We start from the raw sequence: 57671 nt of genomic DNA, 5'->3' as shown, positions 1-57671 counted from the left end.
GTTGTTATCTGAAAATATTTGGGGAGCATTTTACGGCATTAGTGCTTATCTAGATTTTAACGCGCGTATTTTAGCATGGTATGCGCCTGTTGCTTTATTTTTCGCTTTATTTACAGTAACATCATCAATCTTGCAAGGAATTAATGAGCAACGTTACGCGATTTATAGCCTTGGTTTAGGCTTAGCTTTAAAAGCTTTGATCAATGTACCGTTATTATCACTACTTGGACCAATTGGCGCTGTCGTGGGGACCTTAATTGCTTCAGCAACGACTGTGGTTTCTAATCTAATACGTGTTAAATACAGCATCGGTTTTTCGCTGAAAGCTGTTAGTAAACGTTCGGTGTTAATGGGGATTTTCACACTAATTATGGCGCTTACGGTATTTGGAACACGCGTAGCTATTTCTCCCTTGCTCCATTATTCCGATGGACGATTGGCAAATGTGTTAATTCTTGCGATTACCACCACAATTGGGGCATATGTGTATTTGTGGTTAAGTTATCACTCAACTTTAATGGAACGTGTTATGGGCGGTCGTATGCATAAACTTGGACGGATTTTTGGAAAGAGGGGATAACGATATGAGAATTGATAAATTAATTGCTAACGAGGGTTATGGATCACGGAAAGAAGTTAAACATTTATTAAAAAGTGGACAAGTTCTGGTTAACGGTGAAGCAATTAAACAAGCAAAAATGCATGTTGATCCAGAAAGAGATGAAATAACAGTTATGGGTCAAGTGATTGACTATCAAGAATTCATCTATTTAATGATGAATAAACCACCAGGAGTAGTAAGTGCTACAGAAGACCACCGAGACGAGACAGTTATTGATTTGATTGATCCAAGCTTTCAAGTAAAAGAGCCATTTCCAGTCGGTAGATTGGATAAAGATACAGAAGGCTTGCTTATCCTAACGAACGATGGAAAGTTAGCACATCAATTGTTGTCACCAAAAAAGAACGTGGGCAAAACTTACTTTGCTGAGATTGAAGGTGTCGTAGGTAAAGAGGATATCGAGACATTTAATAAGGGCGTCAGTTTAGATGATGGTTATGAAACTAAACCGGCACAGTTAACGATTTTGACAACAGATGCAACTACCTCAGCGATTGAGGTCGTCATTTCAGAAGGGAAGTATCATCAAGTCAAGCGTATGTTCGAAGCTGTAGGGAAAAGGGTTACCTATTTGAAACGAATGAAGATGGGTTCACTATCCCTAGATCAACAACTAGAATTAGGTGAGTATCGGGAGTTAACAAAAGAAGAGTTGGATTACCTCAAAGGGTTACATGGTTAATCAATATAAAAACAAAAAAAATAAGCTGACCATAAATATGGCAGCAAAAACTTGTAACAGAAGGTTGTCGCGATTAAGAAATTTTCACTTTCTTTTTCGTTACATCCCATTGTCCTTTATGGGGACTTGTAACAAGACCGTTGTACGCTAAGACATTTAAGTCACGTTGCACAGTACGATCAGTAATCTCAAACTCATTGGCAATCTCAGTAGTAGTGACAGGACCATTATTTTTGATAAATAGATACACAGCCTTTACGCGAGTTAGCATTCGGTTTGTAGATTGACTCAAAAAACCACTCCTTATTATCAAATAAATGAAAATCGTGGTGTTGCTGAATCTCTTTTGATTACATTTTACACCTGTTATTATAAAAATACCAGTCTTACCGTTTGTTTTTTACAATTTCTTTAGAAAGTTAAAGGAGATGATACAATTGAATGAAACGCCACATTATTTTATTGCAATCAATTTATCAGATGACTTAAAAAACAAACTCTTTAGTAACCAAATGATGATCAAGCAGCAAATAGGTAAAGAGACCTATGAGAAGTGGACAAATCAAACAGATTTTCACATTACACTAGCTTTCTTAGGAGCACTTACAGATAAAGATTTGATTACAGCAAAAAATTGCTTAAACAAAGTGAAAGACACGAAGTCATTTCATGTTCAGCTTGCGACATTAGCAGGATTTGGTCAGCGACAGTCACCACGTGTGTTGATGCATCAGGTTACGTTGAATGAGGAATTAGTTACCTTGCAACAGCAGTTAAAAAAGGTGTTACAGGCAGCCCAATTTAATGTTGAGAAGCGATCCTTTAATCCGCATGTCACATATGCTAAAAAATGCAAATATGGCTATCAGTTAGAGTGTTTATCCTGGAAAATTAAAGAAGATCAAATCCCTTTTATTGATCAAATCGTTGAGACCGTTACTGACATAAGTCTATTCCGTATCTATCCAGGCGATACGCCCCAATACAAAGCAGTTATGACTATTTTTTTAAAGTGAGGTGATCAAGCGATGAGCCAGCTTGTTAAATTAGAAAATTATATTTCTCGATATCAACAAGATCCGTTTCACTACCCAAGTCAGTATATTCGCTTGAAACAAGAAAATTGGAAACATCTACTTGATGTGTGGAAACAAGAACAAAACCAGATCCTTTTAGAAACTCCTGATGTAGAGTACCATTTGTTTGATAAATGGCGGAAGCGATTTGCGAAACGAACAGAGACAGATGTAATCGAGGAGTCATCATTAATCCTGCCACAAAATGAAGAACAGTTAAAACAATATTTCTTAGATTCCCTGTTTAATTTTCAATTGAAATGGGCATCGAGTACGATCAGTCAAATGTCATTTTTGGATCGTGATTATTTTGATGATTTTACTTTGAAATATCTACTGCAACGGTTTCCAGATACCTATCTGTTTATGTACAAGCCGATTTTTAAATTAAAAAATGCTGAAATAGAGACAGATATTGTTTTAATTGCTCCGTTTGAAGTTTTAATTATTAAAATTGTTGAATTCCCTCTTGGGGAGACAGTTATTGCAGAAGATGATCGAAGTTGGCTAAAGGAAGAAAAAAATATTCGTTCGAAATTTATGAGTCCATTGATTTCTTTAAAACGTTCAGATAAGCTGATTCGTAGTATTTTAAACCATAAAGAGATTGATATGCCTGTTAAAAAAGTAGTTTTGTCACGCACCAATAAAATTGAGTTTCACTTGGAACCTTATCAAACGGAATTTATTGACAAGGATCACCACGAAGACTGGGTACAGAGTCAACGTCAGACCAATGCACCACTTAAACATAATCAATTAAAGGTATTAGATGCTTTATTGACATTTAGCGATACGGTATCATTCAGCCGGCCTGAATGGCAGGCGACAGATAGTGATGATTTTAGTTTTGAGTAAAAATGGCTTGATTTTTATGGTCGACATACGTTAAGCTAAGGATAGTGTTTTAAAAGATAAAGTGGTGCATTGACACCATTTTTGTGATTTTTATATAGAAAGGAGCATGACTTGTGCAGCATATACTCGGTGATGATTGGATTATTGAATCCGCAGGTGGTTCGACAGGTGAAGCTTATTACGCACAATCAAAACATAAACGTTTATTTCTGAAAAGAAATTCATCTCCATTCTTAGCTGTGTTATCTGCACAAGGCATTGTTCCTAAACTTGTATGGACGAAGCGAATGGAAAATGGCGATGTGATAACTGCCCAGGAGTGGCTTGATGGCAACGAACTAAATCCTGAAGTACTGCAACACCCAAAAGTAGCAGAGCTGTTAGGAAGAATTCATCATTCTGCTGAACTTTTAGATATGTTAACACGTATAGGAAAAAAGCCGTTACAGCCAGCAGCTCTCGTTAAAGATTTAAGAAGAGACTATCAAACGTTAGCTAACGAAAAGTTATCATTATTAGTGATTGAGCGTGCCTTAGAATATATGGAAACGCATCTTCATATTGTCGAGGGGATAAAACCGGTAGTTTGTCATTGCGATTTAAACCATAACAACTGGATGATTACGGATCGTGGTGAGCTTTATTTAATTGATTGGGATAATGCCGAAATTGCGGACCCGGCGATTGATTTAAGTCTACTATTTAAACGGTACATACCGAGAGAAGATTGGGACAAATGGTTAGCATTTTATGGTGAAGTAAATGATGAAGAATTAACCGTCCGTATGTATTGGTATATGTTTTATGAGTTGCTTACTAGTCTAAACCATATTCAAACAGTTACTGAACAAACTGAAAAACTTGAAGAACTACAAGAAATATTGAATCAAGCTATGAAAAAACGTGATATAGCGAAGTAAGGGGTAATAAATGTGCGAGCAAGACATAAGCCGTGGGCTGAAGATTATTTAAAAGAACATGCGAATATTGTTGTCTTAGATCCTATACGTTATAAAGGAAAGTGGTCAGCTTTATTTGGTAATGACCGACCAATCCATGTTGAAATAGGTGCTGGTAAAGGTCAATTTATTACAGGTATGGCTAAACAGCATCCTGAGATTAACTTTATTGCAATCGAAGTTGTGAAAAGCATCATTGTTAGCGCAGTAGATAAAGTTGTTGAAGAACAACCAGGTAATGTAAGATTAATTAATTTTGATGCAAAAGATTTAAGAGAAATTTTCGCAGATGAGGAAGTCAGTCGGATTTATTTGAATTTTTCTGATCCGTGGCCAAAAACGAAACATGCGAAACGTCGGTTAACTTACCCGAGTTTTTTAGCTCAATATCAGCAAGTACTAAAAACAGATGGCGCTCTAATTTTCAAAACAGATAATCAAGGATTGTTTGAATACAGTTTGATTAGCTTTTCTGAATTTGGTATGGTCTTGGATGAACTTAGTTTGGATTTGCATCAACTAGATGATCCGCTTAATGTTATGACTGAGTATGAGTTTAAGTTTTCCGAAAAAGGACAGCGTATTTATCGAGTTGCGGCTCATTTTATTGAGAAATAATTAGATTGGCATGTTTAAATAGAGCGGTTAGATAAAGAAGAGCGATAAGACAACTGTCTTATCGCTCTTCTTATAACTGTTTAGTTTTAAGTGAGTGTTAAATGATTGCTTGCGTTTCTTTTGTTGAAATGATAGATCCAGTATCGGCATCAACAAAAAATTCATATTGTGTATTTGTATCATTAATCGTACGTGTGATACCCCCGCGATAAACGGTGTAATTTAAGCCGTGTAGTGTTAATGTTTCTGGTTTCATGTAAATCCAAGAACCACTTACACTGCCTAACTCTTTAAATCGTGCTTTCGCAAGTTTTAACGCATGCTCTGGCCGGATAGGCAATTTAGTTAACGAAGTCTTTAATGTAAAGCCTAAGAGTGCACCAGCGCTTACGAGTAAAGCAGACTGTTTCCAATTCATAGCGTTCACCTCAATTTTTAGTATCAATAGTAGTATACAATATTTTAAACAAATATGAAAACGGTATCGAGAAATTCTTTTGAAATATTCAATTCTTTTCTTTTTTGAAACTCTTTTGATATACTAATAAACAGCGTGTGCATTTAATTATCCTTTAGTTTACATACCTTAGATTAAGAGAAGGAGTTGTCAGAAATCATGAATCAAGAAACACTAGATATGTTCAAAACATTAACTGAGTTACCAGGAGCCCCTGGTAATGAACATGCAGTTAGAGCTTTTATGAAAGAAGAGTTAGGTAGGTATTCCGATAAAATAATTCAAGATCGACTTGGCGGTGTATTTGGGGTCAAAGGCAATAAAGGACCGAAAGTAATGGTTGCCGGCCATATGGATGAAGTTGGGTTTATGGTTACACAAATCACAAAAAATGGAATGCTTCGTTTTCAAACCTTAGGTGGCTGGTGGAATCAAGTTCTATTGGCGCAACGTGTTGAAGTATGGACAGATAATGGTTCAGTCGTTGGTGTGATAGGCTCAATCCCCCCACATAACTTAACGCCTGAACAGCGTCAAAAACCGATGGAAATAAAAAATATGTTAATTGACATTGGTGCAGATGATAAAGCGGATGCAGAACACATGGGGATTAAACCTGGCCAATCAATTGTTCCAGTTATGCCGTTTACACCGATGGCAAATGAGAAGAAATTGTTAGCGAAAGCATGGGATAACCGCTATGGGTGCGGCTTAGCAATTGAGTTGTTAAAAGAACTTAAAGATGAAACAACGCCAAATCAACTATTTTCTGGTGCAACTGTACAAGAAGAAGTTGGTTTAAGAGGTTCGCAAGTTGCTGCAAATATGATTCAACCAGATATCTTTTATGCACTTGATGCTTCACCAGCAAATGATATGACGGGTGAAGACAAAGAATTCGGTAAACTTGGAAAGGGTGCGCTACTGAGAATTTTTGATCGTTCCATGATAACGCATCGAGGCATCAAGGATTTTGTTTTAGACACTGCGGAATCAAATGATATCCCTTACCAGTATTTTATTTCACAAGGTGGGACAGATGCTGGACGGGTACACCTTACAAATAATGGTGTGCCGTCAGCCGTGGTTGGTATTTGCTCTCGGTATATTCATACACATGGCTCTATTATTCATGTGGATGATTATGCTGCTGCAAAAGAATTGATTGTGAAGTTAGTCAAAGCAACTGATCAGGCAACCGTTGACAGCATTATTAGCCAAGGTTAATGTTAAATGAAAGCTAAAAAACACAAAAGCGGGAGGATACCTTCCGCTTTTTGATTTGGAGGAATGTTTAAATGATTGCAATTGGATCACTCAATCAAACAAAGGTTAATGCGGTTGCGGCTGTTTTTAAACAAAATGAAGTTATTACAATTGACGCGCCATCAGCTGTTTCAAATCAACCCTTTTCTGACGAAGAAACACAGCTCGGTGCAATTAATCGTGCGAAATTCGCAAAAAGTCAGACAAAGGCATTAATTGGGGTCGGTTTAGAAGGTGGCGTTATGTTCATCGGTCAGAGGTTATATTTAACAAATTGGGGTGCTTTAATCGATGAAACTGATACCATTTATCTAGCTAGTGGAGCGCGTTTCCCTTTGCCAGAGGTTATTAAGCAAGGGCTACTCGAAGGGAAAGAACTGGCAATTGTGATGGATCATTACACGGGTACTAAAGGTATTAGACACAGAGAGGGAGCGGTGGGGGTTTTTACGAATGAATTACTCACGAGACAAATGATGTTTGAACATGTCCTGCTGCAACTACAAGGTCAAAAGGCTTATCATGACCAACTTAACAAATAATGTGTGAAATATTTCGTTTCTGTTACAAATTGCGTAAAAACATCGAGAACACTTGTAACTCAGACAAAAAGTAGTAAGATAGTTGATGGTAAGATTTATTCAAGGAAGGAGTCGCTATGCGTAAATTATTTGTTATATCATTGATTGCATTAAGCCTAGTGTTGTTAAGTGCATGCGGAGTTTCAGAAGAAGAAGTGGCTGAAGTACTGGAATCACGGACAGATGAAATGTTTGAAGCTGAAAAGCCAGCTCCTAACCAATCTTTCGCATCTTTTGAAATATATTTGCCAGACAACTTTGAAGTTCAAGAAGAAGCAGAAAGTAATTTGATTTTAGAATCGGACAATCAAATGTATTTAATGTTCTATAATACGTTAGAAGATCAAATGAGTGACTTTTTTTATCGTTCTATTGAAGAAAGTGATCAATATACTTTCTTAAAATCCTATCAAGATGATCAACGTTTTGGTTATGTGAAGGTAGCCTTAGTCGAAGAATTATATGAAGTTCAAGTAGGTATTGGTGGGATTCGCATGACAACCCATACAGAACTGGATCAGGTTGAGACAGAAGTTGAACAGATGATCACGATTATTGATTCTGTTGCGTTTATTGAAGAAGCTACTGAGTGAAATTTTACTTGGTAGTTTTTTTTTTTTTGAAAAACACATAAGTGTCTTGTCACTTGTAAGGTAATGGGTTAATATAAAGTGAACATACATATAAAAAGAACCAGGGGGCGACTTTATGCGAACATTTTTAGAAAAAAAACAAATTCATTTATCTTTACATGTTTATTTTATTCAAGCACTTAGTTTTATGGCATTAGGGTTATTTTCTTCGTTAATTATTGGTTTAATTCTAAATACAATCGGTGGACAAATTTTAGAGTTTTATGGTCCATCAACGATTGGTGATGCTTTGATTGAAATCGGAACATTTGCGATGGATGGTAAAGTTGTGGGTGGTGCGATCGGTGTAGCGATTGGTTATAGCTTAAAAGCACCGCCGCTTGTTTTGTTTTCAACATTATTTGCAGGTGCATTTGGTTACACGATGGCAGGACCTGTTGGTGCTTATGTAGGAGCGTTATTTGCAACTGAATTTGGAAAACTTGTGTATAAAGAAACGAAAGTGGATATTATTTTAACACCTTTTGTGACCATCGTTGTTGGTTTTATGGTCGGCCGCTTTGTGGGACCACCAATTGATTCCTTTATGACAGGATTGGGTGAAGTCATAAACTGGTCGACAGCACAACAACCATTTGTAATGGGAATAATTGTTGCAGTGCTCATGGGCTGGGCGCTTACCGCTCCTATTTCAAGTGTTGCGATCGCATTGATGTTATCACTTGATGGGGTGGCAGCTGGTGCTGCTGTTATCGGTTGTTCAGCGCAGATGATGGGTTTTGCGGTAAGTAGCTACCGCGAAAATGGATTTGGTGGATTTATTGCTCAGGGGATAGGTACATCAATGCTGCAAATTGCTAACGTTTTGAAAAAGCCAATTATCATGCTACCACCAACAATTGCAGCTGTGATCATGGCGCCGATAGGGACGGTTTGGTTGGAAATGACTAATAATCCATCCGGTGCCGGGATGGGAACATCCGGCCTTGTTGGACAAATTATGACATTTCAGACCATGGGATTTGAAATGTCGGTCTTCTTTATGGTAATCTTTGTTCATATAATCGGACCATTAGTGATTAGTTTTCTTCTTTCAGAATGGATGAGAAGAATTGGATGGATTAAATTCGGTGATATGAAAATTAGCTACGAGTAATCATAGGGGGGAAAATGATGAAAAAATTAGAGTCAGAACAAGAATTTCAAACGCTTATTGCTAAAGATAAGCAAGTATTTTTATTTTCAGCACAATGGTGTCCGGATTGTCGAGTCATTGAGCCAATCATGCCTGAATTTGAAGGGCAGTACCCGGAGATTAACTTTACTTATGTTGATAGAGATGATTTTATCGACATATGTATCGCTCATGATATCTTCGGCATTCCAAGTTTCTTAGCCTTTAACAACGGTGAAGAGATTGCTCGTTTTGTCAGTAAAGACCGAAAAACGAAAGCCGAAATTGAAGCCTTTCTAGATAAAGTTAACAATCAATAGCATATAAACCTAAAAAGAAAAGCAAACAGTTGCTTTTCTTTTTAAATGGTTACGAACATGATACAATTTTAGATGGAAGAGAGAGGAGTTGATAAAGTCGTGGGACCAGTTGAGTTAAAACGATTATTCGATCAATATTTCCCGGAAGAAGACTACCGAACGGTTTATGTCCGTGATGAAAATAGGTACCGTGTTGAATTATTGTCAAATGGCAAAGGCGTAAATATTGACCTAGCTAAAGTACTTGCAAAATTTGAACGTGAGGGTCAGTCAGCAATAGATAACCTAATTACACATATAAAAAAGTCATTAGCAATGACACAGACAACGCATTTACTTGATGGTAACCAAACGGCAATTTTTCCAGTTATCAGAGCAAAAAGCTTTCCGGATAAAACCAAAGAAGGCAAGGTGCTGATGACGATTAGTCATACGGCTGAGACCGTTATTTACTTCGCTTTAGATTTAGGTGATGCTTACGTATTAATTGATGAAGTCATGTTACAAGAAAGTTCACTTGATCAAGAAAGAGTTGTTGAAATAGCGTATCAAAATCTGTCTGGCATTCCAATTGAAACACGCCACCAGCAAGTTAGTGGGAATGATTTTTATTTTGTAACCAATAATGATGGATATGATGCGAGTCGTATTTTAAATACAACGTGGTTAAACAACTTTACTAAAGACATGAATGGAGAAGTTGTGTTGGCCGTTCCTCATCAGGATAGTTTTATTATTGCAGATATTCATAATGCAGAAGGTTATGATATACTACAACAGATGGCTATGCAATTTTTCGCTGAAGGTAGAATACCTATCACAGCTTTATCATTTGTCTATGAAGAGGAAAAGTTAGAACCTATTTTTATTCTTGCGAAAAAAAAGCCACGCGATACTAATTAAGAAAAGGATGAGCATAATGAACGCGTTTTACAACAAAGAAGGAATTGGTGACGTGCTTATGTTACCAATTAAAACCGGCAATCGTTACGAAAGAAGTTTCCGAACATATGGTGATGTTGTTGAAATTTATGATACAGCGAATGAAGCTATTTTAGGCTACAATATTTTTAACGCGTCGTTGTACTTTGATATTAAAGAAAATCCAATTGTACTTGATGAAGAATGGTTAAAAGCAATTAATGCTGTATTTAATACAAATCAAGTCCCAAAACCATTAGAACTTGATTTAACACCCAAATTTGTCGTTGGTTATGTGAAAAGTAAAACAAAACACCCGGATGCTGACAAGCTAAATGTTTGTCAAGTGGATTTAGGAACTGAAGACGTTCAAATCGTGTGCGGGGCACCAAATGTTGATGAAGGACAGCATGTGGTTGTAGCAAAAGTAGGAGCGATTATGCCTGGAGGGATGGAGATTAAAGATGCCAACCTACGAGGGATCGACTCTTTTGGTATGATATGTTCACAAAAAGAATTAGGTTTACCCAACGCACCTGAAGAAAAGGGCATCTATGTTTTAACTGATGACGTAAACGCAGGGGATGTCTTTACCTTCTGATCGGGCGAGATAGCAGAGCAAATATTGTATGTTATTAAATCTATAGTATAATGAGCGTCAAATGAATCGTTAAGCAGTGGTAACGAGTAATTTGACGCTTCCTTTTATTTAAAGCGTTTGACAGCTTCAAGAAAAAATTTTGTGAACATTTTGCCATTTTCTCTACAATTTCTGTTAAAATGAAAATTAATCATTATGATGGAGAAGTGAGTAGCTATGTGGAAACAAATTAAACAAACGATTAACCAACTATTAAACACAGATGCGGATCGTTCTGAAGCAAACCTTCAAAAAGATTCAAATAATAAGCAAACGAATTATTCAATGGAAAATAGATCGAATAAAGTAAAGGGTATTGAAGCTAAAATGACTTATCAATATCCAAAAAACAAACCCTTTCCTTTTCCATTGGCTGTGGATCAGCCGAAAAAGTCAAGTAATAACAGTCGTAATCAAACACCTGTACATAGAAAGAACAATCGGGAACCTGAGCAAGTGAAAAAAACAAATGAATCAGGAGATGCGGTGAAACGTGCACCGTTTAAAGTACAAGATGTACCATCACCTGTATACGGGTTTCACAAACAACGCAAATTAAACGAGGTGTTGGATAACAACGTTCAGGCGTTAGCAACTGAAGCATTGCCCTCGCCTGAAGAGGTTGCTAAAGCAAAGGAAATTGCGAAAGTAGATAGGGATGTTATGCACACCATAACCGATCAATCGTTGGACCTTGATCAGCGCCCTGCATCTGCTTATTCAGCTGATGAATTTGGACAAACAGGAGATCACACTCGAGAAAGGTCTGAAGAATCAATCAAACCACCTATCGAGCACGCTATAAATGAGGACAATAATAATGATGCAATTTTAAAACGTCAGCCAAGACAGATGACTGAAAAGAAACCAAAAGGCGAACCATTCAACGTGCGCATGCGACCAAGTGATAAAAAACGTTATCATGATCGGTTGAAAGAGCGCTCAACAATGAATCGTCCTGAGTTGATACCTGTAGAATCGCAAAGCTTATCAACAAAACAAGTTGAGCCGGTTTCTCAAAACAAGCAACTTGAAAAACAATCAAACTCATCAACGTATGCGTTACCACTCCATTTGTTAGATGATGATGAAGCATCATTCACAAAAGATCATCACTTTATTAAAGAAAAGTCACAACAGTTAATTGATGCCTTAAAAGAATTTAATGTGAATGCGGAAGTGGTTAACGTGATGCAAGGTCCTTCTGTCACGCGCTTTGAGATTAAACCAGAGTCAGGCGTTAAAGTAAGTAAGGTAAAGAATCTCAGTGATGACTTAAAGTTAAGTTTAGCAGCTAAAGATATTCGTATCGAAGCACCTATCCCTGGTAAGCATGCCATAGGGATAGAAGTTCCGAATCAAGATACGTCTTCAGTCGGATTCAGTAAAATTATGCGTTCAAAAGCATTTCTGGCATCTGCCTCCCCGCTTACGGTAGGACTAGGCCTTGACATTGCAGGTGAAGCAATCATCACGGATATTAATAAGATGCCACATGGACTAATTGCTGGGGCGACCGGTTCAGGGAAAAGTGTCTGTATTAATACAATCTTATTGTCCTTGCTATATAAATCTTCACCCGAAGAAGTGCGCTTAATGTTAATCGACCCAAAAATGGTTGAATTAGCACCGTATAATGGTCTACCACACTTAGTCAGCCCTGTTATTACTGATGTGAAGGCAGCGACTCAAGCGCTGAAATGGGCGGTGGATGAGATGGAAGCCCGTTATCAAAAATTCGTAGACACAGGAAGCCGTGACATTACCCGGTATAATGCGAAAAAGCAGGAACAAAATGAGGAAAACATGCCATACCTTGTTATTGTCATTGACGAACTTGCAGATTTAATGATGGCTGCCCCTCAAGATGTTGAAGATTCTATTTGTCGAATAGCACAAAAAGCTAGAGCTTGTGGCATTCATCTATTATTGGCTACGCAACGCCCATCAGTTGATGTAATTACTGGCTTGATTAAATCAAACATTCCAACACGGATTGCTTTTAGTGTCGCATCACAAGTCGATTCACGCACAATGATTGATACCAATGGTGCCGAGCGGTTGTTAGGGAAAGGAGACATGCTATTCGTCGAAAATGGCGCAAGACATCCCGTTAGAATTCAAGGCGCTTATGTCTCAGATGAAGAAATTGAACGCGTCACACACTATATAAAAGATCGTAACAGTCCGAACTATCTATTTGAACAAGAACAATTATTAAATACCATGCAACACGTTGAAGATGCAGATGAATTATTTGATGAAGCATTAAGCTTTATTTCTGAAAACGAATCTGCAAGTACTTCGCTACTTCAACGACGTTTTAAAATAGGTTATAATAGGGCTGCACGATTGATTGATGCTTTTGAAGATAAAGGTATCATCTCTGGTCAAAATGGAAGTAAACCACGATCAATTCTTGTATCAAAAGAAGATATTGAATCGATTCGTTCAACTTAATATTACTGTTATAGTTTATCTTTTCTAACCTATGTTAACATCTGATCAAATACATTACTTTATGAGGAGTTAAAATTATGGAAAAAGAAATTGGCTTAAAGTTAAATGGCAAAATTGAACGCTTAACAAATAAAACATTTAAGTTTGATGAACGGATTGAAACCGGTTGGTTTTCTGCGGTATATTTTTTAAAAACAAAGGAAATTGCAAAACAAAAACGTCCGAATAATGAAGTTGTTATGCAGTTTTTTCAAAAAGATCATGCCGTACTTTGCGGAACTGATGAAGCAATTGCGCTAATACATACGTTTGCAGACCAGTCTGATCAGCTTGAAATTTTCTCCTTGAAAGATGGAGATAAAATTAGCCCGTTTGAAACAGTATTGACGATTAAAGGTCCTTACCAATCTTTCGGTTTTTTAGAGGGGATTATTGATGGGATTTTAGCACGACGGACATCAGTGGCAACTAATGTATATCAGGTTGTTAAAGCAGGGCGTACCTCAGGTAAACAAAAACCAGTTATGTTTATGGGTGACCGTGATGATCACTATACCCAACAAGCAGGGGACGGCTATGCTGCCTTTATCGGTGGTTCAACAGCACAGGCTACTCATGCTATGAACGAATGGTGGGGACGTACAGGCATTGGTACGATGCCACATGCCTTGATTCAATTGTTTGAAGGGGATGTTGTCGAAGCGGCAAAAGCTTATCGAGATGTCTACCCCGAAGATGAATTGACCGTGTTAGTCGATTATAACAATGATGTCATTACTGATTCGTTAAAGGTTGCACATGAGTTTAAAGATGAACTAAAAGGTGTGCGATTAGATACCTCCGGTAATATGGTCGATAAGTATTTCTTAGATAATCAGCACTTGATGGGGTCTTTTGATCCAAGAGGGGTAAACCCTGAGCTTGTATTTGCCTTACGCCACGCGTTAGACGAAGAAGGCTTCAAACACGTAAAAATTATCGCAAGTGGTGGTTTTACTGAAGAAAAAATAAGACGCTTTGAAAAACAAAATGTCCCAGTTGACATCTACGGTGTTGGGCGTAGCTTGCTCGATATTAAGGTAGGATTTACGGGTGATAGTGTCATTTTAGATGGAAAACCACAATCTAAATTTGGGCGTCAGTATAATCCCAACCCACGTTTAGAAAAAGTAAGTTACAACGCATGAAATTTTTATAGCTGATAATAATGACGGTTTGTGCTATAATAAATCCTTGTGCATGTTTGATCGTAACTTAAATAACAATTTAAATAGCAAGGGTTATTAGGATAAGGTAAGGACAATCAACCCTTTTTGGAGGTATTACCCTATGGCAACTTATCATTTTGTCGGAATTAAAGGTACTGGTATGAGTGCACTTGCGCATATACTATTTGACCTTGGCGAAACGGTTCAAGGCTCAGATGTAGACAAACATTTTTTCACTGAAAAAGAATTATATAAAAAAGGGATCCCTATCCTGAATTTCTCTAAAGAAAATATTAAGCCGGGCCTTGTAATCATTCAAGGCAACGCCTTTAATGACGATCATGAAGAGATTATAGAAGCTAAAGCGTTGAATTTGCCAATCTACAAGTATCATGATTTTTTAGGTGCATGGCTTGAAAACTATACGAGCATTGCAGTTACTGGTGCGCACGGAAAAACATCGACGACAGGATTACTCAGTCATGTGCTATCACAAACGAAGTCGACATCTTATCTAATTGGCGATGGGACTGGCGTTGGTCAAACGAATAGTAAATATTTTGCGTTTGAAGCATGTGAGTACCGACGTCATTTTCTCAGCTATCGGCCAGACTATGCGATTATGACTAATATTGATTTTGATCATCCTGATTATTTTTCTAGTGTAGATGATGTCTTCTCTGCCTTTCAAGAGATGGCTGATCAAGTGAAAAAAGGTATCATCGCTTGTGGTGATGATGAATATTTGCATCGGATTCAGGCAAAAGTACCCGTTCTTTATTATGGATTCGAAGAGCATAATGACTTTCAAGCAAAGGATATTAAGGAAGTAGAAGAGGGGACATCATTTGATGTCTATGTACGTCATGATTTTTATGAAACGTTTACTATTCCACTATACGGGAAACATTCGGTCCTAAACGCACTTGCTGTTATTGCATTATGCCACTATGAAGGCATGTCGGCAGAAGAAATTGGTCATCTAAAAACTTTTACAGGCGTGAAACGTCGATTTACTGAAAAAGTCATTGGTGAACGTGTAATCATTGATGATTATGCGCATCATCCAAAGGAAATTATTGCAACGATTGATTCAATTAGAAGAAAATACCCTGATCGAGAAATTACAGCAGTTTTTCAACCACACACATTTACACGGACTAAGATGTTTTTACAAGCGTTTGCTGATAGCTTAAAACTTGCTGATCGTGTATATTTATGTGATATTTTTGGGTCTCAACGTGAGTTAGTTGGTAAATTATCAATTAATGACTTGATGGAGCTACTTCCTGAGAGTGAATTACTTGACCTAAATAAAATTGAGAATTTGAAACCAGAGGCTGATGATGTTGTCGTATTTATGGGGGCTGGAGATATTCAAAAATATCAAAAAGCATATGAAGCGTACTTAAAAGAATCATAAACTAATGGAAACGTGTGTAATGAGGAAATCTCATGCATGCGTTTTTCATAATATTTTTTTAAGATTGTTATAATAAATGTTTAAGATAATAAACCGAGGGGTACATATGACTAGATTCAATTTTAAATTTATTTACATAAAGAAGGAGAGTGATTAACAAATGGATAGCCTTCTCTATATTTCCGCTTTAATAGCGGCAGTCGCATTTGCGGTTCTTGTGATTTATCTTGTTCGCCTATTAAAAGAGACAGAACGAACGATGACAAGCGTTGCGAACACATTAGAAGGACTTGAAACACAAATGGAAGGAATCACTACTGAAACGACTATTCTATTAAACCGAACAAATGCTTTAGCTGAAGATATTAACCATAAATCAGAAAAGTTAAATGGTTTAGTAGATAGTATAAGTGGTTTAAGTACAACCTTTACAACGTTTAGTGATTCAGTAAAAGAAGTTTCAGATACTGTTTCTAAAGTAGCTGTAATGAACAAAGAAGAAACAGCCCAAGTTATTAAATGGGGAAACGTAGCAATGGAAGTATTCAAGAAAAGAAAGAATAAATAACAATTAAATTTTATTAGGAGGAATTTATTATGACAAACGAAGAAAACAGATCAAATGATAACAACAATATCAATGCTAAAGATTTTTTAATTGGTACACTAATTGGTAGTGCGGTAGGTGCATCACTAGCGTTGTTATTTGCACCTAAATCAGGTAAAGAAGTCCGCTCTGATATTGGAAAAGGGGCTCAAGACCTTAAAGAAAAAGCAGGAGAATGGAAAGAAACGGCATACGATAAAACTGATGATTTTAAAGATTATGCGAAAGAAAAAACTGAAAATGTCCAAAAAGCAGTAAGTGAAAAGAAGGATGATTTTCAAGAAAAATATAACGAGACAAAAGGTTCTATTCAAGAAAAGATCAGTGAAACAACTGAAGAATTGAAAAGAAAAAAAGCTGAGATGCAAGCAAAAAAAGAATTAAAGAGTAAAGAGTTAGAGGCTGAACTTGATGAAGCCATAGAAGAAGCATCAGAAGCAACAGAAAGCAAGAAAGAAGCTGTCAAAAAAGCGACAAAAGATGTAAAAGAAGCAGTTAAAGATGCAGCTGAAGATGTTAAAAAATCATAAGTTGTGACGAAGGAAAAGCGAAGCCCTGATCGTAAAGGGCTTCGCTTTTTTACTTGATCTTGCTCTTTAATTTTATTTCTAGGTTGTCATCGTTAGTTAACGGATCTAAGAAAGTAGCTGGCGCGCCATTTTTTAAAATCGCTACATTTCCTTTTAAATCAGTGATATTAAGTGATACAAACCGAAAAACATCCTGGAAAATAATAGCTTGATCTTCATTGGTTTTAATTGAAATTTTACTGAATGGTTCAATAGCATCTTCTAAAGATAAGCTATGCTGATCTTTAAAGATGGTTGACATCTGTTTTTCTATCGTAACTGGTTCGTCATTAAAAGTAACGGTAAGAGTACGATTTAAATTGAGGTTCAAATGTTCCATAAGATCAGCGACTGATACGGTTTTGCGTGGTTGATAATTAATTGTGTCGTGAGGCTTTAACAAGGTGGTTAAACGTGCTTCCTTATTATTTACCAACAGCTGGCTTGAAAAGTCATCGATTTCTAAATAATCATCATCAAGATACAAACCGAACTTTTGCTTAGCCTTTACTGTGTCAGCAATACCATGATGGTGCAAAAATTCATTTAAAGTGAGAAATTGTTTAACAGTGATGGTGTCACTATCACTAATGTCGTCATCAAATGAAGCAGGAGAATCATTGATTTTACAGATAGGCTTAACGGTGTAGCGTTGTTGATTAAACGTCACAGGATAGCCTTCAAATCGTCCTGTAATGTCCTCGAGCGTAACGACAGGTTCAGAACCGTCGTTACCTTTCTCTACAACAAGCTCATCCCCGTGCTTGATGGAGTCTTCCACTTGGATCGGTTGTCCGTTTAAATAAACTTTAGGAGGTTCTCCGTGTGTGCCTGGGAGTGTAATCGTTTGATTGTTAAAGGTAATCATATAAGCCATTCCTGGTCGTCCATACATTTTTTCGATATGTACTCCAGCAGCAAGTAATGAATCACCAACGGTTAATTGCTTCATATCAAACAAACGTACAGCACGACCGTTGACAGTTACACTAATATAGTGAACGGGGCTCTGTTTAGCTGCGATGGCAATACCTATTGGTGTGATAAACTCAGGGCCAGTTGGTATTTCAACGTTTGTTGATAAGTTTTTAATCGCTTCTGTGCCCCGTGTTGCTACACGGTTCTCTGGTAGCCCTAGCTTCTTAGCCAATACATAAGTAAGTCGTGGTGTTAAGCTCCCCCCACCAACTAACATAACAGCTTTAGGTGAACGTTTGTTTAAAGTGATAATTTCAGTTGCGATTGCATCAGCTAAATCTTCAATAGCCGATTTAATATCTTGAGCGAGTTGATCAAAAGTAACTTCAGTTTCAAAACCGAGGATGTCTTCGATGGTGGCCACCTGATTTTCAGTTACTGCACGTTTAACCCGTTCAGCTTCATTGAAATCTAAAAGATAGTGATCACTAATTGCCTCGGTAATTTCATCACCCGCTTTAGCAACCATACCGTATGCTGTGATCGTTCCTTCATCTGTTAGGGCAATATCACTTGTGCCCGCACCTATATCAACAAGAGCCACGTTTAAACGACGCATAGATTCAGGGATTAATACATTAATAGCAGCAATGGGCTCAAGCGTTAAAGCTTCCATTTCTAAGTCAGCTCGTGTTAAAGCAGATAATAGACTTTCTACGACAACTTTAGGTAAAAATGTTGCGATAATTTCTACTTCTGCTAGATCGCCTTGTTGATCGATAAGAGAGCCAATCACGTCGTGATCTAATTTGTATTGTAAAACGGAATAACCAACGCAATAATAGTGAATGGTGTGATCAACATGTTTTTCTTCTTGTGCCAAATCAAATTGAGCCTTTTGTACAGCCGAAAGTTCCAGAAATGAAATGGCTTCACTATCGAGTAAAGGCTGTTGGTCAATTGCTTTTGTTACGGTGGTTCGACGTGTTTTTAATGCACGACCAGCAGCAGCTACACAAACACGATGCAATTTAATGTTTTGACGTTGTTCTAATTTATCTTTAACTTTTTGGATGATGCTTGATACGGCTACAATATCATGAATTTGTCCATCAAGCATGGCGCGTTCTTCATGTTCCATGCTTTCATAATCAATCAGCGTATAAGATTTTTCATTGACTTCTAGTAGCAGTCCGTTTACAGAACGAGTTCCGATATCAAGTGCAAAAATATATTCATTCATTAGGGCAGAATCCTTTCTTTAAGGAAAATCGATGTTACTGTTTAGTTTAACAGATTTTTAAGCGTTAGTATCTAACATATTTTTGTAATTATCATGAGTTGTCATCGTTTTTGTTTCTTATGTTATGTAATGTGATAAGATGGAGAGAAAATCTAATAAAATCAATAGTGTTTGCTACGATTAAATTGTAAGTGCTTAAAAATAAAGAAAATACTAAATATTTGAACAATGTAGTGACAAGTAGCAAAATATTAGCTATAATAATCTCTAATTATTCATTTCAACATAATGAAATGTAAAATCGTTGAAATTAATGACGCGTGATGTACTTAGAATAAATAAACCAAGGGGGAATTTTTAATGAGTAATGAAAAATTAGACAGTTTACGTGATGAACTTGATCAGGTCAATATGGAGATCTTATCTTTGATTAATAGACGAGGTGAATTAGTTAAAGAAACAGCTAAAGCAAAAGTAAACCAAGGACCAGATAAAAAATATGATCCAGTGAGAGAACACCAAATGTTAGAAAAATTAAAAAACCATAATGAAGGACCGTTCCAGGATGCAACAATCATTCATTTATTTAAAGAGATTTTCAAAGCGGGTCTTGAGCTGCAAGAAAAAGATTATAGTAAAGAAATGCTTGTATCTCGAAAACGTAAGGTAGAGGATACAGTTATTGATATCAATGGAGAAAAAATTGGCGATGGAAATCCTCACTTTGTTTGCGGTCCATGTGCTGTTGAAAGTTATGAACAAGTGGCTAAAGTTGCAGAACAAATTAAAAAACATGGACTTAATATTATTCGTGGGGGAGCGTTTAAACCAAGAACATCGCCTTATGATTTTCAAGGTCTTGGCTTTGAAGGATTAGAAATTTTAAAACGCGTTGGAGATGAGTATGGTTTAGCGGTAGTTAGTGAAATTGTCCGTCCCCAAGACATGGAACAAGCAGCTGAGTACTTGGATATGATTCAAATTGGTGCAAGAAATATGCAGAATTTTGAATTGTTAAAAGCGGCTGGAGAAATTGACAAGCCAATTATATTGAAACGTGGAATGTCTGCCACAGTCTCCGATTTTATTAACGCGGCTGAGTACATTAATTCCAAAGGTAATGGAAATATTATTTTATGTGAACGTGGAATTAGAACGTATGAAACATCTACACGAAACACGTTAGATATTACAGCTGTGCCAATTCTTAAACAAGAGACACATTTACCGGTCATGGTAGATGTTACACACTCAACTGGACGTCGTGATTTATTGATTCCAGCAGCAAAAGCAGCTATTGCGATAGGTGCAGATGCGATTATGGCCGAAGTTCACCCTGATCCTGCAGTGGCATTATCTGATCAACAACAACAAATGGACTTTGATCAATTTGATACGTTCATGAAAACACTAAAATAGAAGCATTTGAAAAGGCCTTGCGAATTCCCTTATTTTTGGGTTTCGTAAGGTCTTTTGTTTAATCGTTAGAAAAAGTCGTTAAATCAGGGAAATTAAACGGGATTTTTGTTATACTATAAGATATATTTTGCATGATTATATATGTAAATCACTGTCTATGCTATACTAAATACATATGTAAACGTAACTAAATAACTTATAAAAACGGAGGTTGATTTGAAATGAACATCACAATATATGATGTAGCTCGTGAAGCAAACGTTTCAATGGCAACAGTATCACGTGTAGTAAACGGAAATCCAAATGTGAAACCTGCAACACGCAAAAAAGTACTTGAAACCATCGAACGTCTGGGGTATCGTCCAAATGCCGTAGCACGGGGGTTAGCAAGCAAGAAAACAACAACAGTAGGTGTAATAATTCCTGACATTTCTAGCATTTTCTTCTCGGAACTAGCACGAGGAATTGATGATATTGCTAATATGTATAAATACAATATTATTTTAAGTAATTCAGATCAAAATGTTGATAAAGAAATAAAATTAATCAATACGATGTTAGAAAAGCAAGTAGATGGCATTGTTTATATGGGTGGTAAAATTACTGAAGAACATATTCAACAATTTAAAACATCACCAGTTCCAATTGCGTTAGCGGCAACGGTGGATGCAACACATTCCACACCATCTGTGAATATCGACTATGAACAAGCAGGCTATGAAGCGACAAAACTATTAATTGATAATGGCCATGCTCACCCTGCTTTTGTGACGGGACTTGAAGAGACGACAGCAAATTTATTGAAATTTGAAGGGTATAAACGTGCAATTCATGATACTGGTGAAACATTTGATGAGACCTTAGTCATTCGTGGTGATCTTTCTTATCATTCAGGTATGGATGCAACCGAACAATTACTAGAACGCGATCAAAAGCCAACTGCCATATTTGTTGCATCTGATGAGATGGCGTTAGGTGTTATTCATGGCATTCAAGATCGTGGCATGTCTGTACCTAACGATATAGAAGTTATCGGGTTTGATAATACACGATTAGCACAAATGGTACGTCCTACGCTTTCTACAGTTGTTCAACCTATGTATGACATTGGTGCTGTTGCGATGCGTTTACTAACAAAATATATGAACAAAGAAGAAGTCTCAGAACAAAATGTTATCTTACCTCATCAAATCATCGAGAGAAGCTCAACAAAATAAAATTTTCGTCGATAATAACTTTGTATGAATATTTTCAAAGCTAAGAAATCGATGAGAAGTTTCGAGCAATCTTAGATTGTTCATGAGGTAAGGAGAGAGTTTATGAAAAGAACAGATATTTTAACACCGATTGGAATTGTTTTAGGTCTTTTAATGATTGCTTTTGGTATTTTATCCAGTAGTGGGTCAATTGGCGGCGTCATTGCTTTTATCCAAATCCCTTCCCTCGTTATTGTTTTCGGGGGGCTAGCAGCGGCAATATTAATCAACTTTAATATTGATCAAGTTAAATCAATGGGACGTGTCGTTAAAGAATCGTTTAATAAAACTGATCAAGATCTTTCAGAATTGATTTCATTATTTGAACGATTGTCAGAACGTGCACGTCGTGAAGGTTTATTAGCTTTAGAAACGGAATTAGAAGAAGTTACTGACCCTTTCATTAAAAAAGGCGTTCTACTAGCAATAGATGGGATAGAACCAGAAGTGATTCACGATATCATGAGTGCGGAAATCACCGCTATGGAAGATCGTCATGCGAAAGGCCGCGTGATTCTAGAAAAAGCTGGGGACTATGCACCAGCGTGGGGAATGATTGGTACATTAATTGGGTTAGTGTTGATGTTAAATGATTTGAACGATCCGACAACACTAGGACCACAAATGGCTGTTGCCCTTTTAACAACGTTCTACGGAGCAGTGTTAGCAAACCTTGTCTTTATACCGATGGCAGGAAAATTAGAAAGTAAGACAGAACAAGAAGTGTTTATGAAACAAATCGTTATCGAAGGCGTTATTGGTGTTCAATCTGGACAAAACCCGAGAATTCTTAAAGAAAAATTAAGTGCATTTTTATCGGATGATATGCGTAAGCGTCGTTCTGAAGATAGTGATGATTCCCTGGAGGGTGCGGCCGATGAAGCGTCGTGAGAAAAAGCAACCAAAGGGTAGTCCAAAATGGATGACAACGTTCTCCGATATGATGACTCTTATTTTAGTATTTTTTATTCTCTTGTTTTCAATGTCCTCGATAGATGCGGCTCGTTTTGAAGCAGTAGCGGAATCGTTTAGAAACCGGATGATCTTTGAGGGCTTTCCTTCAACGATGCCTATGGAAAATCCAACAGAAAATTCAAATCCAAATCAAAATCAAGAAGGTGCAACAGACTTTAAGAATAACTTATTCGATGAGGAAACAGAAGATCTTGATGAATCACAATCAGGTAATACAGAGGATAACTTGGAAAATCTAGAGAACTTAGATGAACTTCTGGCAGAAGTTGAGGGTTATCTAGAAGAAAATCAACTGGAAAATGTCATTAGTGCCAATCGTACTGACCAAGGCGTGGTCTTAATTCTGCAAGAACGGATTTTATTTGATACAGCTGAGTCCAATCTCAAAGTAGAAGGAGAACCCTTTTTGGAAAAGATAGGTTTATTACTGGAGAATATTCCAAATGAAGTGCGTGTTGAAGGTCACACAGATAACCGGCCCATTTCGACAGTAGAATACCCTTCGAACTGGGAGCTCTCAGCTGCCCGTGCAAGTAGTGTTATTCGTAACATTATTAATACTCATGATCTTAATGAAGATCGATTTATCGCTGTTGGTTTTGGTGATACACGACCGATTGTACCTAATGATTCGGTTGAAAACTGGCGAAAAAACCGCCGTGTCGAAATTGTTATACTTGAATTGAGTCAGTCATTCGAATAATAATACCCCTAGCAAATGCAGCTAAACTTGCTCATAACATAGTTTAGCTGCATTTTTCTGTGCAAAAAAAAGCGATTTCCTCATCAAATAAGTGAAGAAATCGCTTTTGCGTAAGATTGTATGAATTTTTAATTCTGATTATTAAGCATCGCCTGTAGCTGGCTCATCATCAGGTGTCTCGGGAGGGTTTTCTTCAGTGTCGCCATTTTGATTGCCCCCGTTGCCTTCGTCTGGATTTTCTGGTGTATCCGGTACTTCGGGTTCTTCTGGTTCTTCAGGGACTTCGGGTTCCTCTGGTTCTTCCGGCTCTTCTGGTTCCTCTGGCTCTTCGGGCTCCTCTGGTTCTTCTTCAGTAAAGTCACCATCAATGAAAGGGCGCGTCGGATTTGATTCACGTCCGAAATAATCAACAGCACGAATTTGATAAACAGCCGGTGCGTTGCCTACATTTAATCGTGTTTCCACAGTAGTATCATATAAACTAAATTGGCTGTCTGGATCATTGGCTCTATAAATACGATATCCAATGACATCAGAAGTGTTTGATGCACGCCAGGTAAGAATATTACCTGATTTAGAAACAGAACTTGGTGGATTAGGCCTTGAACCATCATCTTCTATTTCATCAGTCAAATCCGGTAAATGAAGGTCTGCCCATCCACCATTCCGAGATGGATAAAGTTGTGTGATATCTTCTAATTGATCATAACCTTTTTCCTCTAGCCACTCTGGGTTAAACATATAACCGGAATCGCGAGTGAATTCATTAGGTGTTTGCCCGGTAACTAGTGCGGTGTCGTCACCAACACCAACAATTTCTGCAGAAATGATACTTGTGTCCGTTTCTGTAGGCACATATTTTGTATTGAATAAGTCAGTACCTACGAGACCGAGATCACTTGTTAATTCAGATGGTTGCATTCCAGAAACCAAGCTGAATGAACGCGAAACAATGTTGTTTGGTCGTTGGAAACGTCCGGATGGTGCCATCAGTTCGGGATCAACTTCTGTAGCAGCATTGACAAGTTGCGCCCAGAAGACTTGATTTCGACCACTGTAGCCGGTATTCAACTGCTGTTCATACTCATAGCCCATCCAACTACCTAAAGTCACATTTGGATTAGTAGCGACGAACCAAGTGTCTCTAAACTCATTTGAGGTACCGGTTTTACCAGCCCAATCAATTCCTGGATTATTGAGACTTCCTCTAGCAGATCGTCCTGTACCCGATGTTAAAACGTCTCTCAACATATCAATCATTAAATAATTCGTTTCTGGACTAAATACATCGGTAGGCTCTGCTTCATGTTGATAAACAACTTCACCCGTAACGTCTTCAATATGGTCAATCATATATCCTTCACTGTACTGACCGTTATTACCAAAAGTAGAGTAAGCATTTGTGTTTTCCTCAACGGTTGCGCCAATACTACCTAATGCATATGAAGGATAACGGTAAGCTTCTTCTTCAATCCCTGAAAAACCCATTTTCAGAAAGTAATCAGGGACGGGGTTAGCAATCTCTAATAAATCAAGATATGCTCGTGCAGCTGAGACGTTATAAGAACTCGTCAGTGCTTGACGAACCGTTGTTAACCCGTAATACCGTGAACTTGTAAAGTTGGTAGGAAACGGATTATACAATGGGTCATTTGTTTTTACATCGGCAATAATTGACCCTGGTTGAAATAACCCTTCTTCAAGAGCTGGCCCATAAACAAGGAGAGGCTTTGCTGTACTACCAATTTGTCTAGGGGCATTTGTTGCGAAATTACGATTTTGAATATCGAAATCACGACCACCAACAAAGGCGATAATTGCCCCAGTCGCATTATCTCTTAAAACACTACCCACTTGAACCGGTGCATTGTAAGGTACTGATTCACCGGTATCGGGATCTTCTGTCATAATTGGTTCACCTGTTGCATTATTACGTGCAATTTTATTCGGTCCGTAGTTGCTGTAATTAGCAGCAACCTCTTGAAAGACGTCATAAATATCTTTATTGATCGTGGTATGAATTTTATACCCACCTTGTGAAATTTCTCGTTGCGCATGGATGCTGTATTGTTCGTTTAGTGCATCGTTTTGATTTAACTCTTCTAACGTGTATCCATCAGCAAGTGCTAATCGTTCTTTAAATATTGCCTCAGCACGATTTTTAATCTCTTGTGTGAGGTAAGGGTATTGCTCGAAGGTTGAAGGCGCACCTTCAGTGAAGCTTGCGATTAGATCAAAAGCGATTGCTTCATCGTATTCAGCTTGTGAAATAAACTCTTTATCTAACATCCGGTTTAAAACAGTCGCTTGTCTACTTAAACCAGCAGCTAAGCCTGCTTCTTCTTTGACTTGCCCCCCATTAGTAAAAGGACTATAAGAAATAGGGCTTTGCGGTAAACCGGCAATAAATGCTGCTTGAGCCAAGTTAACTTCGCTAGCGTCAACTCCAAAAATACCTTCAGCAGCTGTTTGTACACCAGCAATATTACGTCCGCTCGCATTTCGGCCAAATGGGACAATGTTCAAGTAAGCCTCTAAAATTTCGTTTTTATCCATGAAGTGTTCTAATCGCATGGCTAAAACAATTTCTTTTGCTTTTCGATCAAACGATACTTCATTTGTTAAGATTTGGTTTTTGATAATTTGCTGTGTCAAAGTACTTCCACCTGTTTGAGTTGCTGCACCAGACACTTCTTGGAAGACGGCACGCATAATTGCCTTTGGAACAATACCGTTATGCGTCATAAAGTACTCATCTTCTGTTGCGATAACTCCGTTAATAATGTGTTGTGAAACTTGATCTAAGCTAGTCTCTTCACGGTAGATATCAGAACTAACTTCACCCATAAAAACATCATTATCAAAATAGACTTCTGACGTTTCTTCATAATTAAATATTGCAGAAACCATGTCTTCTTCGGTACGTAAAGGTTCATCTTTAACTAATGAACCAAAATATCCAGCACCTAAGCCACCAACGAAGAACAAACCGATGATCGCGATGACAATAAAGAATAAGATGATATTCCAAATGACATCATAACTAATTCGGAAAACCCGTTGTAAGGATTTTTTATCAATAAGTGCTTTGAATGCTGCTGTTTTAGATGTTTCATTATCTGAATTATTCATGATTATACCTCCTAAAATTCCAAAGTATATTATAACACATAAAGTTTGATTGTTTACTAATTTCACACTTTTTCTTTAAAAAGCTTGCACAAGGAGATAAGGTATGATAAAAATATAATCAACAACATATCAATACAAGCAATGATTGATTGCAGTAATCCTATATTCCCTACTTTAGAGACTTGGCGGTCGGTGCAAGCCAAGGTATAGTATAGTGATGAATTACGATCTGGAGCTTTTTCTCTGATTAAACAGAGGACGGTACATGTTTCGTATCGATAAAAATGAAGTGGCTGTAATGGCAATGAGGGTGGTACCGCGAGTGAGCTCGTCCCTTTAGGGGAAGGTGCTGCTTTTTTTTATGGGTAAATTTAAAGAGTGGCGCAAAATGTGTTCTCAGGTTTCAAAAATAGCTTAATGAATAGAGGGAGAAAGACAAATGGATATTATTAAAGATTTAGAAGCACGCGGATTAGTCCAACAATTCACTGATGAAGAAGGTTTGAAAAAACATTTAAATACCAATATTGTAACGTTATACTGTGGCTTTGACCCAACAGCAGATAGCTTGCATATTGGTCATTTAGTGCCAGCACTTATGCTTAAAAGGTTTCAATTGGCTGGACATCGCCCGATTGCTCTAATTGGAGGCGGGACAGGAATGATTGGTGACCCAAGTGGTCGATCAGATGAACGTCAATTAAATGATGAAGCAACAGTTGACCACTTTAGTCAACAAATTAAAAAACAATTGGCACAAATATTAGATTTTGACAAAGATAAGAATGGTGCCGTTGCGCGAAACAACAAAGAGTGGTTAGGAACACTAACTTTAATTGAATTTTTAAGAGATACAGGAAAACATTTTGGTGTCAATTACATGTTAGCAAAAGATTCGGTACAATCACGATTGGAAAATGGCATTAGTTTTACAGAATTCACTTATATGATTTTGCAGTCGTATGATTTTATGAATCTATTTGATAAAGAAAATTGCACCTTGCAAATCGGTGGTAGCGATCAGTGGGGAAACATTACGGCAGGAATGGAATTGATTCGTCGCACCCGTAAAGAGGGAGAAGAGGCGAAAGTATTTGGCTTAACCGTTCCTTTAATTACAAAGGCAGACGGCACTAAATTTGGTAAAACAGCCGGTGGAGCAGTTTGGTTGGATAAAGATAAAACATCACCGTATGAATTCTACCAATTTTGGATCAACACAGATGACCGAGATGTTATCAAATTCATTAAATACTTTACGTTCTTAGACATGGAAGAGATTGCTGTATTGGAGCAGTCTGTGCTAGAAGCACCTGAAAAACGCTTAGCGCATATCCGATTAGCTGAAGAATTGACAGTACTGGTTCATGGCGAAGAAGCTTTAGCACAAGCACAACACATTACTGCTGCGCTGTTTAGTGGTGATATTAAGTCATTAACCGGCGATGAGATTAAACAAGGTTTTAAAGATGTACCGACAAGTGTTTTAAAACGTGATGAACAAACATTGGTTAATCTACTTGTTGATGCAGAAATTGCTAAATCAAAACGTCAAGCACGCGAAGACATACAAAATGGTGCGATTTACGTGAATGGTGAACGCAACCAAGCACTTGACCATGTTCTCCTAGACGATGATATTATTGATGGCAAATATACAATTATTCGTCGAGGTAAAAAGAAATACTTCATGATTCAATTTACCGGTGCATAAACAAAAAAACGGCTTGGTTCACTTAAAAATGAACCGAGCCATCTTTATTTTTTAGCGATTATAACGCCCATTTTCGATCTTCGGTAAAGGAAACAGTTAACCAAATATCATAAGGGTATTGATTCAAATAGTGATTAATTTGTTCGCGAATTTTATCTTGCAACGCTAAGTCCAGGCTGGTTTCATTTGGAATGACTACAAAATCAACTTCCACCCATAGTGTTTGGCCGACTTTTGAGACTCTGGTGAAAGATTCTTTGAAGAGGTACGCTTGTTTTAATTTTTTGACATACAGCTTTATTTGATCAGGAATTTTTCCTTTCGGTGGCATATCAAGTATCTCTCTAAGGGCTGAATTAATCGCTCGCACTGGAACACGAATAAAGTATAAAGCAACAACAATAACCATAATAGGATCGATATAGGGAACGATAAAATCATAGGAAGTAAAGTGTACGATTGCGATTGATAAAATATAACCAATAAGGACACCAACACTAACAAGTGAGTCCATAAACCATTGGTTAGCTTCAGCGTGGATAAGACCAGAACGCACTTCTTTGGCAGCACGTTTTAAGTAATAAGTAATTCCTATACAAAGCGCTGTCGCAAATACAGAATAAAGGATGGCTAAATTAAAATTGATGGATTGACCACCAGTAGTAATCGAATAGACCGCGTTTACGGATGACCCAATAACGATTATGAAAATGAATATATATTTAATTATCACGACAAGAGGTTCAATTTTATCTTTGCCAAAGGGGTAGTTGTGTAAATCCACTTTAGACATGAAGCGTTGTGCCATAAGAGAAATTAATGATAAAGATAAACTCATCAATGAGTAGAGTCCATCAAATATAATCATTTGTGCATGAGATAGAAATCCGATAACGAGCCCTAAGATTGAAAAAAACACCGCTCCATAAACCGATATTTTTAGAAGATGACGTTCGTGACTAAGTTTTTCGTACATAGCATGTTGCTCCGTTTCTATAGAAAATAAATTAAGATTCAAGTCATTTAGACTAGTATAAGTGTAGCACAAGTTATCGATAAACTCCTATTGAAAAAAAGGAAAGCAAGTAAACACTTAAAAAGTAAGTGGGAGAAAAAGCTGTACTCCGTATATAGGCGTAAAAAAAATAAGCATCCATTGATTTATGCAAGGAGTAAGTAGGTTTTAAATCAGATAGATGGTGAAAGATATTTTTTTCTGAAACGCAACAGAAAAAAACCCTTAAAACATTGATAAATCAATGCTTTAAGGGTTTTAATTTTACTGATAATTGTAAGAGTTTCTTAACGTGAGTACCACTCAACGATAAGCGCTTCGTTAATTTCAGCTGGTAATTCAGTACGCTCTGGGTAACGAGTATATGAACCTTCAAGCTTGTCAGCATCGAAAGTTAAGTACTCAGGTACAAATGCGTTAACTTCAATTGCTTCAGCAACAACTGTAAGTTTTTGTGATTTTTCACGTAAAGAAATTGTTTGACCAGGTTTTACTGCGTAAGATGGAATATCTACGCGAGCACCATCAACTAAGATGTGACCGTGGTTAACTAATTGACGTGATTGACGACGCGTACGAGCAAGACCAAGACGGTATACGATGTTATCAAGACGCGATTCTAAAAGCATCATGAAGTTTTCGCCGTGAACACCTTTCATTTTTCCTGCTTTTTCGAATAACGTTGCGAATTGACGCTCGTTTACACCATACATGAAGCGAAGCTTTTGCTTCTCTTGAAGTTGTAAACCGTATTCTGAAAGTTTTCTACGTTGATTTGGACCGTGTTGTCCAGGAGCATAAGGACGTTTGTCTAACTCCTTACCACTACCAGTTAATGAAATACCGAGACGACGAGACTTTTTCCATACAGGACCTGTATAGCGAGCCATGTGCATTCTCTCCTTTATAATTAGATTTTGCATAAAACAGATAATGTGTTCCATGAGCGTTTGCTATTATGTTTTCATGTACCATCGCTCCAGCAGCAGAGAGTTACACGATACACCTTATCGGATAGATAAGGAACAAAATAGACAACCGGTGGTTCACAAAGGCTACCTTTTTTACACAAAGTCTATTATATAATTAATAGCGTAAGAAGTCAACTTGAACTTTACTGATTATCAACATGTATTGCCTTAAATATATTTTTCTAAAATTCGTACGAATTTTTCTAAGTATGTTTCATCAATAGCATCAAATCGATCCAATTCAGGGCTATCAATATCAAGCACTCCAATAACCTGGTTGTCTTTTAAAATTGGAATAACAATTTCCGATTTACTGTTCGGATCACAAGCAATATGACCTGGAAAAGCATGAACATCATGAATCCGTTGTGTTGATTTTTCACTGACAGCAGTACCACATACGCCACGTCCAACCGCAATCCGTACGCAAGCTGGCATGCCTTGGAAAGGACCAAGAACGAGTTCGTTTTCTTTCATTAAATAGTATCCCACCCAATTTATTCGATCGAGAAACTGATTGAGAAGGGCAGAACTATTTGCTAGATTGGCTAATTGATCTGGTTCGTCTTCTATCAATGCCTCGAGTTGTTTAAGTACTAATTGATAATTTTTTTCTTTCGATGCTTCGTATGTTGTTTGTTCAAACATAGTGATAGTCTCCTTTATTTAAGATAATATATCTGATGATTATACCTGTTGTCTGATTGAAAGGCAAAGAAAATGTAAAAAGGTAAAAAAACAACCAAGATTGTGAAAAATTTTGCTTTTTTTTAGCCAAAAACAAGCGGTTCATGATATGATATGGATAAAACAAATTGGAAAATTAATTGCATGTATGAATAACTTTACATAAATGATACGTTCGGGATGCTAAGGAGGAATAACATGGGTGGCTATACTTCCTATATTATAGGTGCTATTTTGGTTGTTATTACATTAATTATTATTGGATTGGTGTTAAGAAAAAGGATATATGATCAAGTTGACAAACTGGAAGCTTGGAAGATGGATATTATGCACCGTCAAGTAACCGCGGAATTGCAACGCGTTAAAGCTTTAAACTTATCGGGAGAGACACAGGACAAGTTTGAATCTTGGAAAGAGACCTGGGATCAAATCTTAACACGTGAATTGCCTGACATCGAAGAATTTTTATTTGATGCAGAAGAAGCAGCCGATCGCTTTAGAATTAATACATCAAAAAAGAATTTAAAAACTGTTGAATCAATCTTAAACCAAATTGAAGAGACAATTGAAAAGATGTACCAAGAGCTAGAAGAACTGCTAGATTCGGAGAAGCAAAGTCGAAACGAAGTAGAAAAGGTCTTACCAAGAATAAAGGCGTTACGTCATACGTTGCTTGAAAATCGCCATCTGTATGGACGAGCTGAGCAACGCTATGAGAACGAAATAAATGAACAGCAAGTTAATCTTGATCGCTTTTATAGTGAATGTGACGAAGGGAATTATTTAGAGGCACGTCAAATTATCGCTGAAGTTAATGAACAGCTAGATGATTTGACAGATCGAATGGAAGAGTTCCCGATCATATTTAAAAAATTAAAGCGTGAATTACCAGAGCGATTGAATGAGCTAAAGGCTGGTATTAAGGAAATGAAGCAAGCTGGTTACCGCATTGATAATGATGCATACGATAAAGAACTCACGCAGTTTGACTCACAACTAGAAGGTTACATACACCATGTCGAGGAAAAAGAAAATCCAGAAATATACGAATGGTTAACACATGTAGAAGAGCGTATTCAAGAAATTTATGCCACACTCGAAAATGAAGCGAAGGCAAAACAATACATTGAGCGTCACACAGATCAAGCAAGCCATGACTTGCAAACGCAAGTAAGTGTTTTTGACCAAACGGCTGAAGAAGTGGCAGAGTTACAAAAAACCTATTTACTTGAAGGTTGTGATTTAGAACTGTACGATAATTTGCAAAAGTGGATGCATCAAATCGAACGTGATTATAATCAGCTTTTGAATGGTCTTTCTAATGAAGAGGAAACCTATAGTGTCTTAAAAGATCAATTGGATTTGATTCGTCAAGATTTAGAAAAATTCCATCAATCACATATTGAGTTCCAAGAGCAAGTTAGAATGATCAGAAAAGATGAAATTGCTGCTAAATCTAGCATTATTACATTAGGACGTCAAGTGTATGAGTTAGAAAAATTATTAACCAAAAGCAATCTTCCGGGTGTTCCGTCATATTTGTGGTCGTTGGATAGTGAGGCGAAAGAAGCCATTCAACAAGTGGAGGATAAATTAGCAATGCAACCACTTGATATGGGTGAAGTGAATCACAAACTTAAAGAAGCAGAGCAAGCTGTCGATATATTAAGTAAGAAAGCTCAATTAATGATTGAACAGGCATATTTAGTTGAACAAGTCATTCAATATGCCAACCGATACCGTAGTCAGTACCCAATGCTAAAAGCAAAGTTACTTGAAGCTGAACAGCTCTTTTATCATTTTCACTACGAGGAAGCGCTGGAGTTAGCGACACAATCCTTGGAAGAAGTTGATCCAGGAGCAGTTAAACGACTCGAATCGAAAATTGAACTTCCTGTGTAAATACTAAAGATAGGGGAGGATGCGACCGTGAAATTTGTTTCAGTCATCAGTATGGCAGTGCTCACTATCAGTGTTTGGGCATTATTTTTCACAGTATTCTTTTTAAATGATGAGCCAGTCTATCCCGTTGCATCTTCACCTCAAACCGTTTCAGCTCTGAAGACAGAAGCATCAGCGACCCTAAAACGATTTGAAGCAGTGGAGAAAGTGAGCGAAGAACAAGAAAATCAGTATGCAGTTGTGGAAGAAAAACCACAAGCTGTGCAGCAGCCTGAACCGGAAACCTTAGAAGAAAGAGCTAGCAGCCCATACAATGATATTTTATATGACTTTGAACGAGATGATCCAATATCTATTGATGAGTTGTTATTTAATTTAGGTATTAATGATTAATCCTTTGCATAATCGCAAAGGATTTTTCACTTTATCTTACGGATGTTTCGCTTCAATACTGAATATGTGTTAAAATAATGCAGTCAATCAAGCAGATAAAGGAGCACATTCATGATTTATTTTGATAATAGTGCAACAACTAAACCTTTGGAAGAAGTTCTCGATAGTTTTGTTGCTGTTTCAGAGAATTACTATGGCAATGCATCAAGTCAACATCAATTAGGTATTGATGCTAATAAACTGTTACGGAAAGCTTATCAACAATCAGCGAACATGCTAGGCGTGAGTGAAACAGAAATTATTTTCACTTCAGGAGGGACTGAAGCAAATAATTTAGCGATAAAGGGAATTGCCCTTAATTATCATAAACATGGTAAACATATCATTACCACCGCAATTGAACATCCCTCTGTGTTAAATGCTTGCAAAGCACTTACACGCTTAGATTACGAAATTACTTATTTACCTGTAGACGAGCATGGAATTGTACGCTTAGAAGATTTTAAAGAAGCTTTAAGAGAAGATACCATCTTAGTTAGCGTGATGCACGTCAACAATGAAGTTGGTGCCGTTCAGCCCATCAAGGAAATTGGCGCATTGCTTAAAGATCGCAAATACACCTTTTTTCACGTCGATGATGTACAAGGCTTTGGCAAGATGTCATTAGACATTAGAAAGTCAAACATCGATTTATTATCGATCTCAGGCCACAAATTACATGGGTTAAAGGGTACAGGGTTATTGTATGTAAAAGAATGGATTGAATTATTTCCGCTTTTTCATGGTGGTGGTCAACAGGGTGATGTCCGCTCAGGTACAGAAAACATTGCAGGAATCGTTTCACTTGTAAAGGCAATGCGGGTGGTACAAGAAGAACAAATGCACCATCCTGAAGCCTTAACTCATATTAGAGACCTAATGCGTGATCGGTTAAGTAAAATAACGGAAGTAACGATAAATTCAGCCGAAAAACAGGCACCTCACATTCTTAGTTTTTCATTGCCAGGTTTTAAACCTGAAGTCGTACTACACGCACTGGAGGAACGTAATATCTATATATCAACCAAAGCCGCTTGTTCTTCAAAGAAGCCTGATCAAAGTGTTGTTCTAGCCGCGATGGGATGCCCTGATAATGTAAGTAATTCTGCACTTAGAGTCAGTTTTTCATACCAAAACACAGAAGGTGAAGTTGAACTGTTTTATCGCGCGTTAAAAAAAATAATTAAAGATCTTAGTAAAGTAATGGGGTAGAGAAATGTATTATGATCATATTCTAATTCGCTACGGTGAATTGTCTTTAAAAGGAAAAAATAGAAAAGTATTTTATAATAAGCTACATGAAAATATCCGCTATCAGTTAGTGAACTTTCCTGAAATTAAAATCAAAGCAACACGTGACCGGATGACGATTTTGCTAAATGGTGTCAATCCTAATTTGTTAATGCCCATTTTAACGCGGGTCTTCGGTATCCAATCGATGAGTTTAGCTATTAAAGTAGAAAAAGATGAAAATTTAATTAAAGAAGCAGCTTTATTTGCTTTGAAAGACGCAGAAAATGTAAAAACATTTAAAGTGACGACAAAACGTGCTGATAAAACATTTCCAATTGATTCTCAAGCATTTAACCAAATTGTCGGAGGTCACCTTTTGCGTGAAACAGAGGGCATTACCGTCGATGTGCATCATCCTGATTTAGAGGTTCATATTGATATTCGAACAGATGCAACCTATATTACTTCTAAGCGAATTGAAGGAAGTAAAGGACTACCGGTCGGTACTTCAGGTAAAACCTTATTGCTTTTATCAGGTGGCTTTGACAGCCCCGTTGCCGGATATTTAGCGATGCGACGTGGCGTGAAGTTGGAGATGGTTCATTTTTATTCTCCGCCTTATACGAGTGAAGCAGCTAAAGAAAAAGTGCTTGATTTAACAAAAGAATTAGTGAGTTATGGTGGAGATATTAAGGTTCATATCGTACCTTTCACAGCAATGCAACAAAAAATCCATCGGGAAATACCTTACGGCTATTCGATGACTGTCATGCGCCGAATGATGCTTAAAATAAGTGAAGAAATAGCAAAGAAACAGAATATACTTTCTTTAACCACCGGTGAAAGTCTAGGACAAGTGGCAAGTCAAACGATGGAAAGTATGCATGCCATCAATGCCGTTACGAATTACCCGGTGATGCGACCGTTGATTACAATGGACAAAAGTGAGATTATGAAAATTGCCGAAGATATCGGTACGTATTCGATATCGATTCGTCCATTTGATGACTGTTGTACCGTGTTTGTTCCTAATGCGCCTAAAACAAAGCCAAAAAAAGATAAAGTTGAGTATTTTGAAAGCTTACTCGACCTTAACAATGAGTGGGCAGAACTGATGCAAAATATAACGGTTTTGACGATTTCAAATGATCAATCACATCAAGAAGAAATTGATCAACTTTTTTAATTGAAAGAGCAATGTATATTCCATGCATTGCTCTTTTTTTTAAGGTATGCTAAAGATAGTTTATTGTCTAATGGTGAGGTGGAATAAATGAAAACATTATGGTACGGTGGGAAATTTCACACAATGATGGCTCTTGATGCTTGTGTAGAAGCAGTAGTGTCAGATGCCGGTTTTATCGTGGATACAGGAACGAAAGAAGAATTACAACAAACTCATATCTGTGAAAATAGGGTTGATTTAGAAGGTGCAACTGTCTTTCCAGGATTTGTCGATAGTCATCTACATATTGTTTGGCAAGGTGAGAAACTTGAACACTTAGATTTGTCAGTCATAGATAAGCGTGAAGATGTCTTAGAGGCGATCAAAGAACGATTAGAAAAGCTTTCAGATGGTAAATGGTTAATTGCTGAAGGGTGGAACGATAATCAATGGGAAGATGATCGGATTATTGATCGATTTGAACTCGATCAATTGTCGAGAAAACACCCCATTGTGTTAACGCGTATTTGCCGTCACGCGCTTGTTGCAAATAGTTTAGCAATTGAACTGGCGCATATTCCTGAGGGTATTACTAATCCGCAAGGTGGAGAGATTGTACGTGATCACTCTTATCGTCTTACGGGTTACTTTAAAGATAGTGCTCAAGAATTAATTAAACGAGCGATTCCTGAGAAGTCCGTTGAGGATGTTAGTCAACTCATTAATACCTCAGTTGATTATTTGATATCATGCGGCCTAGTGGGTGGGCATTCCGAAGATTTGAGCTATTTTGGACCGAATAGTTATCAAAAAGTTACCACAGCTTATCGAGAGAGTATTGATGGTTTGAAACGGAAGTTTAGAACACACTTACTTATTCATCATGAGGTAATAGAAGATCACGTAAAGGCTGCACCCAAACCGCATGCGTTTATAGAGTTTGGCGCAATGAAATTATTTGTTGACGGCGCCCTAGGTGGAAGGACAGCTTGGTTAAAGGAGCCTTATTCAGATCATCCATCGACCTACGGTTTAGCGATTCATGATGATCATCATTTGGAAAAACTTGTGAAAAAAGCGCGAAACCATGGGTTATCCATTGCAACACATGCGATTGGTGACCGAGCAATTGAAGTGATTCTGAAGTTAATGCGTAAATACCCGACGATGAATCGGTTACCCGATAGAATCATACATGGGATGATTGTAAATCCGTCACTAATCGAGCAATTGCAGCAGTTAAAGGTCATCATCGATGTTCAACCCACTTTTGTGACCTCTGACTTTCCTTGGGTGATTGACCGTATAGGCAAGCAACGAATAGATGAAGCTTATCCGTGGAAAACGTTTATCCAAAACGATATTGTTGTCGCGGCTGGTTCAGATGCTCCAATTGAAACCGTTAATCCTCTAGAAGGCATTCAAGCCTTTTGTGAAAGACGTTCAGTTTTGGATGGTAACGTCTACGGAGCAAGTCAGCGCTTAACGAGGTACGAAGCCATCAATTTGTACACGGATGGAAGCGCCAGAGCAATTTCTAAACATAAAGAAAGGGGCAAAATTGCCCCTGGATTTGTAGCTGATTTTACTGTGTTAGAAAACGACCCATTTGAAGTTGCGATAGATAAAATTAAGCAGATTCCTGTAAAGATGACTGTCGTTGATGGTACCATACAATATCGTAAAAAAGATTAGTTCAGGCAAAAGCTGTTTGCTCTCACTGCCGCATTAGTTAAAAAACAACTGTTGTAATTGTTTAAAGTAGGTAGTATCTAGCTCTTGCAATAGTTTAATTTTATCTGCAGTTAGTTCAATATCAATTGACTTCGTATGAAAGACAGGATATGCTTCGCTATCTAACCCAATGATTGGGTGATCATTTCCATCTTGGCGAATTTTCAAGGTGATTTTACGCTCTTTATTTAAGCATAAAGGTGACGGAAATGATTGTGTTTGATTGTTGGATAAGGGTGCGATTTTGGTTAATTGGATCAAATCGAGATCAGGATCAATGACTGCACCACCAAGGGATTTGTTGTAACCTGTACTTCCAGTTGGTGTAGAAATGACGAGGCCATCACCAGTAAATCGCTCAAATTTGAAGTCATCAATAAAGACATCAATGGCAATGGATTTGATAATACTAGAACGAATCGAACACTCATTGATGGCATGCACTGGGGTGCGATCATCAACTGTTATTTTCAGTAGTTCATGCGATGAATAATGTGGTTGATTTAACCGTTCGTTAAAGATATAAGTTAAATCTTCGACGAGATAATTGGTGTAAAAACCGCGGTTACCCGTTGTATTTACTCCAACATAGATAGGCTTAGTTGAAAATTGGTGTTGTCTTAGTGTTTGGAGAAAATGACTATCGTCACCAACAGCTAAAACAACATCACTCTCAGCTATCTTTTCTGTGAAAGTAATATTTTCATTTTTATTGGCTTCGATAATTTTTTCTTTTGATATCGGTTGGTGATAACCTAGTTGAATATTAACGTTTAGCATAGTGCGCCTCCTCATGAATCTATTAGTTATAGATTGCCTTAATTGTGCAACACTAAACATGCAAATGAAAAATATTGAGTGCGGAGAAATTGAGAGCTTAAAGTTATTACGATTGTGTTATACTTATAAATTATTTCTAAGGAGGAGTAGCATGAGTCAAGTAGAAATTGTTTTTAATCAGTTAAATGAACGGATTGAGGCCTTCCAAACGAAAGAAGACCTTACTTATTTAGACAGCTTTTTAAATGTGTTAAATTTAGTGTTGATGGATGAAGAAACGATAGGAACCCTTGATGCAGAGAATGCCGCGTTTGTGGAAGAAATTAAAGCAGTCCAGTTTGATCAGGAAGATAAAGAAACCATTCGTAAGGTGATTCAATTTGCTTTATTAAAAAGTTTTAAAGGTGCACAACAACAACAGCATACATTAACTCCAGATATGGTTTCATTTTATATGAGTTATTTAATTGAGAAACTATTTGAGAATAAACAGGACATTAGAATTTTTGATCCGGTGGTTGGTAGTGGGAATTTACTGACAGGTGTGTTGAATCAGACGAGAAAGCATTTCGTCAGTTATGCGAGTGAAGTTGATCAGACATTTATTGAACTTGCCTTAACTAGTGCAGAACTTCAAAAACAGACCATCGAATTTTTCCACCAAGATAGTCTGAAACCGCTGTTGTTAGACCCTGTGGACGTTGTCGTGTCTGATTTGCCAGTAGGTTATTACCCTGATGATGAAGTAGCTGCAAATTTTGACGTTGCTGTTAAAGATGAACATACTTATGCGCATCATTTATTGTTGGAGCAAAGTGTTAAATATGTGCAGCCTGGTGGATATGTTATTGCACTCGTTCCGAATCATCTTTTTGATAGCGATCAGTCAAAGCAATTGCATATGTTTATTCAAAAGGCTGCCCATGTCGTGGCGCTACTTCAACTACCAGACGATCTTTTTAAATCAAGTAAAAGTGCGAAAAGTATTTTAGTTTTACAACGTAAAGCAGAAAACACTGAAGCACCCAATGAAGTATTGATGGCTCAATTGCCTCGATTTAAAGATTATAAGGCAACCGAAAACATGGTCTTGAAAATGAATGCGTGGTTTAAAAATTACTAGTCTGGTGTTAGAATAGTCGGAATATAACTAATAAAACGTTTACAATAAACTTTCAAGTTGCAAAGTAAGGGGTATGTTAGTTAAAATGGTAGTGGTATATAAATAGACTAAAATGGGAAACTGAAAGGATTGAATGATATTGGGTAAAGTATTAGCAATTAACGCTGGTAGTTCTTCGTTGAAATTTCAATTAATTGAAATGCCTGAGGAGACAGAATTAGCAAAAGGTTTAGTTGAACGTATTGGGATTGAGAATTCCGTATTTAAATTGGAATATGGGGAAGAGGAAGACAAATTAACGACAGATATTCCTAACCATGCGAAAGCTGTAGAAGTTTTATTAGAACGTCTACAAGCATCAGGTGTTATTTCATCACTTGACGAAATCGATGGAGTTGGTCATCGTGTTGTACATGGTGGAGAACGCTTCAGTGATTCGGTATTAGTGACTGATGAAGTTATTGCGGAAATTGAGAAGGTATCTGAATTAGCACCACTTCATAATCCAGCTAACTTAACAGGTATTCGTGCCTTTAAGAAGCTGTTACCAAATGTTCCGGCAATTGCGGTATTTGATACAGCATTTCACCAATCAATGCCACCAGAATCATATCTATACAGCTTGCCATATGAATACTATGAACAGTTTGGTATTCGTAAATATGGTTTCCATGGTACGAGCCATAAATACGTCTCTGAGCGTGCAGCGGATATGTTGGGCGAACCTTTAGAGAAACTACGCTTAATTACTTGCCATATTGGTAATGGTGCAAGTGTTGCAGCGATTAAAAACGGTAAGTCAATTGATACAACCATGGGCTTTACACCATTAGAAGGTGTTACAATGGGTACGCGTTCAGGTAGTTTAGATCCTGCTCTTGTTCCATATATCATGGATAAAACAGGTAAAGACGTCAATGAAGTGTTACACGTATTGAACAAAGAAAGTGGTATGCTTGCGCTTTCTGGTTTCTCAAGTGATTTACGTGATATTGAAGATCGCGCACAAGAGGGTGACGAACGTGCAGAGTTAGCATTACGTATTTTTGCAGGTCGTATTCACCAATATATCGGTTCATATGCGTCTAAAATGCATGGTGTCGATGCAATTATTTTCACTGCTGGTATTGGAGAAAATAGTAAAGCGGTTCGTGAGCGTGTCCTTGAAGGTCTTGAATTTATGGGGGTTTACTGGGATCCGGCACGTAATGATGTGCGTGGTAAAGAAACATTTGTTAACTATCCACACTCACCAGTCAAAGTAATGATCATCCCAACAAATGAAGAAGTAATGATTGCTCGTGACGTACAACGTTTAGCGTTTAGCTAATCGTTAGCAGTCATTCTTCACATAAATAAATCGGCTACTACCTCATCTTTTAGATAGGTGTTAGCCGATTTTTTAACGGTTACTTTAATTTTCATTAAAAATGAAAAATGTTAGTCTTCATCATCTTCGGTACGAACAACTAATACATCACATGGTGCATAACGCACAATGTTCTCAGACACACTACCAATTAAGAAGCGTTCAACAGCATTTAAGCCGGTTGCACCACACATGATTAAATCTGCATTAAAAGATTTTGCCACGTATTTAGGAATGCGTACTTTTGGAGAACCATAGTCAATATGTGTTTCGACTTTTCGTACACCTGATTCTTCAGCCTGTGTCTTATAATCATTTAATAATTTAGATGCGTAAGTTTCTGACCGATTTATCATTGATTGATCATAAGTCTCAGCGGTTGAAATCGTTTTTGTATCAACAACATGAGCAATGATTAAATCTCCATCATTTCTTTTAGCAACTTGAACAGCTTTTTTAAAGGCCTTCAAGGAAGCTTGTGAACCATCAACGGCAATAACTATTCGTTTATATTCTTCTGCTGGCATATAAATCACTCCTAACGATTAATATAGTGTCCTATTCCACTCTTTTAAAATAACTAAACCTAACTGTCACCATTTTTATATTTTTTTGTCTAAATTGCACCAGGTCGGTAAGAACTGTATAATAACACTAGAGATTAAAAAAATAGTACAGATGAGAAAGTAAGGTGAGGCAACCTTGGCAACGAAACACGAACAAATACTGATGCATATAGAAACGTTAAAAGTTGGAAATAAAATTTCGGTACGACAAATAGCAAAAGATTTAAATGTGAGTGAAGGAACCGCGTATCGTGCAATAAAAGAAGCTGAGAACCAAGGACTTGTAAGTACAATCGAGCGTGTTGGAACAATTCGGATTGAACAGAAGAAAAAAGAAAACTTTGAGCATTTAACCTTCGCAGAAATTATTGGTATTGTTGATGGTCAAGTATTAGGTGGTCGTGAGGGGTTATACAAAACGTTACATAAATTTGTCATTGGTGCGATGAAAACTGATGCAATGATGCGCTATTTAGAAAAAGACTCCCTCCTAATCATCGGAAACCGGGTTGAAGCACATCGATTGGCCTTGGAAGAAGGGGCTGCTGTATTAATCACCGGTGGTTTTGATACAGATGATGACATTAAGCGATTAGCAGATGAATTAAAACTTCCAATCATTTCAACCAGTTATGATACATTCACTGTTGCAGCCATGATAAACCGAGCGATTTATGATCAATTAATCAAAAAAGAAATTGTATTAGTCGGTGATATTTATACCGCTTATGAGAAAACGCATTACTTAAATCGGACAGATCCCCTCCAAAAGTGGTATCATTTAAAAGATCAAACAACTCATTCGCGCTATCCTGTTGTCGACGATCAAATGCGCGTTGTAGGCATTGTTACCTCAAAAGATGTGATTGGAAAAAGTGATGGCTTAACAGTTGATAAAATTATGACTAAAAATCCGCTAACAGTCGTTAAAGAAACATCTCTGGCTTATGCGGCGCATATGATGGTCTGGGAAGGTATTGAGATTGTCCCTGTGGTTGATAACAATCAACGCTTAATCGGTCTGATTTCACGTCAAGATGTATTAAAGGCGCTACAAAATGTTAACCGTCAGCCTCAAGTTGGTGAAACGATAGACGATATTGTGACAAGTGAACTTTCGGTAGAAAAAGATGGTACCCAATATGTCTATAGTTCGAAAGTATCACCGCAAATGACAAACGCCCTAGGTACACTATCCAATGGCGTATTTGTGTCATTTATTACAGAAGTAAGTAGTCGAATGATGACAAACATGAAAAAAGGTGACTTAGTCGTTGAGACGATTTCGGTCTATTTTATCAAGCCTGTTCAAATCGAAAACATGTTGACGATTCATCCCAAGATATTAGAAATTGGCCGGAAATCAGTTAAAATAGATATAGAACTGTATCATGAGAAAGATATCGTTGGAAAGGCAATATTAATCGGTCAGTTAATCGATCGTTATTAAAGGAGACACTATGCAAATCACTAAACAAATTATTGAAACTTTAAAAAAACACCCGACGATTATTATTCATCGTCATGAACGTCCCGACCCAGATGCGATTGGGTCCCAGGCAGGATTAGCTGCGATTTTAACAGCAAGCTTTCCAGATAAGAAAATACTTATCACCGGCTATAATGAAGAGTCATTAACTTTCTTAAAAGCCATGGATACTGTAGACGATGCAAGTTACGAACTGGCAGCCGTTGTCGTCTGTGATACAGCCAACCAGCCACGGATTGATGATAAACGCTTCTCAGAAGGGCAGATACTGGTGAAAATTGACCATCATCCGATTGTTGATGACTATGGGCATGTGAGTTGGGTAGACACTAAAGCGAGCTCAACCTCAGAAATGATTTATCGATTAGCAAAAGAAGAAAGCTTAACGATAACGGATGAAGCAGCTAGACTTTTGTATGCAGGCATTGTAGGCGATACCGGTCGTTTTTTATATCCGAGCACAACAGATCAAACCTTCGCTGTGGCAGCAGCCTTAGCAAAGCATCACTTTGACCGGACCGCCCTCTACAATCAAATGTATGAAGTAGATCCGAAGATAGCACGATTAAAAGGGTACTTACTCGATCAAATCAATATTTCTTCTGAAGGATCGACAAATGTACGTTTAACGAAAGATGTTTTAGCTGCCTATGATATTACATCTGAACAAACCAGCGCGCTTGTCGGTGCGTATGGTGATATTAAAGGGATCAGATGCTGGGCTATTTTTGTTGAAGAAGACGATAAGATTCGAGTTAGACTTAGATCAAAAGGGCCAGTGATTAATCAATTAGCTGCGAAATATCGAGGTGGTGGTCATCCATTAGCTTCAGGAGCAACAGTGATGAGCTGGGAAGAAGCTGATCAGCTTATCAAAGACCTTGATGATATTTGTCGTGCTCATAACAACGAAAATAAAAAGGGATAGCAACATCTGCTATCCTTTTTAATAGTTAAGGTGGTGATTTTTTGGCGTTTACCCATTTAAGAGTAACGAGTGGATACAGTTTTATGCAAAGTACGGTTAAACTCGAATACTTGATTAATAAAGCACAACAATTAGGCATGAAAGCAATCGCATTAACTGATCGTGGTAACATGCATGCGGCGTATCAATTTTATCAACTATGTCATGCTAAACATATACAGCCAATTATTGGCCTAAGTCTACCAATTAAAATAAAAGAATCACGTGTTGAACTGTTGTTGTATGCGAAAAATAACCAAGGGTATCGTCAATTGATGAATTTAAGTTCAAGCTACCAATTGAATGAAGAGCCACTTGAATTAGAACAATTGCATGCAGCTCATTCAGGATTAAAAATAATTTTGCCACTCGATGGTTTTGGTGAAGAGATGACGGTGGATGAACAATTGCTTGTGGATCACCTAGCGCTATTGCCAGAGGGTGTGTTGTGTGGGATTACGCCACACAGGCAAGCTGTCTATCAAGCGTTTAATACCCTTCAAGATGTTTCTATTGCAATCGGTGATGTCCGTTATTTAGAAGCGGAAGAGCATGAAGCGTTGAGCTATTTAATGAAAATGAATAAAGCAATTGATCAGCGACCCATAAATGAAGATTATCCGCATCACTTCTTTACGACTGAAGAAGCACGGGTGCATTTTGAAGCGAGTGAAGCGTTATTAGCGCAAACGGTGGCGTTTGTTCAAGATATTAATGTTAATCTTGATCAATCAGTACAGCGACTGCCTCGCTATCCACTTCCAAGTGGGACCTCACCACAAGCTTACTTAAAGGAACTCACAAGTGAGGCCCTTACAAATTACTACGGTACTAACCAAAAGGCAAGCGCTCGTTTAGCGCATGAGTTATCGATTATTGAAAATATGGGATTTAGTGATTATTTTTTAATTGTCTTTGATTTTGTCCGCTTCGCCAAAGAGCAAGGGATACGAGTTGGACCCGGGCGGGGATCGGCAGCCGGCTCAATTGTAAGCTTCTTATTAGGCATCACGACAGTAGATCCTTTAAAGTATGATTTGTTATTTGAGCGTTTTTTAAATCCAGAACGCGTGACGATGCCGGATATTGATATTGATTTTACGGATTATCGTCGCGAAGAAGTGATTGACTATGTGAAAGAGAAGTATGGTAAGGCGCATGTGGCACAAATCGCTACCTTTGGCACCTTTAAAGTGCGCTCGATTATCCGCGAATTAGCAAAAGTGTACCCAATTAGTGATCATGAATTAAATTATATTCTCCGTCAGTTACCTGCCACACAGCAACAATCGCTCGTCGAAGCTGTCAAGCAATCGGATGCACTGATAAGTTATATAAAAAAATCAGAAACATTACCAGGATTTTTTCGTGTAGCAAGAACGTTAGAAGACTTACCACGTAATTTATCCACACACGCCGCAGGGGTTGTGATGCATGATGAGGCGCTGATTGAAACGGTGCCGCTTACAACTGATGGTCAAGGACATACACTCACACAGTACCCAATGGGGGACTTAGAAAAAATAGGTCTTCTCAAAATGGATTTTTTAGGTCTGCGAAACTTAACCATTATTGAACGCATTACGAAACAAATTCAGCGAGAAGCAGCTCAGTTTGATATCGATAACCTACCACTTGATGACCTGTTGACTTTTAAACTATTGCAAACTGGTGATACGTCAGGGGTGTTTCAGTTAGAATCAAAAGGGATGCGTGAAGTCTTGCGAAACTTAAAACCAACAGTATTTGAAGATATTGTTGCAGTTAATGCATTGTATCGTCCGGGTCCGATGGATTTTATTGATACTTACGTTAAACGTAAGCACCATGAAGCACCGGTAGAATATCTCCATCCTGACTTAGCAACTATCTTAAAACCAACACATGGCGTCTTGGTGTACCAAGAGCAAATCATGCAAATTGCTCATCAATTTGCTGGACTTAGCTTAGGAAAAGCCGATATTTTGCGACGAGCAATCAGCAAGAAAAATAAAACAGACCTTGATGAAGTTAAAGCCTGGTTTGTTGAAGGGTGCTTAGCAAAAGGCTACGATAACGCCACAATCGAAGAATTATTTTCATGGATTACTCGTTTTGCCAATTATGGATTTAATCGATCACATGCGGTCAGCTACAGTTTGATTTCATATCAATTGGCTTATTTAAAAGCGAATTATCCATTGTATTTTTATGCGGAACTATTAAATAGTGTTACAGGTCAAGCTGATAAAATCCATCACTATTTTAGAGAGTTACGCCTCAATCAGTTAACACTTTATCGTCCTAACATTAACCAAAGTTTTTATGGATTTAAGGTTGAGGCAGAGGGGATCCGTATGGGACTTGGTACAATAAAAGGCATCGGTTATCCTGTTGTTAAAAGCATTCTTGAAACGAGAAAAGCAGGACCGTTTCAAAGCTTATTTGATTTTTGTTTACGTGTGCCCTTGAAAGTTGTCAATCGTAAGATGATTCAAACGCTCGTACTTGCGGGTTGTTTCGATATTTACGGAGTTGAACGGGCTTCTGTCCTTGCTACTATAGACACAGCGATGGAACAAGGAGAATTATTTGGTGATATGGACGAAGACTTTCTAGATTTAATGGATGGTTTACAAATGGATGGTCAATATGAAGCGGTTGAGCCGTTTGAACAGATGGAGAAACTACAGTATGAAAAAGAACTTTTAGGTGTTTATTTGAACGATCACCCACTGAAAATGAATCGTACGCAATTAAGGCGTGCAGGGTATTTGAAGATTTTTTCTCTAGAAAAACAACAGGGATCCAAACGCAGCTATCGCTTTGCAGGTTTTGTGCAAGAAATGCGAGTGATTCGAACAAAACGAGGAGAATCGATGGCGTTTGTTGTTTTTAATGATGAAGATTTAGAAATAGATGGTGTCATCTTCCCCGATGTACTGCGCAACATCAAACCATGGTTTGAGGAACAAGTCTTTGTGGATTGTCAGGTACGTGTGGAAGATAGACAAGGGAAACTACAGCTTATCGTTGAAGAAGCAACACCATTAAATTTTGAAAAAATTAAAACCTTCGAGGCGGAAGGCGTCATCTATGTAAAATTTTCTGGTGATGATTTGGATGGAGCTATCCAGGCTCTAGAAGAAATTGCAAAAGACCATCCCGGTCCGACACCAGTTAAACTTTATCATGAACCATTTGAGCGATTATATGCGTTATCTGAAGCATTTTATTTGGTTAAAGATTATCAATCAATTAAGCGATTGACTGAACGCTTTGGAAAGGAACATGTTGTTTATAAAGAGAAACGTGAAAAAGGGTAACTACAAAAAATGTAGTTGCCTTTTTATATGTAATTTGACCTCATTCATATGTTCCGTTTTTTTCTAAAAAAACGGCTTGTTGTTTACACCAGGTACTAATTTGATGTAAGATAAAAAGTACGAGTGGCCAGACCAATAAAAATAGAGAGGTAGATCAATATGACAAACCTTAAAGCGAAGGCGTTAAAAATGCATAAAGATAATCAAGGGAAGCTTGCCGTTGAGGCGAAAGTTAAAGTTGAAAATAGTGAAGACTTAAGTCTCGCATACTCACCAGGGGTAGCAGAGCCATGTCTTAAAATAGAAGAAAATAAAGACGAAGCTTATACATATACGATGAAAGGAAACATGGTTGGTGTTGTCACAAACGGGACGGCAGTATTGGGCTTAGGGGCTATCGGAGCAGATGCGGCCTTGCCGGTGATGGAGGGCAAGGCCGTACTCTTTAAAAACTTTGCAAATGTTGACGCATTTCCAATTTGTTTAGACACAACTGATGGTGATAAAATTATCGAAACAGTGACGTTAATGGCGCCAACCTTTGGCGGGATTAATTTAGAAGATATTAAAGCACCAGAATGCTTTATTATTGAACAAGCGTTAAAAGAAAAGCTAGATATACCTGTCTTTCATGACGATCAACACGGAACGGCAATCGTAACTCTGGCTGGATTAGTGAATGCATTAAAATTGGTGGACAAAAGCTTTAATGAGATTAAAGTCGTTATTAACGGCGCAGGTGCTGCAGGCATTGCGATTGTAAAACTCTTAAATAGCTTTGGTGTCAAAGATATGATTTTATGTGATTCTAAAGGTGCGATTTATTCTGGTCGCCAAGAAGGGATGAATCAAACAAAAAAAGACGTATTGGCTTACACAAACCAAGATAATCAACAGGGAGCATTAGCCGATGTTATCAAAGATACTGATGTTTTTATTGGGGTATCACTAAAAGACTTGTTAAGTCATGAAATGGTGCGTAGTATGCGGAAAGACCCTATCATTTTCGCAATGGCCAATCCCGATCCAGAAATCAAACCAGCGCTTGCAAAAGAAGCAGGAGCTCGAGTTATTGGTACGGGACGAAGTGATTATCCAAATCAAGTTAACAATGTTTTAGCTTTCCCAGGGATTTTTAAAGGCGCATTATCGGTACGTGCTTCAGATATTAATGAGGAAATGAAAGTGGCAGCCGTACATGCTATCGCAAACATTATTAAACCGAATGAACTAACAGATGATTATGTGATTCCTGATCCATTTGATGCGCGTGTAGCTGAACGTGTATCTCAGGCTGTGGCACAAGCTGCTGTTGACAGTGGAGTTAGCAGAATTAAGGGGCCGGTCGTGCATGACAACTAAACAGAATAAAGCATATGAAAATGTGCTGGAAAAAATTAAGAATTATATTGAGCGAGATCATTTAAAACCAGGCGATCGCTTACCGTCAGAACGAGAAATGGCTGAAGAACTGCAAGTCAGCCGTTCAACCATTCGGGAAGGTCTTAGAGCGATAGAGTTACTCGGTATGATTGAAACAAGACGCGGAGAAGGGACGTTTTTACGTCCCTATCAATCGTATCAAACGTTATCATTGTTATCCACGTTCATTTTTCAAGACCCAGCAACAAAAAAAGATTTAGCGCACACGCTTAGTTTAATTGAACAGGCGATTTTATTTGAAGGGGCGACACATTATCAACAGTCAATCACTGCTGAGTGGTCGGGCCACCAAGTTAATTACTGGAAAAAAAGGGGCTATAAACAAACCTTTCAAGTGATTATTAAACACATTAACAATGAACTACTGGCGAAAATTTGGTATTTATTATATGCTTTTAGACTAACGTTAAATGAAGACAATAAAGAATCAGAAGTGAAACAATTGTTTGAGAGGTTTGATCAAATAAGTGTAACTGTGAAAAACTTATCGAGTAAAGAAGATATGTAGTTGATATAGGGGGAGTATGCATGTCATTAAAAACAATCTTTAAGAAAAAAAAGAAATATGCACAAATTCCAACGGAAAAGGCTAAACAAGAGATTCCTGAGGGATTAGTTGAAAAATGTAAGCATTGTGGAAAAATATATTATGAGAAAGAATGGCGCCAGCAATTGAAAGTTTGTCCTAACTGTGGAACGCACCACATTATGTCAGCTTACGAGCGAATCGATGCAACGGTAGATGATGATAGCTTTGAGGAGTGGTTTGAAACGCTTATCTCAACAGATCCACTTGAATTTCCTGATTACCAAGAAAAGCTAGTCAGTGATCGTGAAAAAACTGGACTCAAAGATGCAGTGGTAGCTGGACGAGCAACAATAAACGGTTATTCTGCGGCCATTGTTGTGATGGATACGCGCTTTCGCATGGCAAGTATGGGGGCTGTTGCTGGAGAGAAAATTGCACGAACCTTAGAAACGGCGCGTACGGAATTATTGCCTGTTATTATTTTCACTGCTTCTGGTGGCGCAAGAATGCAAGAAGGTATGCTTAGTTTGATGCAGATGGCGAAAACATCAATGGCTGTAAAACGATTTAGTAACAGTGGTGGCTGTTTAATTAATGTATTTACCCATCCAACAACGGGAGGCGTTACCGCAAGTTTTGCTTCAATCGGCGATTATCATTTTGCTGAGCCAAAAGCTTTAATCGGTTTTGCGGGTCGAAGAATTATTGAACAGACCATTCGTGAAACATTACCTGAAGATTTTCAAACGGCTGAGTTTCAGTTAGAACACGGACAAGTGGATCGTGTCGTTCATCGTCATGAACTAAAAAATTTGTTGACAACTGTCTTAGATCTTCATAGCGCGGAGGTGACAGAATCATGAGACAAGTATTGTCATTTGAAAAACCAATCCACGAACTGAAAGATAAAATTGCTGAATTAAAGAAGATGGCTGCCGGCAGTGAATTAGAGTTAGATGCCGAAATTAGTCGGATGGAAAGTCGTTTAAAGAAGTTAGAGCTTGATATCTATCATTCCTTAACAACGTGGGATCGCGTCCAAATCGCGCGACATCCGGATCGCCCAACAGCACTAGATTATATTGGAGAATTATTCACCTCGTTTGTTGAGCTACATGGCGACCGCCTTTATCGTGATGATCCGGCAATTGTCTCTGGTATCGCAAAATATAAAGGTGTACCGGTTACAATTATCGCCCAACAACGTGGAAAAAACACGAAGGATAATCTGTTTCGGAATTTTGCTAGTCCTCATCCAGAAGGTTACCGAAAAGCGTTAAGACAAATGAAGCTTGCAGAAAAATTCAATCGACCCATCATTAGTTTAATTGACACAAAAGGTGCACATCCAGGAAAGGGTGCTGAAGAACGAGGGCAAGGCGAGGCAATTGCTCGTAATTTACTAGAAATGACTGATTTAACGGTGCCAATTATTGCGATTGTAATCGGTGAAGGTGGAAGCGGGGGAGCGTTAGGTATTGGTCTTGCTGACTCTGTTCAAATGTTAGAAAATGCGACGTATTCAGTGATTTCACCTGAAGGAGCCGCAAGTATTCTTTGGAAAGATGCGGCGCTTGCTGAAAAAGCTGCAACCTCACTAAAAATCACGGCAAAAGATTTAAAGGCGCTTAAAATAATTGATGAAATTATTCCTGAAGTTAAGGGTGGAGCCCATCGTGATTTGTCAATGCAAGCAGCCTATTTGGACGCTTACTTAGAAAGTACTTTTAACCGTTTGCGTAAAATTGACAAGCAGACATTAATTGACAACAGATGGAACAAATACAATAATTTAGGTGGATTTACTGAATGATGATTATGAATATTCGCACAAATGGTAAAAACTTTGTTAAATAATTAAAATATCTTTAAAACGACCCCTAAATCTATTGATTTAGGGGTGAGATTTTTTGCGCTTTCATGTATAATCTTAAGTGAAATTATATTAGTGTATCTTTTATGTTATACTGAAATGGTTTTTAAAAGAGACAGAAAGTGATAGAGGTGAAAGCATGAAAAGAATTGGTGTTTTAACAAGTGGAGGCGACGCTCCAGGAATGAACGCTGCCGTTCGTGCTGTTGTGCGAAAAGGGATTTATCATGATCTTGAAGTGTTTGGTATTTATAATGGCTTTCAAGGCTTGATGGAAGGAAAAATTGAAAAGATGGAACTGGGCAGCGTTGGTGATATGATTCAACGTGGTGGAACCATGCTATATTCTGCACGCTGCGAAGAATTCAAGACGGATGAAGGACAGAACAAAGGGATTGAACAACTGAAAAAATTCGAGATCGATGGACTTATTGTCATCGGTGGTGATGGATCATTTCAAGGTGCCGCAAAATTAACTGCAAAAGGTTTCCCTTGTATCGGAGTTCCTGGTACAATTGATAATGACATCCCAGGTACGGATTACACAATTGGGTTTGATACAGCTTTAAACACAATTGTCGAAGCGATTGATAAAATCAGAGATACTGCAACTTCTCATGAGCGTACATACGTGATAGAAGTAATGGGTCGAGATGCTGGTGACTTAGCCTTATGGGCTGGACTTGCCAATGGTGCAGAAACCGTTGTCATTCCAGAAAAGGACGAGCCATTTGAAAACGTGGTCGACCGCTTGAAACGCGGGTCAGAACGTGGCAAAAAACATAGTATCATTATCTTAGCTGAAGGCGTAGGTAATGGGATGGATTACGGCAAACGGATTGAGGAATCAACAAGGTTTGAGACGCGTGTAACGGTTCTAGGTCACATCCAACGCGGGGGTCGACCGACTGCTTCAGATCGTGTGTTAGCGAGTCGATTAGCTGGTAAAGCTGTTGATTTATTGCTTGAAGGTCAAGGTGGATTAATGGTTGGTATTCAAAATAACGAATTGGTACACCATGATATTATTGATATTTTAAAACAACCTCATAAACTAGATATGAGTTTGTATCAATTAATGAATGAACTATCTATCTAATTTTAAAAAATAGATAAAAGTGCTTAAAAATTTTAAGGAGGAAATTATCGAATGAGAAGAACAAAAATTGTATGTACAATTGGACCTGCATCAGAATCACCGGAAAAGTTAGAGCAACTGATTGAGGCAGGAATGAACGTCGCGCGTCTGAATTTTTCACACGGTGACTTTGAAGAACACGGGAACCGTATTAAAACAATCCGTGCAGCAGCTGAGAAATTAGGTAAAACAGTTGCGATTTTACTCGATACAAAAGGACCTGAGATTCGTACAGGTACAATGAAAGATGGTCAAGTTGATATTGTTAAAGGACAATTTATTAATATTTCAATGGATGAGACAGTCTTAGGTACAACTGATAAATTCGCGGTCACTTACCCGCAGCTTATTGAAGATGTGCATGTTGGATCAAAAATCCTGCTTGATGATGGGCTTATTGAATTAGAAGTTGTAGAAATGCTAAATGAAGCAAAAGAATTAAAAACTAAAGCATTAAACTCAGGTGTGCTTAAAAACAAAAAAGGTGTAAACGTACCGAACGTAAGTGTTAACTTGCCAGGTATGACTGATAAAGATGCCAAAGATATTCTTTTTGGTGTTGAGCAAGGTGTTGACTTTGTGGCGGCATCATTTATTCGCCGCGCTGCTGATGTTCTATCAATCCGCGAACATTTAGATAACAATGGCGGGAAAGACATTCAAATCATTCCTAAAATTGAAAACCAAGAAGGTGTTGACAACTTAGATGCTATTTTACAAGTTGCTGACGGTTTAATGGTTGCACGTGGTGATTTAGGGGTAGAAATTCCACCTGAAGATGTCCCAGTTGTTCAAAAAGACATGATTAAAAAATGTAATAGAGCAGCTAAACCAGTTATTACGGCAACACAAATGTTAGATTCTATGCAACGTAACCCACGCCCAACGCGTGCAGAAGCATCAGATGTTGCTAACGCTATTCTAGATGGTACAGATGCAATCATGCTTTCAGGTGAGACAGCAGCTGGTGACTATCCAGTAGAATCTGTTCAAACGATGCACCGCATTGCGTTGAAAACAGAATCAGTACTTGATCACAAAGAAATCTTAGATAATCGTTCGAAAATTAGCGAAATGACAATGACTGATGCGATCAGTCAATCAGTTAATCATACAGCGATGAACCTTGATGTTGATGCAATTCTTACACCAACTGTAAGTGGTGCAACGGCGCGTATGATTTCTAAATACCGTCCAAAAGCGCCAATTATTGCGATCACTTTTGATGAAAAAGTAAGTCGTCGTCTTTCATTATCATGGGGTGTTCGTGCAATCACTGGTGAACTTGCATACACAACTGATGAAGTACTAGATCTTGCGATTGAACGTGGTTTAGCAACAAATTGCTTCAACCGTGGTGACCGTGTGATTATTACTGCAGGTGTGCCTGTTGGTGAACGTGGTACAACAAACATGATGAAAGTACACATCATTGGTGATGTATTAACAAGTGGACAAGGTGTTGGCAAAGGCTCAACCATTGGACGTACGGTTTTTGCTAAAAATGCAGAAGAAGCAAATGCTAAAGTAAAAGGTGGAGATATCCTTATTACTATCGGTACAGACAAAGATATGATGCCAGCACTTGAAAAAGTAAGTGGGATTATTACTGTTGAAGGTGGTTTAACTTCACATGCGGCTGTTGTCGGTTTAGATCTTGGGGTTCCTGTAATCGTAGGTGTAGACAATGCAATGGAAGTTATTGAAGAAGGTAAAGAAATCACAATCGATGCTAAAAAAGGTGATATCTACGCTGGGCGCGCAAGCATCCTTTAATTATGAAATAGAATAATAAATCTGTTATAATCAAGAAGGGACATTGTCCCTTCTTTTTAATTTATCATTTTACTACGTTAATCAAAGGAGATACACAAATATGTTTAAATGGATTTTTTTGGCGTTACTTATTATGCCTGCATTAGAACTGGGCATTATCATCTGGGCAGGGCAACTGATTGGTGGCTGGTCAGTAGTTGGTTTAATTATTTTAACCGGTCTAATTGGTGCAACCCTCGCAAAACAACAAGGAACTGAAACCTTGCAACGCGCGAATTTAAGTATGCAACAAGGGCAAATTCCTAGTGAAGCAATCTTTGACGGGATTTGTATTTTAATTGGTGGAATTGTCCTTCTGACCCCAGGGTTTATTACCGATTTAATTGGTTTCTTATTGCTTATCCCATTCACGCGGCGACCACTCAAAAATAGTATCAAAGCAATTTTTCAGCGAATGATAAAAAACGGTCAAGTGATATACGTCCGACGTTAAACACAATCAGGACATTCTTTATCCAGATTAATGGATCATGCAATTGTTGATTCGCTTCTGTTTGATTACTAAAAGTAATAGCTGTTTTTTCACTGTGAGTTATCTGAATTTTCATTATTGTGTCAACGATAAACGAATGAGGCTGTATTTTTTTACGTATTTATGATAAGATTAAACGGCAAATATTCATCGATAATTGCGATATGTTCATTTGTATGCTCAGTGTTCGGTGATCAAGGAGATTATTTTTATGTTTAATCAATCAACACTATTTTTGATTATTTTATTATTGCTCGGTTACTTCGGTAAGAATCAAGCAATTATTATTACCGTCTATATTTTATTAGGGTTACAAATTCTTAGACTGGATGATAAATTGTTTCCAATGATTCAAGCTAAAGGGATGTCGATCGGGGTAACAATTATCACGCTATCGGTGATGATCCCGATTGCGACTGGAGAAATTGGATTTAAAGAATTATTGGAAAGTGTAAAGACTTATTATGGATGGATAGCACTAGGAGCAGGGATGTTTGTTGCTATTGTTGCTCGAGGTGGTTTAGATTTATTAGCAAATGATCCGCACTTAACCACAGCGCTTGTGATGGGGACCATTTTAGCTGTTGTCTTCTTACAAGGCGTAGCAGTGGGTCCATTAATAGGTGCAGGAATTGCTTATATGGTTATGCGCATTGTTGATTTTTTTATTGCGTTATAAAGGAAGTAAAGGAGGATGGCCATGTCTACATCTAAAGGGTTAGAAGGGGTTATTGTTGCTGAAACAGACATTACTGCTTTGTCAGATGATCAGTTAAGCTATGTTGGTTATTCCATCGATGAGTTAGCTGAAAAAGCTGAATTTGAGGAAGTTATTTATCTGCTTTGGTATAAAAAATTACCGAATGAAATAGAATTAGAATCATTCAAACAAGCATTATTTGATGAAATGTTTTTACCAGAGGCATTAATCGAACAACTACGTGGCCTTAATTTACAACGAGCACACCCGATGTCAATATTACGGACAGCGGTGTCGATGTTAGGCTTATATGACGATGATGCGAATCAAGAAGTATCTGAAGATGTGAATGAGCGTGAAGCACTACGCTTACAAGCAAAAATCGCACCATTAATTGCGGCTTTTTCACGCCTAAGAGAAGGTAAAGAACCGATAGCTGCAAAGCGTGATGTCAGTTATGCTGAGAACTTTTTACATATGTTAAAAGGAAAACCGGTTGATGCACTGGAAGTTGAAGCATTTAATAAAGCGTTAGTCTTACATGCTGATCATGAATTAAATGCCTCAACGTTTACAGCACGCGTGTGTGTTGCAACCTTGTCCGATTTATATTCGGGTGTGACAGCTGCGATTAGCGCTTTAAAAGGGCCGCTGCATGGTGGAGCAAATGAACAGGTTATTAATATGCTGATGGAAATTAAGGAAGTAGAGCAGGCGATTCCTTATGTTCAAGATAAAATTAATCAGAAAGAAAAGATTATGGGAATGGGTCATCGTGTCTATAAAACCGGTGATCCACGGGCAAAACATCTGAAAGAAATGTCTAAACAGTTGACCAAAGAAAAGGGTCAAGAAAAATGGTATTTAATATCTGAGAAGATTGAAGATTACGTCAAGAAAGAAAAAGGATTGCCGGCGAATGTTGATTTCTATTCCGCATCTGTCTATCATATGCTCGGGATTGACCACGATTTGTTTACACCGATCTTTGCGATGAGTCGAACGTCTGGATGGATTGCGCATATTTTGGAACAGTATAAAAACAATCGCCTGATTCGTCCGCGTGCTGAGTATGTCGGACCGGAAAATCAAGTCTATCAACCTATTAAAGAACGTTCTTAAACGTTTCTTATATACTAAATTACAGGAGGATTTTAAAATGGCAAATGGAGAGAAAATTACAGTAGAGAATGGTCAAGTAATCGCACCGAACAACGCAATTATTCCTTATATTGAAGGAGACGGTACAGGTCCTGATATTTGGAACGCAGCAAGTCGCGTGTTACAAGCTGCCGTCAAAAAAGCATATAATGGTGAAAAATCGATTGTTTGGAAAGAAGTGTTAGCAGGAGAAAAAGCATTCAATGAAACCGGAGAATGGTTACCTGAGGCAACCCTTGATGCGATCCGGGAGTATAAAATTGCAATCAAAGGCCCCCTTACGACACCAATCGGTGGTGGAATTCGGTCATTAAATGTTGCGTTACGTCAAAAATTAGATTTATTTACGTGTCTGCGCCCCGTTCGTTACTTTGATGGTGTACCTTCACCGGTTAAACGACCTGAAGATACTGACATGGTTATTTTCCGTGAAAATACGGAAGATATTTATGCGGGAATTGAGTGGGAAAAAGGTTCCGATGAGGTTAAAAAAGTAATTGATTTCTTAGAAAATGAAATGGGTGTCAAAAATATTCGTTTCCCTGAAACATCTGGAATCGGTGTGAAACCAATTTCAGAAGAAGGAACGAAACGTATTGTACGCGCTGCGATTGAATATGCAATCAAAGAAGGGCGTAAGAGCGTCACGATTGTTCATAAAGGTAACATTATGAAATTTACGGAAGGCGCTTTTAAAAACTGGGCGTATGAATTAGCTGATTCAGAATTTAAAGATCAAGTATTTACTTGGGCAACTTATGATGAAATCACTGAAGAAAAAGGAAGAGAAGCAGCAGATGCGGCACAAAAAGCTGCGGAAGATGCCGGAAAGCTTATTGTAAAAGATGCGATTGCTGACATCTTCTTACAACAAATTTTAACTCGACCTAAAGAATTTGATGTTGTCGCAACAATGAACTTAAATGGTGACTATATTTCTGATGCACTTGCTGCACAAGTAGGTGGAATCGGTATAGCGCCGGGTGCCAACATTAATTATGAGACAGGCCATGCAATTTTTGAAGCAACACACGGAACAGCACCTAAATATGCTGGTTTAGATAAGGTGAATCCATCATCGGTTATTTTGTCAGGTGTGTTAATGCTTGAACACTTAGGTTGGACAGAAGCGGCTGACTTAATTACGAAATCGATGGATAAAACAATCGGTTCTAAAGTTGTCACTTATGACTTCGCTCGTTTAATGGATGGGGCGACTGAAGTTAAAACTAGTGAGTTTGCTGATGCGTTAATTAATAACATGGCATAATGAATAAGACATAAGCTGGGGGTGATATGCTCCTAATAAAGTAGACAGTAGAAATAATAAAAATTCTACTACTTTATTAGGAGTGTTTTTTATGCGTAAAAATAAGAAATGGACAGC

52 protein-coding genes and 1 other annotated feature (1 of these 53 running past the window's edge) are annotated in these 57671 nt (G+C 37.8%); of the genes, 43 read left to right on the top strand and 9 right to left on the bottom strand.

Translation table 11 applies throughout. From position 1 onward, the window contains the following. Both DES38_RS10170 and DES38_RS10165 read left to right on the top strand, forming a co-directional pair. On the top strand, positions 1–580 hold the final stretch of the coding sequence (locus DES38_RS10170) for a putative polysaccharide biosynthesis protein (RefSeq protein ID WP_110252006.1). 1058 nt of this gene lie to the left of the window's left edge; 580 of the gene's 1638 nt are visible here — the last part of the coding sequence; its start codon lies beyond the left edge, outside the window; its stop codon occupies positions 578–580. A 4-nt stretch (positions 581–584) separates the two neighbouring features. After that, the gene (locus DES38_RS10165) at positions 585–1304 is read left to right on the top strand and encodes a pseudouridine synthase (RefSeq protein WP_110252005.1); all 720 of its coding nucleotides are present in this window, start codon (positions 585–587) and stop codon (positions 1302–1304) included. A 73-nt stretch (positions 1305–1377) separates the two neighbouring features. On the opposite strand, the gene DES38_RS10160 is transcribed toward DES38_RS10165, so the two are convergent. After that, positions 1378–1596: an HTH domain-containing protein gene (locus tag DES38_RS10160; RefSeq protein ID WP_110252004.1), complete on the bottom strand. Its 219-nt coding sequence runs from the start codon at positions 1594–1596 to the stop codon at positions 1378–1380. A 145-nt stretch (positions 1597–1741) separates the two neighbouring features. Between DES38_RS10160 and thpR the strand changes: the two genes are divergently transcribed. The 4 genes from thpR (at position 1742) to trmB (ending at position 4815) form a co-directional block, all read left to right on the top strand. Beyond that, positions 1742–2320 (top strand): RNA 2',3'-cyclic phosphodiesterase, encoded by a 579-nt coding sequence (gene thpR / locus DES38_RS10155; RefSeq protein WP_170114389.1) that lies wholly within the window; start codon positions 1742–1744, stop codon positions 2318–2320. Between the two features lie 12 nt (positions 2321–2332). Further along, positions 2333–3238, top strand: coding sequence for a nuclease-related domain-containing protein (locus DES38_RS10150; protein ID WP_110252002.1), 906 nt, complete (start codon positions 2333–2335; stop codon positions 3236–3238). Positions 3239–3351: 113 nt separating this feature from the next. Further along, positions 3352–4158 carry a phosphotransferase family protein gene (locus DES38_RS10145; protein WP_110252001.1) on the top strand — a complete coding sequence of 269 codons (807 nt, stop codon included), beginning with the start codon at positions 3352–3354 and terminating at the stop codon, positions 4156–4158. A gap of 12 nt (positions 4159–4170) precedes the next feature. Continuing rightward, positions 4171–4815: a tRNA (guanosine(46)-N7)-methyltransferase TrmB gene (gene trmB / locus DES38_RS10140; protein WP_110252000.1), complete on the top strand. Its 645-nt coding sequence runs from the start codon at positions 4171–4173 to the stop codon at positions 4813–4815. Positions 4816–4912: 97 nt separating this feature from the next. On the opposite strand, the gene DES38_RS10135 is transcribed toward trmB, so the two are convergent. Beyond that, positions 4913–5233 carry a PepSY domain-containing protein gene (locus DES38_RS10135; RefSeq protein WP_110251999.1) on the bottom strand — a complete coding sequence of 107 codons (321 nt, stop codon included), beginning with the start codon at positions 5231–5233 and terminating at the stop codon, positions 4913–4915. Between the two features lie 198 nt (positions 5234–5431). On the opposite strand from DES38_RS10135, the gene DES38_RS10130 reads away from it, so the two are divergent. The 12 genes from DES38_RS10130 (at position 5432) to DES38_RS10075 (ending at position 16995) form a co-directional block, all read left to right on the top strand. Further along, positions 5432–6499, top strand: coding sequence for a M42 family metallopeptidase (locus DES38_RS10130; RefSeq protein WP_110251998.1), 1068 nt, complete (start codon positions 5432–5434; stop codon positions 6497–6499). A 71-nt stretch (positions 6500–6570) separates the two neighbouring features. Further along, on the top strand, positions 6571–7080 hold the full coding sequence (locus DES38_RS10125; protein WP_110251997.1) for a DUF84 family protein: 510 nt from the start codon (positions 6571–6573) through the stop codon (positions 7078–7080). 116 nt (positions 7081–7196) lie between these two features. Then, positions 7197–7712 carry a hypothetical protein gene (locus DES38_RS10120; protein ID WP_110251996.1) on the top strand — a complete coding sequence of 172 codons (516 nt, stop codon included), beginning with the start codon at positions 7197–7199 and terminating at the stop codon, positions 7710–7712. Between the two features lie 115 nt (positions 7713–7827). Then, the gene (locus tag DES38_RS10115) at positions 7828–8868 is read left to right on the top strand and encodes a PTS sugar transporter subunit IIC (RefSeq protein ID WP_110251995.1); all 1041 of its coding nucleotides are present in this window, start codon (positions 7828–7830) and stop codon (positions 8866–8868) included. Between the two features lie 17 nt (positions 8869–8885). After that, positions 8886–9206 (top strand): thioredoxin family protein, encoded by a 321-nt coding sequence (locus DES38_RS10110; protein ID WP_110251994.1) that lies wholly within the window; start codon positions 8886–8888, stop codon positions 9204–9206. Between the two features lie 72 nt (positions 9207–9278). Then, complete coding sequence (locus DES38_RS10105; RefSeq protein ID WP_110251993.1) at positions 9279–10109, top strand: DUF1444 family protein; 831 nt, start codon at positions 9279–9281, stop codon at positions 10107–10109. Positions 10110–10125: 16 nt separating this feature from the next. Next, on the top strand, positions 10126–10728 hold the full coding sequence (ytpR, locus tag DES38_RS10100) for a YtpR family tRNA-binding protein (protein WP_110251992.1): 603 nt from the start codon (positions 10126–10128) through the stop codon (positions 10726–10728). 216 nt (positions 10729–10944) lie between these two features. After that, a complete protein-coding gene (locus DES38_RS12195) occupies positions 10945–13227 on the top strand; it encodes a DNA translocase FtsK (protein ID WP_110251991.1) in 2283 nt (760 codons plus the stop codon). Positions 13228–13304: 77 nt separating this feature from the next. Further along, a complete protein-coding gene (locus tag DES38_RS10090; RefSeq protein WP_110251990.1) occupies positions 13305–14414 on the top strand; it encodes a nicotinate phosphoribosyltransferase in 1110 nt (369 codons plus the stop codon). 142 nt (positions 14415–14556) lie between these two features. Continuing rightward, positions 14557–15858, top strand: coding sequence for a UDP-N-acetylmuramate--L-alanine ligase (murC, locus tag DES38_RS10085; protein WP_110251989.1), 1302 nt, complete (start codon positions 14557–14559; stop codon positions 15856–15858). A 160-nt stretch (positions 15859–16018) separates the two neighbouring features. Further along, positions 16019–16426, top strand: coding sequence for a DUF948 domain-containing protein (locus DES38_RS10080; RefSeq protein WP_110251988.1), 408 nt, complete (start codon positions 16019–16021; stop codon positions 16424–16426). A gap of 29 nt (positions 16427–16455) precedes the next feature. Beyond that, positions 16456–16995 carry a YtxH domain-containing protein gene (locus tag DES38_RS10075; protein WP_110251987.1) on the top strand — a complete coding sequence of 180 codons (540 nt, stop codon included), beginning with the start codon at positions 16456–16458 and terminating at the stop codon, positions 16993–16995. Positions 16996–17044: 49 nt separating this feature from the next. Here the strand turns inward: DES38_RS10075 and pilM are convergent, their stop codons facing one another. Then, the gene (gene pilM / locus DES38_RS10070; RefSeq protein ID WP_110251986.1) at positions 17045–19195 is read right to left on the bottom strand and encodes a pilus assembly protein PilM; all 2151 of its coding nucleotides are present in this window, start codon (positions 19193–19195) and stop codon (positions 17045–17047) included. Positions 19196–19555: 360 nt separating this feature from the next. Between pilM and DES38_RS10065 the strand changes: the two genes are divergently transcribed. The 4 genes from DES38_RS10065 to motS all read left to right on the top strand — a co-directional run bounded on the left by DES38_RS10065 (position 19556) and on the right by motS (position 23548). Next, on the top strand, positions 19556–20614 hold the full coding sequence (locus DES38_RS10065) for a bifunctional 3-deoxy-7-phosphoheptulonate synthase/chorismate mutase (protein ID WP_110251985.1): 1059 nt from the start codon (positions 19556–19558) through the stop codon (positions 20612–20614). Positions 20615–20835: 221 nt separating this feature from the next. Beyond that, the gene (gene ccpA, locus DES38_RS10060; RefSeq protein ID WP_110251984.1) at positions 20836–21831 is read left to right on the top strand and encodes a catabolite control protein A; all 996 of its coding nucleotides are present in this window, start codon (positions 20836–20838) and stop codon (positions 21829–21831) included. A gap of 102 nt (positions 21832–21933) precedes the next feature. Then, positions 21934–22761: a flagellar motor protein MotP gene (gene motP / locus DES38_RS10055; protein ID WP_110251983.1), complete on the top strand. Its 828-nt coding sequence runs from the start codon at positions 21934–21936 to the stop codon at positions 22759–22761. Next, positions 22748–23548 (top strand): flagellar motor protein MotS, encoded by an 801-nt coding sequence (gene motS, locus DES38_RS10050; RefSeq protein ID WP_110251982.1) that lies wholly within the window; start codon positions 22748–22750, stop codon positions 23546–23548. The genes motP and motS overlap by 14 nt, the downstream gene beginning before the upstream one ends. A 141-nt stretch (positions 23549–23689) precedes the next feature. Here motS and DES38_RS10045 read toward each other — a convergent pair whose 3' ends face one another. Then, a complete protein-coding gene (locus DES38_RS10045) occupies positions 23690–26680 on the bottom strand; it encodes a transglycosylase domain-containing protein (RefSeq protein ID WP_110251981.1) in 2991 nt (996 codons plus the stop codon). Positions 26681–26812: 132 nt separating this feature from the next. Further along, positions 26813–27019, top strand: a binding site (T-box leader). A gap of 100 nt (positions 27020–27119) precedes the next feature. Here DES38_RS10045 and tyrS point away from each other — a divergent pair. Further along, positions 27120–28394 carry a tyrosine--tRNA ligase gene (gene tyrS, locus DES38_RS10040; RefSeq protein WP_110251980.1) on the top strand — a complete coding sequence of 425 codons (1275 nt, stop codon included), beginning with the start codon at positions 27120–27122 and terminating at the stop codon, positions 28392–28394. Positions 28395–28452: 58 nt separating this feature from the next. Here the strand turns inward: tyrS and DES38_RS10035 are convergent, their stop codons facing one another. From DES38_RS10035 to DES38_RS10025, 3 genes are all read right to left on the bottom strand, one after another. Continuing rightward, complete coding sequence (locus tag DES38_RS10035; protein ID WP_110251979.1) at positions 28453–29370, bottom strand: cation diffusion facilitator family transporter; 918 nt, start codon at positions 29368–29370, stop codon at positions 28453–28455. Between the two features lie 326 nt (positions 29371–29696). Next, positions 29697–30299, bottom strand: coding sequence for a 30S ribosomal protein S4 (gene rpsD, locus DES38_RS10030; RefSeq protein ID WP_110251978.1), 603 nt, complete (start codon positions 30297–30299; stop codon positions 29697–29699). A 249-nt stretch (positions 30300–30548) separates the two neighbouring features. Next, on the bottom strand, positions 30549–31028 hold the full coding sequence (locus tag DES38_RS10025) for a GAF domain-containing protein (protein WP_110251977.1): 480 nt from the start codon (positions 31026–31028) through the stop codon (positions 30549–30551). 237 nt (positions 31029–31265) lie between these two features. Here DES38_RS10025 and DES38_RS10020 point away from each other — a divergent pair, with 237 nt between their 5' ends. The 5 genes from DES38_RS10020 (at position 31266) to DES38_RS10000 (ending at position 37494) form a co-directional block, all read left to right on the top strand. Continuing rightward, positions 31266–32969 (top strand): septation ring formation regulator EzrA, encoded by a 1704-nt coding sequence (locus DES38_RS10020; RefSeq protein WP_110251976.1) that lies wholly within the window; start codon positions 31266–31268, stop codon positions 32967–32969. Between the two features lie 27 nt (positions 32970–32996). Further along, entirely contained in the window at positions 32997–33362 is a 366-nt protein-coding gene (locus DES38_RS10015; protein ID WP_110251975.1) for a hypothetical protein, read from the top strand. 111 nt (positions 33363–33473) lie between these two features. Beyond that, on the top strand, positions 33474–34613 hold the full coding sequence (locus DES38_RS10010; protein ID WP_110251974.1) for a cysteine desulfurase family protein: 1140 nt from the start codon (positions 33474–33476) through the stop codon (positions 34611–34613). 4 nt (positions 34614–34617) lie between these two features. After that, positions 34618–35820, top strand: a complete 1203-nt coding sequence (gene thiI, locus DES38_RS10005) for a tRNA uracil 4-sulfurtransferase ThiI (protein WP_110251973.1) — start codon at positions 34618–34620, stop codon at positions 35818–35820. Between the two features lie 87 nt (positions 35821–35907). Then, the gene (locus DES38_RS10000; protein ID WP_110251972.1) at positions 35908–37494 is read left to right on the top strand and encodes an amidohydrolase; all 1587 of its coding nucleotides are present in this window, start codon (positions 35908–35910) and stop codon (positions 37492–37494) included. A gap of 33 nt (positions 37495–37527) precedes the next feature. On the opposite strand, the gene DES38_RS09995 is transcribed toward DES38_RS10000, so the two are convergent. Next, entirely contained in the window at positions 37528–38313 is a 786-nt protein-coding gene (locus DES38_RS09995) for an NAD kinase (RefSeq protein ID WP_170114388.1), read from the bottom strand. Positions 38314–38464: 151 nt separating this feature from the next. Here DES38_RS09995 and DES38_RS09990 point away from each other — a divergent pair, with 151 nt between their 5' ends. Then, complete coding sequence (locus DES38_RS09990) at positions 38465–39436, top strand: class I SAM-dependent methyltransferase (protein WP_110251970.1); 972 nt, start codon at positions 38465–38467, stop codon at positions 39434–39436. A 139-nt stretch (positions 39437–39575) separates the two neighbouring features. Beyond that, entirely contained in the window at positions 39576–40766 is a 1191-nt protein-coding gene (locus tag DES38_RS09985; protein ID WP_110251969.1) for an acetate kinase, read from the top strand. A gap of 110 nt (positions 40767–40876) precedes the next feature. On the opposite strand, the gene DES38_RS09980 is transcribed toward DES38_RS09985, so the two are convergent. Beyond that, positions 40877–41332: a universal stress protein gene (locus tag DES38_RS09980; RefSeq protein ID WP_110251968.1), complete on the bottom strand. Its 456-nt coding sequence runs from the start codon at positions 41330–41332 to the stop codon at positions 40877–40879. Between the two features lie 175 nt (positions 41333–41507). On the opposite strand from DES38_RS09980, the gene DES38_RS09975 reads away from it, so the two are divergent. The 13 genes from DES38_RS09975 (at position 41508) to icd (ending at position 57554) form a co-directional block, all read left to right on the top strand. Beyond that, positions 41508–42821 (top strand): DRTGG domain-containing protein, encoded by a 1314-nt coding sequence (locus DES38_RS09975; protein ID WP_110251967.1) that lies wholly within the window; start codon positions 41508–41510, stop codon positions 42819–42821. Positions 42822–42837: 16 nt separating this feature from the next. Beyond that, positions 42838–43788 carry a DHH family phosphoesterase gene (locus DES38_RS09970; protein WP_211305859.1) on the top strand — a complete coding sequence of 317 codons (951 nt, stop codon included), beginning with the start codon at positions 42838–42840 and terminating at the stop codon, positions 43786–43788. Between the two features lie 41 nt (positions 43789–43829). After that, positions 43830–47132, top strand: a complete 3303-nt coding sequence (locus DES38_RS09965) for a DNA polymerase III subunit alpha (protein ID WP_110251965.1) — start codon at positions 43830–43832, stop codon at positions 47130–47132. Between the two features lie 159 nt (positions 47133–47291). Continuing rightward, positions 47292–48494, top strand: a complete 1203-nt coding sequence (locus DES38_RS09960) for an NAD(P)-dependent malic enzyme (RefSeq protein WP_110251964.1) — start codon at positions 47292–47294, stop codon at positions 48492–48494. Further along, entirely contained in the window at positions 48484–49083 is a 600-nt protein-coding gene (locus tag DES38_RS09955; RefSeq protein WP_110251963.1) for a FadR/GntR family transcriptional regulator, read from the top strand. Before DES38_RS09960 ends, DES38_RS09955 begins: the two co-directional genes overlap by 11 nt. Before the next feature lie 20 nt (positions 49084–49103). Further along, positions 49104–49967, top strand: coding sequence for an acetyl-CoA carboxylase, carboxyltransferase subunit beta (gene accD, locus DES38_RS09950; protein WP_110251962.1), 864 nt, complete (start codon positions 49104–49106; stop codon positions 49965–49967). Then, a complete protein-coding gene (locus DES38_RS09945) occupies positions 49964–50917 on the top strand; it encodes an acetyl-CoA carboxylase carboxyltransferase subunit alpha (RefSeq protein ID WP_110251961.1) in 954 nt (317 codons plus the stop codon). Before accD ends, DES38_RS09945 begins: the two co-directional genes overlap by 4 nt. A 199-nt stretch (positions 50918–51116) precedes the next feature. Then, positions 51117–52076 carry a 6-phosphofructokinase gene (pfkA, locus tag DES38_RS09940; RefSeq protein WP_110251960.1) on the top strand — a complete coding sequence of 320 codons (960 nt, stop codon included), beginning with the start codon at positions 51117–51119 and terminating at the stop codon, positions 52074–52076. Positions 52077–52127: 51 nt separating this feature from the next. Then, on the top strand, positions 52128–53891 hold the full coding sequence (pyk, locus tag DES38_RS09935) for a pyruvate kinase (RefSeq protein ID WP_110251959.1): 1764 nt from the start codon (positions 52128–52130) through the stop codon (positions 53889–53891). Positions 53892–53991: 100 nt separating this feature from the next. Continuing rightward, entirely contained in the window at positions 53992–54384 is a 393-nt protein-coding gene (locus tag DES38_RS09930; protein WP_110251958.1) for an FxsA family protein, read from the top strand. Positions 54385–54634: 250 nt separating this feature from the next. Further along, entirely contained in the window at positions 54635–55102 is a 468-nt protein-coding gene (locus tag DES38_RS09925; RefSeq protein ID WP_110251957.1) for a DUF441 domain-containing protein, read from the top strand. Positions 55103–55123: 21 nt separating this feature from the next. Next, positions 55124–56245, top strand: coding sequence for a citrate synthase (gene citZ, locus DES38_RS09920; protein WP_211305858.1), 1122 nt, complete (start codon positions 55124–55126; stop codon positions 56243–56245). 37 nt (positions 56246–56282) lie between these two features. Continuing rightward, entirely contained in the window at positions 56283–57554 is a 1272-nt protein-coding gene (gene icd / locus DES38_RS09915; protein WP_110251955.1) for an NADP-dependent isocitrate dehydrogenase, read from the top strand. The last annotated feature ends 117 nt before the right edge of the window (positions 57555–57671 follow it).

Origin of the sequence: Streptohalobacillus salinus, from assembly GCF_003201605.1 — a bacterium.
Classification (GTDB): Bacteria; Bacillota; Bacilli; order Bacillales; family Amphibacillaceae; genus Streptohalobacillus; species Streptohalobacillus salinus.
This window is presented reverse-complemented; position numbering and strand designations above follow the sequence as displayed.

Coding starts and splice junctions, on each gene's coding strand:
- DES38_RS10065 (WP_110251985.1), top strand. CDS start 19,556: ATGAGTAATGAAAAATTAGACAGTTTACGTGATGAACTTGATCAGGTC.
- motS (WP_110251982.1), top strand. CDS start 22,748: ATGAAGCGTCGTGAGAAAAAGCAACCAAAGGGTAGTCCAAAATGGATG.
- DES38_RS09990 (WP_110251970.1), top strand. CDS start 38,465: ATGAGTCAAGTAGAAATTGTTTTTAATCAGTTAAATGAACGGATTGAG.
- pilM (WP_110251986.1), bottom strand. CDS start 19,195: ATGAATGAATATATTTTTGCACTTGATATCGGAACTCGTTCTGTAAAC.
- DES38_RS10045 (WP_110251981.1), bottom strand. CDS start 26,680: ATGAATAATTCAGATAATGAAACATCTAAAACAGCAGCATTCAAAGCA.
- DES38_RS10150 (WP_110252002.1), top strand. CDS start 2,333: ATGAGCCAGCTTGTTAAATTAGAAAATTATATTTCTCGATATCAACAA.
- tyrS (WP_110251980.1), top strand. CDS start 27,120: ATGGATATTATTAAAGATTTAGAAGCACGCGGATTAGTCCAACAATTC.
- DES38_RS09955 (WP_110251963.1), top strand. CDS start 48,484: ATGACAACTAAACAGAATAAAGCATATGAAAATGTGCTGGAAAAAATT.
- ytpR (WP_110251992.1), top strand. CDS start 10,126: ATGAACGCGTTTTACAACAAAGAAGGAATTGGTGACGTGCTTATGTTA.
- ccpA (WP_110251984.1), top strand. CDS start 20,836: ATGAACATCACAATATATGATGTAGCTCGTGAAGCAAACGTTTCAATG.
- DES38_RS10115 (WP_110251995.1), top strand. CDS start 7,828: ATGCGAACATTTTTAGAAAAAAAACAAATTCATTTATCTTTACATGTT.
- DES38_RS09960 (WP_110251964.1), top strand. CDS start 47,292: ATGACAAACCTTAAAGCGAAGGCGTTAAAAATGCATAAAGATAATCAA.
- DES38_RS10130 (WP_110251998.1), top strand. CDS start 5,432: ATGAATCAAGAAACACTAGATATGTTCAAAACATTAACTGAGTTACCA.
- DES38_RS09980 (WP_110251968.1), bottom strand. CDS start 41,332: ATGCCAGCAGAAGAATATAAACGAATAGTTATTGCCGTTGATGGTTCA.
- DES38_RS10000 (WP_110251972.1), top strand. CDS start 35,908: ATGAAAACATTATGGTACGGTGGGAAATTTCACACAATGATGGCTCTT.
- murC (WP_110251989.1), top strand. CDS start 14,557: ATGGCAACTTATCATTTTGTCGGAATTAAAGGTACTGGTATGAGTGCA.
- DES38_RS10105 (WP_110251993.1), top strand. CDS start 9,279: ATGGAAGAGAGAGGAGTTGATAAAGTCGTGGGACCAGTTGAGTTAAAA.
- accD (WP_110251962.1), top strand. CDS start 49,104: ATGTCATTAAAAACAATCTTTAAGAAAAAAAAGAAATATGCACAAATT.
- DES38_RS12195 (WP_110251991.1), top strand. CDS start 10,945: ATGTGGAAACAAATTAAACAAACGATTAACCAACTATTAAACACAGAT.
- DES38_RS09995 (WP_170114388.1), bottom strand. CDS start 38,313: ATGCTAAACGTTAATATTCAACTAGGTTATCACCAACCGATATCAAAA.
- DES38_RS10125 (WP_110251997.1), top strand. CDS start 6,571: ATGATTGCAATTGGATCACTCAATCAAACAAAGGTTAATGCGGTTGCG.
- citZ (WP_211305858.1), top strand. CDS start 55,124: ATGTCTACATCTAAAGGGTTAGAAGGGGTTATTGTTGCTGAAACAGAC.
- DES38_RS10090 (WP_110251990.1), top strand. CDS start 13,305: ATGGAAAAAGAAATTGGCTTAAAGTTAAATGGCAAAATTGAACGCTTA.
- DES38_RS09925 (WP_110251957.1), top strand. CDS start 54,635: ATGTTTAATCAATCAACACTATTTTTGATTATTTTATTATTGCTCGGT.
- DES38_RS10075 (WP_110251987.1), top strand. CDS start 16,456: ATGACAAACGAAGAAAACAGATCAAATGATAACAACAATATCAATGCT.
- DES38_RS10080 (WP_110251988.1), top strand. CDS start 16,019: ATGGATAGCCTTCTCTATATTTCCGCTTTAATAGCGGCAGTCGCATTT.
- DES38_RS10135 (WP_110251999.1), bottom strand. CDS start 5,233: ATGAATTGGAAACAGTCTGCTTTACTCGTAAGCGCTGGTGCACTCTTA.
- DES38_RS10010 (WP_110251974.1), top strand. CDS start 33,474: ATGATTTATTTTGATAATAGTGCAACAACTAAACCTTTGGAAGAAGTT.
- pfkA (WP_110251960.1), top strand. CDS start 51,117: ATGAAAAGAATTGGTGTTTTAACAAGTGGAGGCGACGCTCCAGGAATG.
- DES38_RS10035 (WP_110251979.1), bottom strand. CDS start 29,370: ATGTACGAAAAACTTAGTCACGAACGTCATCTTCTAAAAATATCGGTT.
- DES38_RS10165 (WP_110252005.1), top strand. CDS start 585: ATGAGAATTGATAAATTAATTGCTAACGAGGGTTATGGATCACGGAAA.
- thiI (WP_110251973.1), top strand. CDS start 34,618: ATGTATTATGATCATATTCTAATTCGCTACGGTGAATTGTCTTTAAAA.
- icd (WP_110251955.1), top strand. CDS start 56,283: ATGGCAAATGGAGAGAAAATTACAGTAGAGAATGGTCAAGTAATCGCA.
- motP (WP_110251983.1), top strand. CDS start 21,934: ATGAAAAGAACAGATATTTTAACACCGATTGGAATTGTTTTAGGTCTT.
- DES38_RS09930 (WP_110251958.1), top strand. CDS start 53,992: ATGTTTAAATGGATTTTTTTGGCGTTACTTATTATGCCTGCATTAGAA.
- DES38_RS10120 (WP_110251996.1), top strand. CDS start 7,197: ATGCGTAAATTATTTGTTATATCATTGATTGCATTAAGCCTAGTGTTG.
- pyk (WP_110251959.1), top strand. CDS start 52,128: ATGAGAAGAACAAAAATTGTATGTACAATTGGACCTGCATCAGAATCA.
- DES38_RS09945 (WP_110251961.1), top strand. CDS start 49,964: ATGAGACAAGTATTGTCATTTGAAAAACCAATCCACGAACTGAAAGAT.
- DES38_RS10025 (WP_110251977.1), bottom strand. CDS start 31,028: ATGTTTGAACAAACAACATACGAAGCATCGAAAGAAAAAAATTATCAA.
- DES38_RS10020 (WP_110251976.1), top strand. CDS start 31,266: ATGGGTGGCTATACTTCCTATATTATAGGTGCTATTTTGGTTGTTATT.
- DES38_RS10110 (WP_110251994.1), top strand. CDS start 8,886: ATGAAAAAATTAGAGTCAGAACAAGAATTTCAAACGCTTATTGCTAAA.
- rpsD (WP_110251978.1), bottom strand. CDS start 30,299: ATGGCTCGCTATACAGGTCCTGTATGGAAAAAGTCTCGTCGTCTCGGT.